Below are 40,670 nucleotides of genomic sequence, written 5' to 3'. Positions count from 1 at the left end.
ATTAACAAACTCCATATTTTGTAAATTTTAATAGTTATACACAAAAATAACAGCAGTGGATAAATAGAATCACAGCCTGTTGATAATTATCCACAAGTTACGCACAGTCAGTGGATAACTCATACATTACTATGAATTATGCACAGGACTTTTGTATATAATTTAATAAATCAAACCCTTTATGTATCAACAATTACATGACTTATCCACACAATTATACTTTTTAACATAGACCTCTGTCAAATGGGTGTGAATATGTTGTTAAATAGTATGGGAAGTTGTGAATAGTGTGAAAATTATCCACAAAACAGAACGCTCCATATGTGTATAAGTGGATAACTTTGAAGAATAAATAGTATACCAAAAAAAGAAACATTTGTGGGTCTTGGGAAATAATTTATAAAACTGTATGAAAAATGTATAAAAGTAAATGTGATTGTTTGGAAATGTTTTAAATGTGACAGCGAGGGCGTTTAAAGCAGTTCTTAATATAAATCTTTCATTATAATGATAATTTATGAAGGCATAATTAATTTAATCTATATTACTAAGATCTCTTAAATTGGTGCTTGCTTTATAAAATATATTTTGTTATATTGAAATAGTTGCTTGAATCAAGACTAGAAATTAATTAAGTTAAATCAAGACTTAAAGCAGAAGCGTATATTAATTTATCTATTATAATAGTTAGATAACCGAATAAACATGGAGGTGTTTTTACATGGTAAAACGTACTTATCAACCAAATAAACGTAAACATAGTAAAGTTCATGGTTTCAGAAAACGCATGAGCACAAAAAATGGCCGTAAAGTGTTGGCGCGCCGTCGTCGTAAAGGCCGTAAAGTTTTATCAGCATAAGATCACTGACTCATCAGTGGTCTTTTTTTTGGTTTTAATGAGGGAAATGACTTAAGCATAGTAGGAGTTTTTACTATATAATAGTAGCCTAGTTAGAGCTTAAGGCATATATTAAGATAGAATATATGTAATGAAGAAGATAAGCGAGTGATGTTTGTTGGAGAAAGCATACCGAATCAAAAAAAATAGTGATTTCCAATTTATTTATAAAAAAGGGAAATCAGTAGCTAATAGACAATTTGTAGTATATACAAAACTTAACAAAGATTTAGAACATTTTCGTTTAGGCATAAGTGTTTCTAAGAAATTAGGTAATGCTGTTGTAAGAAATCGTATCAAACGAGCGATTCGTGAAAATTTCAAAATCCATAAAGCAGATATTATGCCAATTGATATTATTGTCATTGCAAGACAACCAGCTAAAGATATGGATACTTTACAAATACAAGCTAGTTTAGAACATGTTTTGAAAATAGCAAAAGTTTTTAATAAACGTGTGTAAGTAGGGTAGGGGAGTAATGAATTAAGACTGCCGTTAGGCTTACATCAGACAAACCTAAGACTAACTTGTTCTGGTTTTCAATCAAGATGTTCGCTTTTTAATGTTAAACTATTTACAATATTATAATGATAATTTTTAAGTCGAGAAGGAGGCGAGATGTGATGATGGATTTAGATACAATAACGAGTATATCCACACCAATGGGTGAGGGCGCTATAGGTATCGTGCGTTTATCAGGTGTTGATGCAGTAAGTATCGTAGACAAATTATATAAGGGCAAAGACAAACTCGAACATGTTAAGTCACATACGATAAACTATGGTCATATTATTGATCCGGAATCAAAAGAAGTTATAGAGGAAGTAATGGTTTCTGTATTACGTGCACCAAAGACGTTCACGCGTGAAGATATCGTCGAAATTAACTGTCACGGTGGTATTCTAACAATTAATAGAGTATTGGAATTGACGATGACTTATGGGGCTCGAATTGCAGATCCTGGTGAGTATACGAAACGTGCATTTTTAAATGGGCGTATTGATTTGTCTCAAGCTGAGGCAGTGATGGATTTTATTCGTTCTAAAACCGATCGTGCATCTAAAGTTGCAATGAATCAAATAGAAGGTCGTTTAAGTGATATGATTAAGCGACAGCGACAGTCCATTCTCGAAATTCTTGCTCAAGTCGAAGTAAATATAGATTATCCAGAATATGATGATGTAGAAGACGCAACTACAGAATTCTTGCTAGGTAAATCAAATGAAATTAAAGCAGAAATCAATCAATTATTAGATACCGGAACTCAAGGTAAGATTATGAGAGAAGGCCTATCTACCGTTATTGTAGGAAAGCCAAATGTTGGGAAATCGTCAATGTTAAACAACCTGATCCAAGATAATAAAGCAATTGTAACTGAAGTTGCAGGTACAACACGAGATACGCTTGAAGAATATGTCAACGTTAGAGGTGTGCCTTTAAGGTTAGTAGATACTGCTGGTATACGCGAAACTGAAGATATTGTCGAACGTATAGGCGTTGAACGTTCTAGAAAAGCGTTGAGCGAGGCAGATTTAATTTTATTCGTATTAAATTACAACGAACCACTTTCAGAAGAAGATCGTAAACTTTATGAAGTAATTAAAAATGAAGATGCTATTGTCATCGTTAATAAGATGGATTTAGATCGTCAATTAGATATAGATGAAGTTAAAGCAATGGTTGGTGATATGCCATTAATTCAAACCTCAATGTTGAAACAAGAAGGTATTGATCAACTAGAAATTCAAATAAGAGATTTATTCTTTGGTGGCGACGTTCAAAGTCAGGACATGACATATGTTTCTAATTCAAGACATATTTCACTGTTAAAACAAGCTAGAAATGCCATTCAAGATGCTATAGATGCTGCAGAAACAGGTATACCGATGGATATGATTCAAATTGATTTGACGAGAACTTGGGAACTTTTAGGCGAAATCATCGGAGAATCAGCAAGTGATGAATTGATTGATCAATTATTTAGTCAATTCTGTTTAGGGAAATAATAAGGAGGAAAAAGTATGGCTCAAGAATATAATGTAGTAGTAATAGGAGCCGGGCATGCTGGTGTCGAAGCGGGACTTGCTTCAGCTCGACGTGGTGCGAAAACGTTAATGTTAACAATTAACTTAGACAATATCGCATTTATGCCATGTAACCCGTCCGTTGGTGGACCGGCAAAAGGTATTGTTGTACGTGAAATAGATGCTTTAGGCGGTCAAATGGCGAAAACAATTGATAAAACGCATATACAAATGCGTATGTTGAACACTGGTAAAGGTCCAGCTGTAAGAGCATTACGTGCACAAGCAGATAAAGTGTTATATCAACAAGAAATGAAAAAAGTGATTGAAGATGAAGATAATCTTGATATCATGCAAGGTATGGTAGACGAATTAATTATTGAAGATGATGTGATTAAAGGCGTACGTACAAATATTGGTACAGAATACTGGGCAGAGGCAGTAATCATTACAACAGGTACGTTTTTACGTGGAGAAATTATCTTAGGCAATATGAAATATTCAAGTGGTCCTAACCATCAATTACCATCTGTTTCACTTGCTGATAACTTACGCGGTTTAGGTTTTGATGTTGTGAGATTTAAGACAGGTACACCGCCGCGTGTAAATGCAAAAACAATAGACTATTCAAAAACTGAAATTCAACCCGGTGACGAAGTTGGTAGAGCATTCAGTTTTGAAACTACTGAATATATCTTAGATCAATTACCATGTTGGTTAACATATACAAATGGCGATACGCATCAAGTCATTGACGATAATTTACATCTATCTGCAATGTATTCTGGAATGATTAAAGGTACAGGCCCAAGATATTGTCCTTCAATCGAAGATAAATTTGTAAGATTTAATGATAAACCACGTCATCAGTTATTCTTAGAACCAGAAGGAAGAAATACAAATGAAGTATACGTACAAGGTCTATCTACAAGTCTTCCTGAACATGTACAACGTCAAATGTTAGAAACAATTCCTGGTTTAGAAAAAGCAGATATGATGCGTGCGGGCTATGCTATCGAATATGATGCAATTGTACCAACACAATTATGGCCAACATTAGAAACTAAAAAAATTAAAAATCTTTATACTGCAGGTCAAATTAATGGCACATCAGGTTATGAAGAAGCAGCTGGCCAAGGTATTATGGCTGGTATTAATGCAGCAGCTAGAGTACAAGACAAAGATGAAGTCATCTTAAGTCGTTCTGACGCATATATCGGCGTATTAATCGATGACCTTGTGACTAAAGGTACAAACGAACCCTATCGTTTATTAACTTCACGTGCAGAATACCGTTTACTGTTAAGACATGATAATGCAGATTTGCGTCTAACTGACCTAGGTTATGAATTAGGAATGATTTCAGAAGAGCGTTATGAACGTTTTAATAAGAAGCGAGAAATGATAAAATCAGAACAAGCACGTTTGAATAGTATTCGTATTAAACCGCAAGAACGTGTTCAAGAAATTATCGAAGCACAAGGTGGTTCACGCTTAAAAGATGGTATATTAGCTTTAGAGTTATTACGTCGTCCAGAAATGACATATGATTTAATTATAGACATTTTAGATGAAGCGCATCATTTGCCAGAAGATGTGGAAGAACAAGTAGAAATTCAAACAAAATATGAAGGATACATCAACAAGTCTTTACAACAAGTTGAAAAAGTAAAACGCATGGAAGAGAAAAAAATTCCAGAAGACTTAGATTATAGTAAAGTAGAAAGTTTAGCAACTGAAGCACGAGAAAAATTAACAGAAGTTAAGCCTTTAAACATTGCACAAGCTTCTCGTATTTCTGGTGTAAATCCAGCGGACATCTCAATTTTGCTTGTGTATCTAGAACAAGGTAAAATTCAAAGGGTGAATAATTAAGATGAGTGTAGAATGGTTAACTAAGCAACTCAGTACACATGGTATAGAATTATCTAATGAACAACAACAACAATTTCAAACGTATTATCAAATGCTTGTTGAATGGAATGAAAAAATGAATTTAACAAGTATTACTGAAGAACATGAAGTATATTTGAAACATTTTTATGATTCAATTGCTCCAAGTTTTTATACGGATTTGACTCAGCCATTAACAATTTGTGACATAGGTGCTGGTGCTGGTTTTCCTAGCATTCCTTTAAAAATTATTTTTCCGAATTTGAATGTTACAATTGTAGATTCTTTAAATAAGCGTATCCATTTTTTAAATCAATTAGCTGAGGCGTTGGGATTAGAAAATGTAAGTTTCGTACATGACCGTGCCGAAACTTTTGGTAAGGGAGCCTACAGGGAGTCTTACGATATTGTTACTGCACGTGCTGTTGCGAGACTTTCCGTATTAAGTGAATTGTGCTTACCTTTAGTTAAAAAGGGCGGACAGTTCATCGCTTTAAAATCATCTAAAGGTGAGGAAGAATTAGCTGAAGCGGGCTTTGGTATTGGAGTCTTCGGTGGAAAAGTACAGGATACTATTTCATATGAATTACCAGAAGATGCAGGTGAAAGACAGATGATTATTATCGAAAAAAGAAGCCAGACGCCGAAAAAGTATCCTAGAAAACCTGGAACGCCCAATAAGGCTCCATTACTAGAAAAGTAGAAGTTATTCAATACAATTAATTTAGAGGGAGCGCGTGGAATTTATGAAGAAACCTTTTTCTAAATTATTTGGTTTAAAAAATAAAGATGACATTGTTGGTTATATTGAAGAAGATTATAATAATAACGTTGAATCTATTCATATTGAGCGCATTGTGCCAAACCGTTATCAACCAAGACAAGTATTTGAGCCAAATAAGATTAAAGAACTCGCAGAATCAATAGAAGAGCATGGTTTGTTACAACCGATTGTCGTACGTCCAATCGAAGAAGATATGTTTGAAATTATTGCTGGTGAGCGTAGATTCAGAGCCTTACAAACTTTAGGTAAAACTTATGCAGATGTAATCATTAGATTTTTAGATGATGAAGAAACCGCGGTTGTTGCATTGATTGAGAATATTCAACGTGAAAATTTATCAGTGATTGAAGAAGCGGAAGCCTATAAAAAGTTATTGGAAATTGGAGATACGACACAGAGTGATTTAGCTAAAAGTGTAGGGAAAAGTCAAAGTTTCATTGCTAATAAATTACGTTTATTGAAATTAACGCCAAAAGTCATTGAACGTTTACGTGAAGGAAAAATTACTGAACGTCATGCACGTGCTATGCTAAGTTTATCTGAAGAAGATCAAGAGATATTGGTTGAGACGGTAATTAGTCAAAAGTTGAATGTAAAACAAACAGAAGCACGCGTGAAACAAAAAGTTGGACCTGAAAAAGTGAAGGCGCAGAGATTTGAATTTGCTAAAGATCTAACTGATGCCAGAGAAACAGTGGGGAAAAGCTTAGAAACAATCGAAAAAAGTGGTGTCTATGTTGAACACCAAACTAAAGACCATGATGATTATTATGAAATAAAGATAAAATTATACAAACGCTAAATATTATAGAAGCTCTTATCTCCTTTGAGATGAGAGCTTTTTTGAATACAAAGGAGAATAGAGCTTCTTAATGCAATAGCAAAGGCTATTGTAAACCGAGAGGAATCTCCTTTGAGATGAGAGCTTTTTTGAATACAAAGGAGAATAGAGCTTCTTAATGCAATAGCAAGGGCTATTGTAAACCGAGAGCAATCTCCTTTGAGATGAGAGCTTTTTTGAATACAAAGGAGAATAGAGCTTCTTAATGCAATAGCAAGCGCTATTGTAAACCGAGAGGAATCTCCTTTGAGATGAGAGCTTTTTTTGAATACAAAGGAGAATAGAGCTTCTTAATGCAATAGCTCCAAACGCATAAAACTAAATAAATTTGTATTGGTTATTGTGTAATAATACCAACTATGGTTAAATTAAGAAAACGCTTACATATTATCTAAGGGGGGAATAATATGATTACGTTTATCGTAGCCATTATTATACTAGTTGTAGGTTATTTTACTTATGGTAAGTATATCGATAAAATGTTTGGCACAAAATCAGATCGTCCAACACCAGCATATCATCAAAGAGATGATGTCGATTATCTACCGATGAAAACATCATCCAACTCATTGATTCAACTATTGAATATTGCAGGGGTTGGTCCTATTTTCGGGCCAATTATGGGAGCGCTTTATGGTCCAGTTGCATTTATATGGATTGTTGTGGGATGTATTTTTGCAGGGGCAGTTCATGATTATCTTACTGGTATGATTTCAATACGGAATAAAGGGGCACATTTACCTGAACTCGCTGGAAAATTTTTAGGTCAGTTTATGAAGCATTTTGTAAATATCTTTTCTATTTTATTGCTACTTCTAACTGGCACGGTTTTTGTAACGAGTCCAGCACTATTGTTACATAACTTAGTTGATGGTCGTATTGCATTGGGAATTATCATTTTTGTGATTTTTGTATATTATATCTTATCTACAATTTTACCTATCGACAAAATTATTGGGAGAATTTATCCAGTTTTTGGGGCATTACTTTTAATCAGCGCGGTCGGTATAGGTTTCCGTCTTATTCAAACTGGCGCACCGATACCTGAAATTAATTTAAAGAATATGCATCCTGATGGTGCACCGATATTCCCATTACTATTCTTTACGATTACATGTGGCGCGTTATCAGGTTTTCATGCTACACAAACACCGATTATTTCTAGAACGACAAATAAAGAGAAGAATGGACGTTTTATCTTTTATGGCATGATGATTGCAGAAGGTATTATTGCTATGATTTGGGCAGCAGCAGGAATGAGTCTCTTTAATGGTTATAGTGGACTTAATGAAGTTTTAGCGCGTGGAGAAGCGGCATTAGTTGTTAGTCAAGCATCCCACCTATTATTAGGTTCAGTGTTTGGTACTATAGCAGTTCTAGGAGTAATTATACTACCAATTACAAGTGGAGACACTTCATTCCGAAGTGCAAGAATGATTATAGCGGATTATTTAAATTATGGACAACGCAGTATGGCAAAAAGGGTTATTGTGGCAATCCCATTGTTTGTAATCAGCTTTGGTTTAACACAAGTGGATTTCACGGTATTGTGGAGATATTTTTCTTGGGCTAACCAAACCACTGCAGTTATTGCTTTATGGGTTGGAGCTATGTACCTCTTAATTGCTAAAAAGAATTTCTGGGTCGCAGCAGTACCAGCCGTATTTATGACATGGAACATTTTCACGTATATACTGAGCCAGAAGATTGGATTGGGTTTAGATTTAAATTTAAGTTACGGAATTGCATTTATACTTACAATCTTATGGATAGGTTACTTTACTTATCAATATAAGAAAATGACAGCTGGCGTTAAACTTGAACTCGATCATCCCATTCAACAGCAACAACCTATTTCATAATAAAGTAACAGGGGGAACGCATGTAGTGGCATGTGTTCTCTTTTAGTATGTCTAAAGGTAGTCTGAAAAATATAATATAAGTTTTAAAGTAGTTTTATAAAAGCAGTGCGTAGGTATGTAATAAAGTTTAATAGTATGAATTTGTATTCTATATAACGCTTTAACCGAAAGTGAGAGACAACTAAATTTAGCTATGAAAATGAGATATTATAGATTACGTAAGAAATGTTTTCGAGAAGTGTTACTTGTTTCACGACAAACAATGGTATGTTGAGACAATAATAGAAACTACCTTGATGTCCATCATTATTAACGCTAAACTGATTGTTTGATGTAGTTATAGATGACTTTTTAAAAGCAAATGTAGAAATAATGGAAAATACAAATTAAAAATGCCATGCTCTATTTAAATGATTAGAGCGCGGCATCATATGATATAAAATGTATTTATGATTTAAAATCAATTGGTAGTGGTGCATGTTGAGACACTAGATTGTGTTCACGCATTTCTTTCCAAAATGATGCTGGAATTTTGGTGTTTAAAGCTTCATTATCTTCAGCGATACGACTCGGTTTACTAGCACCTGGTATCACAGCTGCAACAGCTGGGTTAGCTAACGAAAATTGTAACGCTACAGCTTTAATACTAATATGATAGTTATCTGTAATAGATTTAATTTTTGCGACTCTATCAAGTATTTCAGGAGAAGCTTCTTGATATTCAAAAGTTTTACCACCTACAAGTACACCGGAGCTATATGGACCACCTACAATGATATCCATGCCCTGTTGCTGTGCTGCTGGCATAACGCTTTGTAAAGCACGCTCATGATCTAATAATGTATAACGTCCGGCTAATAGTGAAACATCTGGCTTAGGTTCGTCTAAATCTAACATTAATTCAATAGCTTCAGTTCTATTGACACCAAGGCCCCAGCCTTTAATGACACCTTCATCACGTAAACGAGTTAATGCACGAAATGCGCCCGTACGTGCAATTTCAAATTGACTAATCCATTCATCTCCGTATAAGTCTTGTGCCAGATCATGGATAAAGACAAAATCAATATGATCAGTTTTTAAGCGTTTTAAACTGTCTTCAATAGACTGTAGTGTTGCATCTGCACTATAGTCATTAATTATTTTATTCTTGCGACCATGTTTGAAAATACCGCCTTTTTCCTCAATATTGCGGGAAGATGAATCATCTATTTCATTAGATACGATTCTCCCTACTTTTGTACTTAATATATATTCATCACGGTTCTTAGTAGACAACGCTTCACCAAGACGGCTCTCAGACAGCCCTGCTCCGTAGATTGGTGCAGTGTCAAAATAACGTATCCCACTATCCCACGCTGTATTGACTGTTGCAATGGCCTCGTCTTCTGGAATATCACGATACATATTACCTAATGGAGCACTACCAAACCCTAAATTACTTTGTAGTATTTTTTTCATTTGAATTTCCTCCTTGTAACTTATAAGCTCAAATAACTGAACAACGTAAACATCATAATAACCATTGATATAATATTGTACGGAGTGTATTTCTAAAAATAATACTTCTCAATGTTAATGACCCTTATAAAGCTTATGCAATCAATTATGAAATATAACAGATCAAAAAAGAAGTACGCACTTTAAAGTGCGTATATCAAAAATTGAAGATTAATTTAAAAATAAATAAGTTATCATTTCAAAAACGTTAATGTGTAAAGTGTAAATTTATATATATAAATAAATTTTTTTACAAATGTATTACATTCAAATTTCTAACCAATTACAATTTCATTGTATATCATTATTTTGAGTATTAATTCGTGATTTTTTCAAAAATTATTGGTATGATGTTAAATCGTAAGTGATTAAGTAGAATAGTATTGTTTAAAGGAATAAGTATAAATATTGGTGTCATATATTAATTAGAATATAGCCCAAGTATTGTAATAATTGCATTTTTAGATAGCATGATTGAATTAAGATACGTATGTTATTCAAGCCAAACGTAAATTAAAATACAGTATTGTCATATTAGGATTAAGACTTTCTGTATGTATTAAAATAAAAGTTATTCCTTTAACACTTATTTGGATTATGTATTCAAAGCACTGCTCATACTATATCAAACTTAATACCTTAAATCGAAAGTAGAGGTATAAAAATGATTAAAGCTACACAAAGTAACACGGTAAATGATAAATATGAAGTGCAGTCTGTCGATAAACATTATTTGAAAAGATTAGAAAAGCAAAGCAATCAAGTATTTTATTTTTGTATAGAGCAAAGCGAAATATTGTCTTTTGAGCATCTTACTACTTTTTTAAAAACATCAAAAGAGACAAAGGCAATTATTGGAGATGAAAATACAAGAGCAACACTTACAGATGCTGGAAATGGTTACTATCAAGTAACTTTTATATATTTTGAGAAATCACTCAGTGCACTTAAAGAGGCAACAACACAGTTAACACTTTTAGAAGAACAAGAAGCGCGCAATTACATGTTGGCATATTGATCAGTATCCTTCTTTCATAAATTATGAGAGGAGGATATTTGTCAATTATCTGAGATTCTATAAATAACAGTTCATAAAATATGATATATATTCATTTAAATTGTATAATGTAAATACGCAGGATTAAAGGGGATGTATTTATGAAGAAGCAAGATCAACTCAATATTATAAAACAAAGTGATAATGAATCTAGGGAAGAATTAGATATACAAGAATTAAGAATTGCTGAATTAGAGCAAAATCAACAAAAAATCAGTAAGCTATACACAATACTCATAGTATTATTAGCATCTTTGACTGTGCTAGGAATAATAATAAAATATAAGGCTTAAATGAAAAGCGAGGTTCAATTATTTTGAGCCTTGCTTATTTTATTTGTAAATATCGTTATGGTGTGACCGCCTACCAATTTATGTCGAAATTAAAATAAAGCTGTGAGCGTAGAATGAGATAAATAAAAAAGGACCTAGAACTTGTTCTAGGTCCTTTTTTCATAGGATGAGTATTTAAATCGTATCTTTTTGTTGATGATACATAGCTTCAGTAAATTGATCTAGTTCAGTTTTTGACATTTTAAGACGCTCATTTGATGAACCGTAACCTATTGCCTTTTGGTCATTAAGTAGGCCTTCAAAAATTTCATTGATAAAATCACTAGGGTCAGCACCAAAAGTATGGATGCCTTTGCCGCCTAAATCTGTATTTACAGCAGGTGGAATGACTTCATAAACATTTGTCTGAGTCTCGGATAATTGGTGTCTTAAACTGACTGTAAATGCGTGTACAGCGGCTTTAGTTGCTGAGTATATGGGTGCAATAGCCATTGGAGCAAAAGCTAATCCTGAAGAAACATTGATGATACTTGAATCTGTGTTGTGCTTTGCAAAATGCTGACTAAATAAAATGGATAATTGAACAGTCGCTTCAAAGTTAGATTGAATTTCAGTATTGAGGTCAGACCAATGGCTTTCAGCATTAGCAGTTAAAATATTGAAGCGGTTCTGTATACCGGCATTATTTACCAACATATTAATATCTGGATAATTTTTAATAACCCAATGGTATAAATTTAAGCGATCTTCCGTGCTACTGATATCACACTGTATAGTGATGATTTCGGGAAATTGAGATTTGATGTTTTCTAATTTTTCTGTATTACGTCCACAGATAATGATTTTATTATTATTGTCATAAAACTTTTTGGTGAATTGCAAACCTATACCTGAAGCACCACCAGTAATAAGCATCGTATTATTTTTTATATTCATGAAACACACCTCTATTTTTGTAAGTGTGAAAAGTATATTCCGTTTACATATAAAATTCTAATAATAAACTCAAAATGCTTTTCTGCATGCATAAAAAATACACACTATGGGGTCTGACATTGATATATGAACAAGCGTTGCTTATATTTCCTAGGAAATAATCATGCTTATTTTTTTAAATTAATAGGATATGTGATATATTAGCAAAACAAAATGCAAACAGTCAGCGCAGTAAGGATTCTGAGCTCATGGAATGCCCTATAAATCAATCTACAGATAGATCATAGCATTGATTTGGTGGGTAAATTTAGTAATTAATTAAGCAGATAAATCGATACTTACATTTACAAAATATAGTGCAAGGGAGATTGGGAAAATGAAAGTGGCTTTAGTTACAGGAGCAAGTAGTGGCATAGGATACGAAACAGCAAAAGCCTTAGCTAAAAAAGATTATCATGTGTATGCAGCAGCAAGAAATATAGAAAGTATGACTGCTTTACGTGCATATAATGTGAAATTAATTAAACTGGATATTACAAATCATTCGTTAATTCAAAATGTGGTTGATCATATTATTGAAGTAGAAGGTCATATAGATATTTTAGTCAATAGTGCTGGTTATGGATCGTTTGGGGCTGTTGAAGATGTGTCAATTGAAGAAGCAAAAAAACAATTTGAAGTTAACTTATTTGGCTTGTCAGAGCTAACTAAAGCAGTTATACCTTCAATGCGTGAACAAAATTTTGGTAAAATTATCAATATATCTTCGATAAGTGGACGTGTGCCAAGTTGTTTTGGCGTATGGTACCATGCCTCAAAGCATGCATTAGAAGGGTACAGTGAAAGTTTACGTTTAGAATTATCTGATTTTGGAATTGATGTCATTGTCATTGCACCTGGGGGCATAAAAACAAATTGGGGCCCTATTGCAATTAATCATCTTCAAGCTTCTTCACGAGGTAGTGTTTATGAAGAACAGTCTCAAAATATGGCAAACTTAATGGATAAACAATTTAAATCTGACTTTTTACTTGCGCCATCTGCAGTAGCAAAGACGATTGTTAAATCGATAGAGCGACCTAAAGCAAAACCACGTTATATTGTAGGACTCTCAGCAAAAATAATTATATTAATGCATGCGATGCTTCCGACAAAACTATTTAATCGTATTCAAAAAAAGCAAGTAGAGCATTCACCGCGTACTTAACATAATATTTAAATTAAGGTCACCTATAAATAGATTTAAATCGAAGTGCGTTTTTTCGTCTCAGATATTTATTACCCCAGCTTTGTTTTGTTAAACACTATTTCTTTTGAAAAATAGTGGGTGGTCATTTATTTTCTTAGGGGTATGAGTTGTGATTATGACTATAAGATGAGATGAAAATTAAAATAGTATCTACAAAAATATAATAGCGTTTTTTTAAAATAAAAATTACGAAGTCTCAATGCCTTCCAAGGTAACCATCTTGGAAGGTTTTTTATGTTTGGACTTAAAAAATTTACAGATCATCAAACAAAAGAAAATATAATATATAAAAACTTAACAAAAGAAAATTTAATGACTTATCATTAATAAATCAAAAGATAATACAAACTAATTTCAGTTGTAAATTAAATTCTTTTACTGTAAGGTTTTAAATAACAATTATTTACAGAAAATTCAAATTTTTAAAATGTAGATTTAAAAAAATAATATTTGGGATGCGAGTCGTTGATGAGCGAAGTTCTGAATCTTAGAGGGAGGTGATTGAAACTATTTAAGTAAACAGAACCGATGAAGACGAGTAATTTTGAAAAAGAAATTTATAAAAAGTCAGAAGTGTAGGGTAACTTGAATGTAATTTTGATTCTACACATTCAAACAGAAAGCGAAAACCTATTTTAAACTATAAAAAGAAAGGTTGCATCGGATGAGTGAACCCTATCGTATAAACAAGATACAAGAAAATTGGAGCGTGGTGATTGCGATAATGTTTATTGCTTCAACACTACGTGCGCCACTTACATCAGTCGGACCGGTTGTCAATGAAATCATAAAAGAATTAAAAATTAACGACAGCATTGCGGGTTCCTTAACAACAATTCCATTAATTATATTTGCTATTATTTCGCCCCTAGTTTCAAAGGTCACTTCATATTTAACTATTTCACGAACACTCTTATTATTAACCATTTTATTAGGTATTGCATTAATCGTGCGTGTAGCAGGTGATTTTAATATCTTTCTTATTGGCACCATACTGTTGGGTGTTGCGATTGCCTTTGGTAACGTGCTTTTACCCAGTTATGTTAAATGGTATTTTCCAACACAAATTGGTATAGCTACAGGTATGTATAGTGCAATGATGCACTTTACTGGCGGATTAGGTGGTGGGTTAAGTGTTCCATTATCTACACTAACACCGTTTAATTTCCGACTATCCCTATCGATATGGATTATATTAGTGGTTTTAGTAATGTTACTATGGTTACCCAAAATGAAAAAAAGTGTAAAACTCGAAAAATCTTCTGTGAGTGATGCGCAAATAAAGTCACATTGTAAAATAAAAGTATTTAATTCTAAACTGGCTTGGATGATTGCACTGACTATGGGCTTTCAATCTATGATGGTTTACTCGGTAGTGGCTTGGGTACCAGCTATATTAATTAACAGAGGATTGGATCCAACTACTGCGGGTTATTTATTCATGATTAATCAGTTTGCTCAAGTACCTATGACATTTGCCTTTCCAATCATTGCTGCTAGATTAAAAGAGCAACGTATTTTAGTGGTTATTATAACAGCTTTATTCTTAATAGGATTTAGTTTTTTGTTTGCACATAATCTTGTTTTATTAATTATAGGTATTATCATTGCAGGACTAGCAATGGGCGCTTGTTTTAGTTTATGCATGACGTTCTTCTCTATTAGAGCACGTACAAGTGACGGCAGTATCTCATTATCGGGTTTTGGTCAATCGATAGGTTATTTAATAGGTGCCATTGGTCCTATATTTATGGGATTCTTATTTGATGCTACAGGTAATTGGAATGCAGGTATAATATTTTTATTGATTATGCCAATATGTTTCTTGATTTTTGGTTATGGCGCATCTAAAGATAAAGTAATTGAAGATGCATAGATAACCATATATGTTTAATTTAAAGCATTCTAATTTAATTTAAATTAAATTAACGTCAAAAAAACCTCCTCCTTTTTTTAAGGGAGGGGGGCTTTGTTTGTATTGGAATGAGCAAGGCTTATTTTTCGATGACTTTTAAATAATCATCGCCCCAATCACAAATCGCATAGACGACTTTATCAAGACTTAGACCAATTTCAGTTAATGTATAATCAACTTTTGGTGGGACTACTGGATAAACGGTTCTTTCAATGATTTTATCATGTTCCAATTCTCGAAGTTGTCTGATTAACATACGCTGATTGATATCAGGAAGCTTATTTTGTAATTCACTTAATCTTAAACGATTACTTTGCAAAAGATGGTAAATAATAGCGATTTTCCATCTTCCACCAATTACAGACAAAGCTAAATCTTTCGATGTATAAAATTCTTTATTATTATATTCAATTAACAAAGCGATGCCTCCATTTTTATATAGTGACAACAATGTCAGTATTGTCATTTAGTGTAAATAATACCATAATGAGATTATAAAAGATAGAGAGGGGAAATTTTAATGAAATTACAATTAGCAATCGATCTATTAGACCAAAAAGAGGCAGCAAAGCTAGCTCAAGAAGTAGAGGAATTTATTGATATCGTAGAAATTGGAACACCCATTGTTATAAATGAAGGGCTATCTGCCGTTGAACATATGAGTAAGTCAGTTAATAACACACAAGTATTAGCAGATTTAAAAATTATGGATGCTGCCGGATACGAAGTCAGCCAAGCTGTAAAATTCGGAGCTGATATCGTAACAATTCTTGGTGTTTCTGAAGATGCTTCAATTAAAAGTGCTATCGAAGAAGCGCACAACAGTGGTAAAGAATTATTAGTGGATATGATCGCGGTTCAAAATTTAGAACAACGTGCAGCTGAATTAGATAAAATGGGTGCTGACTATATTGCAGTACATACGGGTTATGATTTACAAGCTGAAGGTGTATCACCTTTAGAAAGTTTACGTACTGTTAAATCAGTTATTTCAAATTCAAAAGTAGCTGTAGCAGGTGGAATCAAACCAGATACAATTGAAACAGTGGCAGCTGAACAACCAGATTTAATTATTGTTGGTGGCGGCATCGCAAACGCTGATGATCCAAAAGCTGCTGCGAAACAATGTCGTGATATTGTAGATGCCCATGCAAATGCATAATCATTTTCACTTAATATTAGAGGAGATTAAACAAACATTAGCTAATATCAGTGAATCAGAAACAGAAAAATTTTTGAAACTGATGATGGATGCCTCAACCATCTTTGTAGCGGGTAAAGGACGTTCGGGTCTTGTGATGAATAGCTTTGCCATGAGATTAAATCAATTAGGTAAACCAGCATATGTCGTTGGTGAAACGACTACGCCGTCTATCCAAGCCAATGATGTATTCTTAATAGCATCAGGTTCGGGTTCTACAGCACATTTAAAATTACTTGCACAAACAGCTAAAGACAATCAGGCATATGTTTTATTATTGTCAACAACACCTAAATCTCCCATTGGTACAATTGCAGATTTAACAATTGTATTACCTGCTGGCACGAAATATGATGTCAAAGGGTCTCAACAACCACTAGGAAGCTTGTTTGAACAAAGTAGTCAAATTTATTTAGATAGCATGGTCCTAACGATGCAAGACATATTAAAAGTAAATGAAACTACAATGCAAGATAACCATGCTAATTTAGAATAGTATAGATATATTTATATTGCTTTACACATAAGTACACCCCCTACAATCAAATTGTAGGGGGTGTTTGCATACGTTTTAATAAAAGACGATACCTAATAGTAATCCAATTAATACAATAGCCCATGATGGGCATTTAAAAAACATCAATAAGACAAACAATGCAGTCGCTAATACAAAATCCAATTCTGTATTAATTGTTGACGTCCATATAGGATTATAGAATGCTGCAATTAAAATACCGACCACACCTGCGCTAATCCCTTTTAAAAATCCATCAGCATATACATTAGATTTAATAGTGTCCCAAAACGGCAAAATACCAAATAATAAAAGAAATGCCGGTAAAAATATAGCAACAGTAGCTAATAAACCACCTGAAATGCCTGTAATAGATGTCCCTATATAAGAGGCAAATGTAAATAATGGCCCTGGAACAGCTTGTGCCGCAGCATAACCAGCAATGAAATGATCTGGAGATATAAGTGCTTGTGGTACAAATTCTTTTTCTAAAAGTGGTAAAACAACATGTCCTCCGCCAAATACTAAAGAACCAGAGCGATAAAAGCTATCAAACATTTTGATCCAAATATTGTTAGTCAGCGAACTGGCTATTGGTAACATAATTAAAAGTGTTATGAACAGTGTGATAGAAATTACCCCAAGTCGTTTAGGTAAATGAAATAACTTTTCACGACGACCAGCAGGTTGAATAGAATTCGGCTTTAAGAATAGAAGACCATAAATCCCTGTGATGACTAATGAAATAACTTGTATGAATACGTGATCAATTAATAAAGACATAAATAATACAAAAATAGCTAATGTAATTGTAGGTTTTGAGTTTGTTAATTTTTTACCCATGCCGAGAATAGCTTGAGCAACAATAGCTACAGCCACTAGTTTTAAACCTTGGAGCCAACTAAAATCCGCCTCACTATTTGTAAAAAGGAGTGAAAATAGCATGAGTATAAGAATAGAAGGAAAAGTAAATCCAATAAATGATATAATTCCCCCCATCATTCCCCCACGCACGGTCCCTATACCAATACCAACTTGGCTACTTGCTGGGCCAGGTAAAAATTGACATAAAGCTACTAAATCAGAGTACGCTTTTTCATCAAGCCATTTTCTTTTTTTGACGTACTCATCATAAAAGTAACCTAAGTGAGCTGTCGGACCACCAAAAGACATTAAACCTAATTTTAAAGAAACCATAAAAATATGTAGATATTTAGCCATTAATAAGCTCCTTATAATTTATTTATAATGGGAAGGATATTGTCATTGCTTTTGAAAAGTTCTCATCAAATTGGGAGCATTGATGCCACATGTGATATGAAATGTTGTACATGCCAATGTATACTATGCGCTATTACAAAGGATTAAAATTAAACGTGTAGATAGTTAATATTCACTTTTTAAAATGCCAAAAACTAATGTATCTCTATAGCTACCATCTTTCAACAATGTATCTTGGCGTAATATAGCTTCATGTTCCATGCCTGCTTTTTGTAATACAATACGTGCAGCGATATTTTTTGAGTCCATAGCGCCCCATATTCTATTAAGTTTTAAGACTTTAAAACCATATTTTACAATTGTTGCTACCATATCTGTAGCAATGCCATGATTCCAGTATTTAGGATGCACAATATAGCCAATTTCAGCACTATTATTCGCTTCATCTATTAAAAGTTGAAACGTTCCAATCACTTTATCAGTATCAGGATTGACGATGACATTATAAATCCAGTGAGAATCCTTATCTAGAACCTTTTTAATAAATCGTTCAGTATCCTCATAACTTTGAACATCCCAGGTTTGGTATTGTGTAACTTCAGGAAGTGAATGTAGTTCATTGATGTCGTTCATATCTGTATCTTTTAAATCTCTGGAATAAAAATCCATGATTATCTCTCCTAAATATATTAATTTTATTCATTTGTCCATTGAGACGATAGTGTATATAAATCATTGCCCATACGACACACGAAATATCATTGTTTGAACACATTTTATACTAGTAGTCTCGATATATAACATATAGTGGATAGAGTTATTTGATGATTCAAAAAACTTTATAGTTATATGTATTATTTAAACATTTATATTACTGATTGGATATAGGAAAAGTATAATCAATTTGTATGAAATATATTTTTATATTTCAATAAAGTACGTTTTTCAGTTACTATATTTAGTAAACCCTAGGGATTTATAAAACGATGATTGTTAATACCATTTATAACGTTATTAAAGTATTCTAATTAATAGATTAGAATACTTTAATAATTACAAAAGAGGCGATATTTACGGATATTTCAATGGTACAAACAACGGTATTCGCATTGACTGAAAGTGGGGGTAATCCTTGTCCTGTTGTCTTAAATGCAGATGATTTATCAACTCAGCAGATGAAGTCTATAGCAAAAGCACAGGGTGTTGAGGTTGGTTTTATAAGAACGTCAGAATATGATGACTGTGATTTTCAATTTAGATATTTTGTGCCGAATAATGAAATGGAAATGTGCGTACATGCTACGATAGCTTGTGCGACAGTATTAGTTCAACAACATAAGGTTCATAAAAACAAATTGTTAATTGAAACTTTGGCTGGAAAGATCCTGTTAGTGATACATAAAAACAATGACAGAATAATGATAGAGGTAGAACAATTTTTACCTAAAATTGCTGCAGTAAGTCCAACAACAGCTGAAGTAGCAAATGTATTAAATATTAATATTGAAGATATTGATGATTTTCCAATTAAAAGTATTTCAACTTCACGTTATAAAACGTTAGTGAAATTGAAGTCTAACGATGTATTACAAGCATTGCGCCCTGACTTTGAGAAACTTTGGAAACTCTGTGATCGATATCAATCGACAGGATTCTATCCCTTTACTCAATCTACGCATAAGAAGAACACCTTTTCGGCAAGACAGTTTCCTAATAACACGGGTTATAATGAAGACCCAGCGACAGGTGTTGCAGCTTCAGCGTTAGGTATATATTTAGAGTTATTTGATTTAGTTAATATACAAGGTGACAATATTTATATTACTCAAGGTGAAGCAATAAAACGACATAGTGAAATAATGGTCAAATCTAAGATTACGCAAAGTAATACACTACAAAATGCTGTATTAGGAGAAGCGGTTATTCTTTAATGAATGATAGAAAGCTATCCCCAAAATAAAAAAAGCTACCATTCAGGCAGCTTTTTTATTTTTCTAATGGTTACTTAATAAAATCTTCTGCTGTAGTAACTTCAGCATACCCGAAGTCTAACGCACTTATAAATGAATAATGTACATCTTGTGCACTGATGCTGTGATCGTTGTACGTGAGTTCACTTGAAGCACATGCATCTTCAATTAATGTGACGGCATAACCTAAATCTGCTGCAGCTCTGACTGTAGCATCAATACACATATGTGTCATCATACCTACAACGACAACGTGGTCTATATTTTTTTCTTGCAATTTGTCTTGTAAGTCCGTGTTAATGAAGCTATTCGGTAACTGTTTATTAATGATTGTTTCACCATCATTAGGTTTCACTGTCTCATGAATTTCGATACCTTTAGTATTTGGAGCAAAGAAACCAAAGGAGTCATCAGGAGCAATATGTTGAATGTGGAAAATATTTTCACTATGATTTGATCTAAACCACGTTAAAACTTTTTTTGCGTTATTCGCTGCATTTTCAGGATTATTTAACGGATTTTTCCCGTTTGGAAAATAATCTTCTTGAATATCTACAATAATTAAAGCCGTATTCATATTTATACACCCACTTTATAATTTATAGTACAGTTGTCATGTTAGAGTAAAAATAACCTATTATCAATATAGCCGTGAAACAACTTAGTGCTTAAAACTTTATTCATGAAAGGATGTTAAAATGAAATTAGATAACATAGACATTCAAATTTTAAACCTTTTGACTGATAACGCACGAATGCAATGGAAAGATATCGGTGAAACGATTCATATGTCAGGGCAAGCTGTAGGAAATCGAATTCGACGAATGGAAGAAGAAGGGATTATTAAATCCTATACATTGAACATTGATGAGGACAAATTGAGCGATGGTATATTAGGCTTTTTAACTATGTACATGAATTCAGCACATCATGGGAATTTTATTGATTTCATAAATATGAGTCATGATATCTTAGAGGCACATAGAATCTCAGGTGAAGGATGCTATCATTTAAAATTCAGAGTGAAAACAAAAGTACAATTAAATGATTTATTACAGAAACTATTAACTTATGGCAATTATTCGCTTAATATTTCTGTGCACCAACTCAAAACCAATCATAAATTTATAGAGAATGACGCTTTAAATAATGCAAAATAGAACCTCAACATCATCGTTGAGGTTCTATTTTTTTACCTAAGAAATAATTTCTACAATGATCATTCTGGGTGATTGTGTATATATTATAAAAATGGAAAACGGTAATATTAATTAATAGTCAGAAGATCTAAATCATATGATTTAGGCTTAATAGTTGAAATATAGAGAAGAATCTTTTATATTTATGTTACAAAATAATGATTTTGTAACCTAAAGGAGGAGTTTGATGACACAGTTTAAATTACCTGAAAATGAATATTTAAAAGTCGGCAGTACTGAATTTGCATATAAAAAATTGGGAACAGAAGAAGGCATACCACTCGTTTTTATTATTCACTTTAGAGGCACAATGGAAAATTGGGATCCCTTAATGTTAGAAAATATTGCTAAAGAACGCCCAGTGATTTTGTTTGATAATGTTGGCGTAGGCTATACAGATGGAGAAACACCGAGCACTATTGATACGATGGCGGAAGATACGTATCAATTTATAAATGGTCTTGGATATCAACAAGTTGATATATTAGGTTTTTCAATTGGAGGTATGGTTGCGCAATCGCTAGCCATGCATCATCCAGATTTAGTAAGAAAGTTAATATTATCAGGTACTGGTCCTGCTGGTGGCATTGGCCCATCACATCCTAAAATGGAGGAAATGATGTATAAAGCAGAAGGCTCTGAAGCAGATGCGATTGAAACATTTTTATTTCTTTTTTATCCAGAAACAGAAAAAGGGCGTGAATTGGGTAAACAATCACTAAATAGAATATTTTCTCAAAAAACCAAGGACAGTACGTTACAAGTAAGAGACGCACAGTTAGCGGCAATTGCTCAATGGACAAATGAGGATTTTGATAATGCTAAAACACAACTGCATCATATAGAAAATCCTACATTAGTGATTAACGGAGATAATGATATTATGGTTCCTACTGAAAATAGTTTTATGTTAAGTCAAAATATACCAGATGCGCAGTTAATTATATATCCTAATGCAGGACACGGACATCTATTTCAACACCCTGTAAGGTTTGCGAATCATGTAAATACATTTTTAAATGAATAATAAAATAAGCGGTGATTATTAATCATCGCTTATTTTATACATTGTATTTTATTATATTCCAAATAGTTTCAAAGTATAGATTGTAGCCTAGATGAGGCCATATTTCTTTAAATAGTGGAATGGTAAATATCAAAAATGATGGAAAGTACCTTCTATATTATATAAATGGTCTATTTTATTATTTCTAATCATGAGGTGATGTTAGAAAGAACTACTTCGGATATTCGAGTTCCTTGAATGCGTAAATGAACAGTATCAGTGATGAAATAGGGAGTTATTTTATAGTAACGCATATTATTAAAATATAGAGAGGTGTGTCTAAATGAAAGCTGTACAAATTGAAAAATATAATAAAAATTTAGAAGTAAAGGTTAGAGACATAGAAGTTCCAGACATTAAGCCTAACGAAGTATTAGTGAAAGTTGCTTATGCAGCTATTAATCCTTTAGAAAAGTTGATTATAACTGGAAGTGTAAAATTAATACAAGATTATAAAATGCCTGTAACTTTAGGAAATGAATTGACAGGTGTTGTTACTAAAATTGGTAGTGAAGTAAAAGATTATGATCTAGGAGATGAGATTTACAGTCGACTACCAATCGATAAGATAGGTGCATTTGCAGAATATGTTGCAGTCGATGCCAATGCCATTTCTAAATTACCAAACAATTTAAGTCTTAAAACAGGAGCAGCAGCGCCATTAACCGGTTTAACAGCATATCAAGCAATTACTGAAGAATTACAGGCTGAATCTGGAAAAACGTTATTTATTCCAGGTGGATCGGGTAGTTTTGGTCAAATGGCTGTTCCAATAGCGAAAAATTTAGGCTTAAAAGTAATTGTTTCCGGTAGTCCAAGATTAAGAGAACAATTTATCGCAAAAGGCGTAGATCAATATATAGATTATAAGAGTGAAAACTATTGGGATACTTTATCGAATGTGGATTATGTGATTGATACCCTAGGCGCTAACGAATTTGATAAAGAATTATCTGTAATGAAGCCAGGAGGAACAATAGTCAGTTTAATTAACGCGCCCAATAAGCATTTTGCCGAAAAAAATGATTTCTCAATGTTTAAGAAGACGCTATTTGCAATTGCAGGTAAAAAATTTGATAAAAAAGCCAAACAAAAATCTATAGATTATCGCTTCATTTTTGTACGTTCTGATGGTGAACAACTGAAAGCACTAAGTAAAATTATCGAAAGTGATCACATTATCCCAGACGTAGATGATCAAGTATTTACAGTAAATGAAATCAACAAAGCATTAGACTACACATTTAATCATCATACAAATGGTAAAGTTTTATTAAAAATTGATGAGACACAAGGAGACATCTAATGATGAAACCATTAACATATCAAAATGTACCTAATGAATTTGTAACATCTAAAAAAAACACACAATTCGCCTACAGGATTTTAGGACAAGATAATAATAAAACACTACTATTACTGACACATTTGGCTGCGACGATGGATAATTGGGACCCGAAGCTTATTAATACTTTAAGTGAAAAATATAGAGTGATTGTATTTGACAACAAAGGCGTCGGATTATCTAAAGGAAAAGTTCCTAATACGATAGAAGAAATGGCAGAAGGCGTTTTAGAATTTATAGATGCAATGCAATTCAGTGCCATTAATGTTCTAGGACTTTCGATGGGTGGAATGGTTGCTCAAGAGCTAGTGAAAATTGCTTCTGAAAAGATAGATAAGCTCATCTTAGTAGGGACAGGACCAAGAGGTGGGGAAGGTATAGAAAAAATCATTCCAATTGCTAATAAATTAACCTTCAAAGCGATACTTCACGCTAAAGATCCTAAGTATTATTTATTTTTCAACCAAGATGATATTGGAAGAACTAAAGCAACTGAATATCTTAAAAGGTTAAAAGAAAGAAAAATAAACAGAGATAAAAAAATAACGTTACCTGCATACATCAAACAATTAAAAGCCATAAAAAAATGGGGTAATGCGAATAGAGAGTCTTTAAATTATATTGATATGCCTACGCTCATTGTCAACGGAGACAATGATAAGATGGTACCTACTCAAAATAGCTTTGTATTGGCAGATGACATTTCATATTCAGAGATAAAGATATATCAAAATGCTGGACACGGTGCTTTATTCCAAGAGCCAATAGATTTTTGTGAAAGTGTAAATGAATTTATAGGAGAGTGATGGTTTGTCTGTTTTATTTCAAGAAAAAACATTGCCTAACGGTAATACTATTAAGAATAGGTTTTTTAAATCAGCAATGAGTGAGACGTTAGCTTCTAAAACAGGTGTTCCAACGCCTACATTGATTAATTTGTATAAAAAATGGGCACAATAATGCATTAGAACATTTTGCTGGTTTAAGTACAAATTTTGTAATAAATAAACTTAAAAATGACAAATCTCCTCTTTGTATTAAAGAAGAGACTGTTGTTTATAATTTTAAAGCCTCTATTATCCATATCGATAATAGAGGCTTAAATCCACACTTTTAAGGTAACTACTTATATTTGTTGCTCAAATTTATTGTCCAATGCGCATTTGCATTAATTTTTTATCTTTGTCAAAGTAAGCTGTGTACGAACCATCATTTGTCGCATATTTTACGAATGTGCCGTCACCTTGGTCACCGCCATTAGTGACACCTTCATCAATTATTTTATTAGACGTGTGTGCTTTTTTAAATGTTGTTTTAGATACTGAATCGGGTTTCGTTAAGAAAGAAATACCAGTTACTTTATTATCACTATTAAACTCTACAGTTGTATCGTAAAGCTTTTTAGTATGATCAACTTCATCGTCAAGGCTTGTGTCTACTTTGTAACCATTGATTGAGACATTATCATATTTTAAAGCACGTACGAAGTTATAATCTTGTGTGAATGAAGGGTCGTATGTTGTATAGCCTTCATAGTTATACCATGGTGTTTCAGCTTTTAAATTTGCACCGCTTTCGTTACTTGCACCACTGGCGCCACCTTCACCGTGGCCCCATTTTTGAACTTGCTCAGCTGCTTGAACATCTGGGCTACCAGTCGTAAGATATGCTGCAGAAGAGCCTAAGACAAGCGTTGATACTACGACAGTTGCTGAAAGTAATTTCCCTACTTTACGCATAATAAATCACTCCTCAATTTTTTGAGTCCCTCTTGGCTAAGTAATTATAAATGATTGACACAGTTCACACTGACATTTATAACTATCAACATGATCCATATTCGCAAGTGTATTACATATTATTTATAAACCAATGTCCTGTTAGAAGATTGTGCATTGTGAAAAGGGCTGATAAAGCGTGTTAATACAATTATAGAAAAGAAAGTCATATGATTAGTAGTATTTAACTGATCACCCCTCGTTTTTGTAGTTCCTTATTGATAAAAGTGTAATTATTCACCTTAAGCATACGCCTATTTCTTATAAATGCAAAAAGATACACATTATTAATGAGCATTTATATCACAATTTAAATTTAAAGTTATTTTTTAGCGTAATTATAGCTTTTTTTAATTAAGGAATGAAATTTAGAAATAAACTATAACTTTTATCAATAAAGGGTAAAGAGAATATATATTTTCTATAACATAAGGGGATGAGTACATTATGAAATATCGTGAATTAGGCAATACTGGCATGATGATTAGTGAAGTGAGTTTTGGTACATGGGCAATTGGAGGCGCATGGGGTGAAACGAATGATGAAGAAGCTTTAAAAGCTTTATCATATGCAATTGATCAAGGTGTTAACTTCTTTGATACGGCTGACGTATATGGCGATGGACATAGTGAAGCATTACTAGCTAAGGCTACTGAAGGCAAAGAAGATGAAATCTATATTGCAACTAAATTTTGTAGGCAAGGAGATATTGCTGATCCACAAAATTACAGCTACGAAACAGTAAAAGCATATTGTGAAGATAGTCTAAAACGATTAAATAGAGATTCAATTGATTTATTTCAAATCCATTGTCCCGCTACTGACATTTTAAAAGATGGTAGTGTCTTCAAAGTGTTAGATCAATTAAAAGATGAAGGATTAATACGACATTATGGAGTCAGTGTCGAGTCAGTTGAAGAAGGATTAATTTGTTTAGAATATCCTAATGTAGCAAGCTTACAAATTATCTTTAATATGTTCCGACAAAAACCGTTAGAAAAGTTAATTCCTAAAGCTTACCAACAGGGGGTAGGTATCATTGCGAGAGTGCCGCTTGCGAGTGGTTTATTAACAGGTAAGTTTACATCTGAAACTAAATTTTCTGAGGATGATCATCGTAAATTCAATGAAAATGGTGAATCCTTTAATGTAGGTGAAACATTCTCAGGGTTAGGCTTGCAAAAAGGCGTTGAACTAGCTAACCAGTTACAATGGATTGCAGAAGATCGTCCTTCTATGGCAAGTGCGGCATTAAAGTGGATATTAGATTATAAGGAAATCTCTTGTATTAACCCAGGGTTTAGAAATATAAAGCAGGTGAAACAGAACTTAGCTACATTAGATACTAAAGCCTTCACAGAAAGCGAAAAATTAGAGATTGAAAACTTTTATAAAGAAAAAGTAGCAGATTTTATAAGAGGGACTTACTAAAGGATTCATGTAGATACAGCTATACAAATCATAAGTTTTATAAAATAATTTAAGACAATTATGATTAAAAAAAAGCACCAAACTACAAAGCGTAGTTTGGTGCTTTTTATGATGGTGAATTAAACAGTAACAACGTTAGTAGCTTGTTCGCCACGTTGTCCTTCAGTGATGTCAAATTCTACTTTTTGACCTTCTTCTAAAGATTTGTAACCTTCAGCAGCTATGCCTGAGAAATGAACGAAAAGATCGCTTCCGTTTTCTCTTTCGATGAAACCAAAACCTTTTTCTGCATTAAACCATTTTACTGTACCGTTATTCATAATAGAATACCTCCGCGTGCTTTTGCACATAATATTTGTAACAAATTCATAATTAAAAAAGAGGATATTCTAAAAAAAATACACTACAATTAAATTCACGAGCTTTTATTACGTTAGATTAACTATACACTATATATTTCGATAAGTATAGTTTTATTTATATTTACTACTTTAATGTTCAACTACCTAAATAGTATAAAACGGAGTATTACAAAAAATGTTGATCATGTTTGCTTCTACTCGCACGTGTCTGTAAAGGGATTGAATAACATTAATAAACGCAGCGAATGATTAACTTGATTTGTGGAATATAAAGTTAATCATTTAGTCATAACTGAAGAAGATTTAAGTATGCCTATAAACAAAATCATAAGATATTTATGTAATTAAGAAGTATAAACACACAGAAGATTTTTATAATGAATTTCTCCAATGAATCTCAGATTTAATAACTGTTTGAACTTTTAAATCAACAAGTGGAGTTCCATTCAGTATTTGGTCAAGACATTTTGCTACGGTTTCCCCAATCAATTTAGAAGGTTGATTGATGCTCGTAATACCTGGACTAATGATTTCAGTAACATTAAAGTCGTCAAATCCAGTCATGCCTATATCATCAGGTATAGTTAAATGATTGTCATTCAGTAGTTTGATTGTGTCCATTAACACAGTACCATTTAGTGCAAAGATTACTGTCTTACCCGTTTTAGATATTTTTGTAATTTGGCCGATATCTAAATAATGCGATTCGTCTATTTCTATGAGCTTTACGTTGAGTTGATTTAGCCTAGCGACATCGACTATGGTATTGTAGCGTTTTTCCCTAGTATTCACGCGATGGATCGGTTGGGAAACGACAATGACATTTTTATAATGTTTTTCAACTATGGATGACATGACTTTTGTAACAATTGATTCGTTATCTGTTGTGATTGATGCCCAAGGACTATCTTCTATTTCACGATCTACTAAGACCATAGGTATTTGATTATTAGCGATAAATTGGTAATTTGTAGAATTATCATTAGATGGTTGAATAATAATACCTTCCACATTTTGATCCACTAATTTTTGAAGTATTTTCTGTTCTTTTATCTCTGAATTTGCTGCTTCCACAATAATTAAATGGTAATTGGTATGTTCAAAATATTGGCTGATACCCTTAAGCAGTAATGATGAGTACATATTAGAAATATCAGCGACGACGACGCCAATTAAGTTGCTTTTTCTAGTAGTTAGAAATTGTGCTTGCTTACTCGGACGATAATTTAAAGTTCGAATTGCTTTTTTGATTTTCTCTCTCGTGTCTGCTGACATCTTTTGATGGTTGCCGTTAATGTATTGGGACACAGTTGATTTCGAAACGCCTACAAATTTTGCCACGTCAGAAATAGTTGTTTTTTTCTCCATTATACGTTCAATCCTTCCAATGGAATCTCTATTAATCATATCAAATTTTAACATTGTTGTTTGAAAAAGACTAAATGTAAGCGTTGACATTCTCGGTAAACCGGTTTACTATGATATTTAAGTTAGAAAACCGGTTTACTAAATTCAAGATAAAGGGCTGATGATATGAATAGTAATGGTTTAGTTTTTAACATGCTTGTTGCTCAAGAGAAAATAAATTCTGGATTAACACAACTTGAATTATTCGACTATATTGTCGACATGGGTTTTAACAATATTGAGCTTAGGAGAGAGTATTTTAAGGATATTGATAGCGAAATTACAGCTATTACTAAATTTTGTGAGAGAAATAAAATTACAATTTTTTATAGCGTACCAGATGCTATTTTTTTAGACAGTGGGAAATTGAATCCTGCTATTTCACAATATTTTGATGAAGCAAAAAAGCTTAAAGCGACACATATAAAAATGACGATTGGTAATTACCAAGAGAAAGCACAATTACAGAATTTAAAGCTGATTAATCAACAAGCATTTAATTTTATGGTTGAAAATGATCAAACGCAACAGTCAGGAACGATAAAAAACATTTTATCTTTTTTAAATGATACGACTGCGATAGGTCTCAATATCGGTTACACATACGATTTAGGGAATTTTCGCTATGTTGGTGAGAATGAAGTCACAGGCGCAGAAGTTTTGAAACCTTATATTAGTTATATCCATTTAAAGAATGTGTCACAAGTGCAGGACACATTAGTTGCAACATCATTAGATCAGGGCGATATCGATTGGAAACAAGTACTGTCACGTTTACCTAAAGATGTACCTGTTGCATTGGAATATCCTTCAAATCAAAAAGTAGAAATTTTAACAGATAAACAATTAATCGAGGTGTTTGGATATGGAAATTAAGAAAACAAACGTAGATGCAGAAAAATTTGCTTATAAATTTATGGAATCTATTCAGAGAAAAGTGAGTAACTCTGAAGATATCGAAAAATCAGCAAAAGAAGCATTGGCAGCGTATCTCACTGCATACTATGTGGCGTTAGATTTCAACAATCTTGAAAATTCATTTTTTTATGAAGAAAAGAAAAAAAGAAATATATCAACATATCAAAGAATATTAAGTGAGTTAAATAAATACTAGGTGGTGGGGATATGGGTGCAGCAATCACTGGCATATTATTATTAATAACGTTTGTATTATTTGTACTTTTTGTTATGCGTGGCGGGAACTTAACCTTAGGATTTTTGGTTATGGCTATATTGTGGACAATTATCGGCCTTGTGCCATTAAACGTTGCTATAAAAGAAATATATACGGAACCTGTTCTTAAATATGGGAGTACAATTGTGAATATTATATTTGGGTCATGGTTTGGACGTGTATTAGTTGATACAGGTATAGCTGGGAGTATTAGTAGACGTACACAAACAGTTGGTAATAGATATCCTGTAGTAGCGACAATACTTATAGCCTGTGTACTTGCTTTAATTTTTTCGAGTTCTTATGGTGTTGGTTCAGCTATAGCTATTGGTGTTATTATTTTTCCAATCATGTATTCAATTGGCGTACCTAAACATATAGCGGTTTTAGTGTTTACTTTGTCGATTGGTGCAGCGATGTATATAAACAATGTTTTGTTTGTGCAATTCCAAGTCTTTTTTCCAAAAATAGAATGGGGATGGAGATATCAAAAATTTGGTTTTATAGCGATGCTTGTACAAATGGCTATTACCATTATATTTATCTTATTTAATCGCAAGAAAATTCAAGATGGTAAATCTAAGTTAGTTATTTCAGAAGACGAATCCTCTGAAGTGAAAGAAGTGTCACCATGGACATACTTACTTCCGATATTACCAGTAGCTTTAAATATTACTTTAGGTTGGGACGCAATTCCCGCGTTGTTTATTTCAATATTAATTGCCTTGTTAGTTACAGGTAACATGCGCACTTATACAGGTCTAATTAAAATGATTAACAATACAGCATATAACGCAATTAGTGATATTGCAGGATTAATTATTATGCTATTTGTGTTAAATATGTTCCAAGCCTCTGCAGTTCATGCAATGGCAGACTTCAATGATGTATTTAAATCAATCATTCCCAATAATACATTATTGTTAACAATAATTATGATTTTCCTAGCGCCATTAGCATATTTTAGGGGGCCGCTATTCTTGTATGGCGCGGGTGCTGCTACTGCAAGTATTTTTGTTAGTACGGGTTTATTTGATCAGTATTTTTTATATGGCTTACTCGTTGTACCTTCCATGGTCGGTATTTCAGCTTGTATTACACAATCGTGGAATCTTTGGGCGGTTCAATACAATGAATTAGATACGAAAACGTTTCTAATTACAGGTTTACCTTGGATATGGATAGCAACGGCAATTAACTTGTTCTTAGCGTACTTTATATTATGAGGAGAGATGACACATGAGCAAATTTATTACAATTGGTGAACCCATCGCATTATTTGGTGCAGATGATATGGATAAAAGTTTAGAAGATGCTACAACATTCACGAAATATTTGGCAGGTGCAGAAGTTAACGTGGCAGTTGGTGTATCACGTCTAGGACATAGTACGCAATATATTACACGACTTGGCAATGACCCTTTCGGTAAATTTATTGCTAAAGCATTAAAAAAGAACAATATTGGAACGAATTACATTGAAAGTACAGATGATTATTGGACAGCGTACCAATTAAAGAATCGTGTGAGCAAGGGAGATCCAGATATACATTACTTTAGAAAAGGATCTGCTGCAGCACATTTTGATAAAGCAATATTAAACACCATCGATTGGAAAGATACAGAACATGTACATTTATCTGGTATCTTTCCAGCTATTTCATCGGAAGCATTATCTACGTTTAGACTGCTGATTGAACTTTTAGATCAAAATAAAATAACATCAACATTTGATCCTAATTTACGCCCTCAATTGTGGGACTCTGAAAAGCAAATGTGTGAGACTATTAATGATTTAGCCAAGCATGCAGATATTATTTTGCCAGGTATCAATGAAGGAAATGTACTGGTTGGTAGTGACGATCCTGAAGTCATTGCGGATTTTTATTTAAACCAAAGTGACAAAACAAGTACAGTTATTGTGAAACTAGGAAAAGATGGGGCGTATTTAAAAGAAAAAGGTACAAAAAGCGGTAAGAAAATAGCAGGACAGAAGGTAGAACAAGTTATTGATACCGTGGGCGCGGGGGACGGCTTTGCAGTAGGAATTATTACAGGATTGTTGGAAAAAATTAGTATAGAAGAAGCAGTACAAAGAGGAAACATCATAGGTGCGCTTGCTGTCCAATCAGCAGGTGATAATGATGGTTACCCCACTAAAAAAGACTTAGATCTTGTATTGAAGGAGCTTTAAAATGAAATTACAAGTGGCAATAGACCGGATTGCATTAGAAGAAGCAGTAGGGCTTGCGAGAGCAATTAATGGACATGTTGACATTATTGAAATTGGTACATCATTGATTAAAGATTATGGCAATGTTGCTATAGAAAGAATTAAAGAAGTTGTAACAGGTAGTCAAATACTCGTAGATAGTAAAACAATTGATGAAGGGGCATATGAATTTAATCAAGCTTTTAAATATGGCGCCGATATTGTAACTGTTATGGGTGCGGCAAGTTATGAAACGCTGTTAGCATGTTATGAAGTGACACAACAACAGGGTGGCACAATGATGATTGATTTGCTTAATTTAGATCCTACTTATATTGCAAGTATCACTGATTTCCCACAAGCAATATACTTGTTACACAGTTCAGTAGATAAACAGCAAAGTAATCAAGCAGTTAGTGAAATGATGCGTTTTAAGCAATTATATGGACATATACAGCATCTGGCAATTGCTGGAGGTGTAGATTACAATGCAACGAAAGCGTTAGCAGATCAAGGTATCGTTGAAACTGTTGTTGTAGGTTCTAAAATTACGAATTCTGAAAGTCCTATAGACACCGCTAAAAAATTTATGGAGGTACTAAAAGTATGAATACAATAGAAATCATTTTAAATGAAATTCAAGAAGTGATGCACTTAGTAGATGAACAAGAAATTGATGATGTAGCAACAGTTTTAACTAAAGACAAAAGAATATTTGTCGTGGGAGCGGGACGAAGTGGCTTTCAAGGCAAAGGCTTTGCAATGAGATTAATGCACATTGGCTATCAAAGTTATGTAGTTGGAGAGACAATCACCCCTTCAGTTCAAAAAGGTGACGTCTGGGTTGCAATATCAGGGTCAGGAACCACTGAAAGCATAGTAACACAAACAGAAAAGGTAAAGAAATTAGGGGTCCATGTTATTGCGTTAACAAGTGATGCTAACTCTAAATTGGCACAAGTTGCTGATAAATCGATTATCGTACCCGGAGCCACAAAAGTGAACACGGGAGTGGAGTCGACACAATTGCTATCTTCGTTATTTGACCAAACAGTGCATATTAGCTTGGATGTATTAAATCAAAAATTAGCCGAACGTGATAATACGTCAAATCAAAGTGCCAATGCGCAGCATACAAATGTAGAATGAAGTATTTAAATAGTGTGGAATATAGTAAAAGAAGGTGATTTAAAGTGAAATCGTTACATGTATTAGAAGAAGTGAAAGACAATCGATTTATCGCTGTTATTAGAACAAATAATAAACAAAAGTTTATTAATATTGCACGTGTGCTATTGGATAATGGACTAAAGACGATTGAGGTCACCTTAACGACGCCAAACGCCACTGAAATTATTAAAGAATTATCTCATCACTATCAAGATGCAATCGTTGGCGCTGGGACAGTCTTAGATAAAGCATCGGCACAAACATCTATAGAAGCGGGTGCAAGGTTTATAGTGAGTCCAGGGTTTGATAAAGCCTCAGCCCAATTCGCTAATACGTATGATATACCTTATATTCCAGGATGTATGACGGTAACCGAAATGATTCATGCAAGTCGATTTGGATGCAATATTATTAAACTATTTCCTGCTAATCAATTTAATTCAAAGGCAATTCAAGATTTTAAAGGTCCATTACCTCAATTGGAGTTTATCCCAACAGGTGGCATTGGTATAAATAATAGCGAGGAATGGTTGGCAGCTGGTAGTTACGCGGTAGGTATAGGAAGTGAAATCACTAAGATTTATGATGAAGCAGGTGCAAGCGAGCTTGAGAAGTACATAAAGAAATTAATGAGTCATAACGAAATATAATGACTTATATTTTTAACTTTTTGATGGAGTGATAGATATTGCGTGCTTGAATGATATTTGACGAATAGAATATGATAATAATGTTTGAATCAATAAGTGAGAATTAGAAAGAGTAAAGTCATAACAGTTAATAAACGTGCAAAGCAAATGAGATGCTGCAAATGCAAATTTCAATCATTATAATGATAGTAATAATTTAAATTAAAAAAGAGCCCATTACTAAAACAGGCTCTTTTTATATATTTTATTATCAGTATTATCTCAATGTTGCTATTTAAATTATTTAGAATCAATGTCTTTTGAAAGCTCATGTCCTTCTATGTCTACATTAGGAATGATTTTATCAAGCCATTTGGGTAGATACCAAGCGTAATCGCCCATTATTTTCATTAAACTTGGTACGATGATTAATCTAACTATAAATGCATCAAATAGTACACCGAAAGCTTGTGCAATCCCCATTCCTTTAATAGTTGCGTCCGGGGCAAAAATACATCCAGCAAACACTGCTATCATGATTAAAGCAGCAGAAGTAACAACTGGACCACTATGTTTCATGCCATCAAGTATCGCTTGTGTAGGATCTTTGGTTTTTATATATGCTTCGCGCATTCTACTCACAAGAAAGACTTGATAGTCCATCGCTAATCCGAAAAGAATGCCTATAGCTAATATGGGTAGAAAGGCTAGTATGGGTCCTTGTTTAGGGATTTGCAATAAATCAATCATGTTGCCATCTTGTAATATCCATACACAAAGTCCGAGTGTTGCTGTCAAAGTTAAGACGAATCCAAGCACAGCAACAAGAGGCACAAATAAAGAACGGAAAACAACTACCAATAATATAAAGGCAAAACTAACGATTAATAAAGCAAAGGTAGGGATAGCGTCATTAAGACGGTCAGATATATCAATGTTTACCGCCGTAGAGCCAGTTACCGAGTAGTTAGTACCATTAATGTGTAATGCTCTTACATTTTTCACTAACTGTTTAGTGGATGCATCATTTGGGCCTTTTTGAGGCGTTACAGTAATGATTGCAAAGTTGCCATCCTTATTTGGCATAGCAGGTGATACATTTGAAACATAGTCTAATTGTTTTAAGTCTTCTACATTCTCTTTTAAAGCAACGTTTTTGTTTCCTTTTACCTTAGTGACATCAGCAACGATTGTGAGCTTACCATTAAAGCCTTCTCCAAACCCTTTAGATAATAAATCGTAGGATTGTCTCTCTGAAGAATTTTCTGGTTTCATGCCATTATTGGGTAAGCCCAATTGTAAATGTAAAACTGGAAGACTAATAATAATTAAAAATACAATACTGATGATACTGAGTTTAATTGGATGGTTTGTGACAAAACAGCCCCAAAAATTAGTATCTTTGTATACTTTTTCTTTTTTAATTTTAGGATACATACGTTTACCTGCTAGCGACATAATGGCTGGTACTAATGTAATAGAAACCAATACACCTAACAATACGCTAATAGCAGCTGTAATGCCCATCACAGATAAAAATGGTATGCCTACAATCATTAAGCCACAAAGTGCAACAATGACAGTAAGACCTGCAAACACTACTGCACTTCCAGCGGTACCATTCGCTCTACCAATTGCTTCATATTTATCAAATCCAGACCTTAAAAATTCCCTGTACTTCATAAATATGAATAAGGCATAATCTATTCCTACAGCTAGGCCAATCATTCCAGCTAAAGATAAGCTTGTAGAAGCAAGATCAAAGAATTGTGTACCTATTAAAGTGATGGAAGTACTAATACCTAGGCCAATGATTGCAGTAAGAATGGGTAATCCCGCAATAATTAAAGACCCAAAAGTAATAGCGAGTATTACAAATGCGATTATAACACCAATGATTTCAGAAGCTCCTCCAATTTCAAACGAAGAAAGTGCAATATCACCACTAAGTTCTGTTTGTAACCCGTGCGCTTTGGCAGTATTTATACTTTTTTCTAGATGATGAAGCGAAGACTGAGGCACATCGTCAGCGCCTTGTTTGTATGTGATTTGACCATAAGCGACTTTACCATCATCTGATATTGTCTGTGTATCAAATGGGCTGGTAATTTTATCTACATTTTTATCTTGTTTAATTTTATCTAGAGTTTCTGTGATGATTTTTTTATTTTTTTTGGATGTTACTGTGTCCTCTTTACCAAATATCACTTGCATTTTAGCTTGATCAGGACCAGAAGGGAACTCTTTTTTTATTACATCCATTGCCTTTTCAGATGGCGTGTTTGGTATTGTCATACTTTCAGTAAAAGTTGGTTTACCAACAGCCCCTATAATTCCTAAGGTGATTAACAAAAGTAAAAACGCCGTAATTACTTTCTTTTTATTTAAAGCTGACCATTTTCCTAATAAATATAAAAACTTTGACATTATAATTTCTCCTCTTTTTTAATTCTTTATCTATTTTAGATAGTATTGAATAAAAAAAACGTACATGAGTACATGTACGTTTGGGAAATTTATTGAATATCAATTAAGCCTCGTTGTATGCCTATTTTTACAGCTTCAGCACGAGAATCTACGCCTAACTTATTGTATATAGATGTTAACCTAGACTTTATCGTCCTTTCGGTCAATCCAAGGTCAAATGCGATCGCTTTACTTTTATATCCTTTGGAGATTGCTTGAAGCACCACTAATTCTTTATCTGACAAAGCTAATGAATTTATAGCGTTTTCTTTTTGTTGTTGATCTACTTTAGCTTTTTTATATCGGTTCATTATATCACTTTGTAATAATAATTCACCTCGAACTGCTGCCTCCATAGTATGAAATAATTTTTCGGAATCAGTATCTTTGAGTAAATAACCATTCACGCCTAATTCAATACCTTCTACTAATAAATTATCTTCATTATACGTAGTAAGAATAATAATAGGAATGTCATGGTTGCTTTTAATAATCCGAATAGCATCTAAACCATTCATAATAGGCATATATAAATCTATTAATATAATATCGGGTTTTAGCTGTGCCACTTTCTCTATAGCACTTTCACCATTTTCAGCTTCTCCTATTACTTCAAATTGATCATTCAGTTCAATGAGAAGTTTTAAACCTTCTCTGACTACAAAATGATCATCAACTATTAGCACTTTGAACATTCTTTTCACCCCTATCTTTTGGAATATCAATAACGATTTTTGTCCCAATAGCATGGTCACTATGAAAAGACACGTTACCATAAAGTAATTTTACCCGTTCTTTAATTCCTAATAGACCATAGCTTCCTTCTTTATGAAGGGCTGAAGTGACATCAAATCCTTTACCATTGTCTATGATAGAAAAGTGATAATATTGGTTAGTTTCCCATAGTCTAACTATCACAGTTTTAGCTTTTGAATGTTTTATCGTATTTATTATACTTTCACGAATGATGTAAAAGCAATGTTCTTGAGTTAAGGCATTTGAAATCGAATTAATATGATATTCTAACTTAAAATCAATATCTGTAGTTGCTGAAAAATAGTCTAAAGTTGTTTGAATTCTTTGTTCGAAATCGTTATTTTCGAAATCAGTGTCTCTTAAATTATCAATAACTGATCGTGATTCGGCAAGTAATTGCTTTGCATTACTTCTCGCATTAGTTATTATGTCTCTAGCTTTTGCTATATTTGACAGCGACAGATGGCTAATAGCAGCATCTAATTGTAGGTTCACACCGACTAAACCTTGAGCTAGTGTATCATGCAGATTTCGGGCCATTCTTTGCCTTTCATTCTGTAACGTTAACTGTTCAACTTGTGCATGGGCATTTTCTAATTTTTCTAAAGTTAATTGTACGTTAATACGTTCATACACTTGAGAAAAAAACATAACCGCATAAGAAATAATCAGTATCATAATGGGTATAATGATAAAAAAGTGTTTGAATTCTTCTTTAGGTATCAGTAAAATTGCATTCAATATAAATAATAGCACTAAAAAACCTATAATATATATTTTCTTTTTCGAAACTAATCCTATGGCTTGTCCAATAAAATAAGCATATAAAGTAAAAGTGACCATATTATAATTATCATAATCTGTGTCGACAATAAAAGTAGTGCTAAAAATAAAAATACCTTGCAATATAAAATAAAGCCAGTTACTAAAATTCACAAGTTTATATGCAAACCATTGATATATTGCCAATAAAGACATCTGCAAGCATAAAATACATAATGATAAAATTGACCACTCTTCAAAGAAAAGTTGATATATGATTACGGCAATAAAATTCACAATAAGAAAGGCTATTCCTGGGACTCTAGCAGCAAGCATATTCATTCTTTGATGCTCTTGATCTTGTTTGATGTCAGTATGTTTTTGGATTTGTCTCGCCTCCTTATTTTTCATTTTCACTATATTATATACCATTAAAGTTCCTTATTAAGATAATAATTGATTTTGAAATGATTAAAAGAGGTGAAAGTGAAAAGTTGAATTGGGTCATATTGATATGAGCTCAAATATAGTATGGGAACACTGATATTATGTTGTTTTATTTCTATCATTTTCAATAGCGTTATGACTTGTATTAAAGACTTTTAACACCAAAATAATTATCTGAAGAAGTACCGAACTCATAGTGGATTGTTACTAAATACTGAAGTTGCTATCATCGAAAACGGAAAAAGAAATAGAAATGATTTGCTAGATAGCATTACAATAGGTGACAGTTATTAAATCAAGGCGTGTCTACTAGTAAAGTAGCCAAAGCAATTGGTATAAGGAGGCAAAATATATAGAAATGAAAAGATGAAAAGCTATGAGTTAATATATTGGATTATTTAAAGTATCAAATCTATGCTAGATAAAACCAAAATTGACAAATAACAAGTCCTAATATCTTTTATAATCTAAAGATTTGTAGAGTTGTTTCGTTTGAAAATAGACATTATATTTATATTATTTGCTTATGAATTACTTATAATCCAAATCACTATATCTAATAGTTAACGTATCGCATTAATATATTTATAAAAAAGACTTCAAAAAAGCAGTTTTATCAGAGATTTTTCTGATAAAACTGCTTTTTAAAAATTTATGTCTTTTTTAATTATTCTCCAGAACCAAATAAAGGATTGTTTGAAAGTCGTTTGCTGCTGATTTTTGTATCACTATTTTTTGAAGTCTCTTTCAATTCTTTGGTTAATGCCTCTCCATCTATTTTGTTGACCACATCTTTCTCATCATAAATAGAAGAATGAGCATAAATATTGTTCGGATGTTCAGACAGTTTATAAGGGGTAGCTTCACTTTCAAACAACAGTTGAGCTGGTAACGATTGAACGTCGTATTGCTCTAATGGGAGCGTGTGTGGTGCTTCTTCTTTTTCCACCCAATTCATCAAGGCAATCATACCATCTGCTAATGTAATACCTAACTCTGTGTGGAAATAGTGGCTTCCAGAAGGCGTCACATAGAAACGAAGGAAGTCCTCTGTATTTTCCTCGCCGCCCATAGTCTCACAAATTCTATGGTAGAGTTCAATTGATCCACTTGCAAATACAAGGGCGTCACCGGCACAATGGCTCATCATGAGTTTTCCACCTTTTTTCTGGAAGGCAGAGAAATCGGCTTTTTCTCCTTCAATAATATTTCTGAATTTTTCTTGGCTATAACGGAATAGTCTTTCATATTGATCTCTAGTCATGCTCTTATAATTCCATTGGGCATCTTGGATGACCCAATTGGAAACATAATTCTCAGGAATGATAAATTCAAAAGGTTCTTTAGTGCCTTCTTCTGTTTCAATATAAGAAATTAAACCTAAACCACCTTGGTTCCACGTATCAGTGCCTGGCAAAAGTCCATAAAATAATTTTTCTCCTTCTTGCGTGTGAGGACCTTTGAAAATTTCGTCCATCACTTGGGCATCTGACTCCGTAATCGGACCGTCTTCAGTTTGACGGCCGATTACGCTGTAAGCATCGAATGGCACTGGATCAACACTATCAATATAGCCGTCTTCATTGGCGAATTGTTCCATAACAGCTGCTTTAAAGGCATTTAATTTTGCTTCGGACATTGAATTATTATGCCAATTCATAACATATAAAGGCCAGCTACCTGACATTTGGAAACGCGCAAAGTTTGTAGCAGGCGCATCTACCCAAACACCGTCATAATCTTCAGGATATAGTTGAGCTTCCACCAATCCCATACGACCGCCAGTAGAAGCACCTTGATAATATGAATACTTAGGTGCTTTATCATAGACAGCTTCTGTAATAATTTTCCCAATAACTGTCATTGAATGAAGACTACGATGACTCCAATTTTTAATAAGTTCTATATCTAATTCACCAGTTGCTTCATCAAGTCCCCAAGACATCACGCGCTCGTCTTTAATACCACCGTCTGTACATGCAGTTGCAAAACCATTTCGTACAGATCCTGCAATGGTATTAGAACGTAAGCCTTCAAAAAGACGAATATCATTGACCGTCTGAAGACCTCCGCCTCCACAACCAAGGAAGCGTTCATTCCAATGAAGTGGCGCCCAAACAGATACATTGGCAACATGACCACCTGGTGTTGTTTCTTCAATCATAATATCGCAAAAATCCGGTAACTCATCTAGTAACTCAGAGTGAAATGGATATGGTGGCAAGTTTTTCAAAAGAGGATGTTCCATATTCAAGTTTTTACCATTGCGAATATCTGCCCAAATCACTTTGGCATTTGAAATACCTTT

At 33.3% G+C, this 40,670-nt stretch carries 40 protein-coding genes (1 of these 40 only partly in view); 27 read left to right on the top strand and 13 right to left on the bottom strand.

The window, feature by feature from the left end:
- The first annotated feature begins 721 nt into the window (after positions 1-721).
- The 7 genes from rpmH to QMO72_RS13495 all read left to right on the top strand — a co-directional run bounded on the left by rpmH (position 722) and on the right by QMO72_RS13495 (position 8,303).
- Positions 722-859: a 50S ribosomal protein L34 gene (gene rpmH / locus QMO72_RS13525; RefSeq protein ID WP_000240855.1), complete on the top strand. Its 138-nt coding sequence runs from the start codon at positions 722-724 to the stop codon at positions 857-859.
- 154 nt (positions 860-1,013) lie between these two features.
- Positions 1,014-1,361 carry a ribonuclease P protein component gene (gene rnpA, locus QMO72_RS13520; protein WP_199196639.1) on the top strand — a complete coding sequence of 116 codons (348 nt, stop codon included), beginning with the start codon at positions 1,014-1,016 and terminating at the stop codon, positions 1,359-1,361.
- Between the two features lie 164 nt (positions 1,362-1,525).
- Positions 1,526-2,905, top strand: a complete 1,380-nt coding sequence (gene mnmE, locus QMO72_RS13515; protein ID WP_103266194.1) for a tRNA uridine-5-carboxymethylaminomethyl(34) synthesis GTPase MnmE — start codon at positions 1,526-1,528, stop codon at positions 2,903-2,905.
- A gap of 15 nt (positions 2,906-2,920) precedes the next feature.
- Complete coding sequence (mnmG, locus tag QMO72_RS13510; protein WP_103266154.1) at positions 2,921-4,798, top strand: tRNA uridine-5-carboxymethylaminomethyl(34) synthesis enzyme MnmG; 1,878 nt, start codon at positions 2,921-2,923, stop codon at positions 4,796-4,798.
- Between the two features lies 1 nt (position 4,799).
- Positions 4,800-5,519, top strand: coding sequence for a 16S rRNA (guanine(527)-N(7))-methyltransferase RsmG (gene rsmG, locus QMO72_RS13505; RefSeq protein WP_103266155.1), 720 nt, complete (start codon positions 4,800-4,802; stop codon positions 5,517-5,519).
- A 43-nt stretch (positions 5,520-5,562) separates the two neighbouring features.
- Positions 5,563-6,402 (top strand): nucleoid occlusion protein, encoded by an 840-nt coding sequence (gene noc / locus QMO72_RS13500; RefSeq protein WP_046837914.1) that lies wholly within the window; start codon positions 5,563-5,565, stop codon positions 6,400-6,402.
- Between the two features lie 446 nt (positions 6,403-6,848).
- A complete protein-coding gene (locus QMO72_RS13495) occupies positions 6,849-8,303 on the top strand; it encodes a carbon starvation CstA family protein (protein ID WP_103266156.1) in 1,455 nt (484 codons plus the stop codon).
- Positions 8,304-8,750: 447 nt separating this feature from the next.
- On the opposite strand, the gene QMO72_RS13490 is transcribed toward QMO72_RS13495, so the two are convergent.
- Entirely contained in the window at positions 8,751-9,764 is a 1,014-nt protein-coding gene (locus QMO72_RS13490; protein WP_103266157.1) for an aldo/keto reductase, read from the bottom strand.
- A 703-nt stretch (positions 9,765-10,467) separates the two neighbouring features.
- Here QMO72_RS13490 and QMO72_RS13485 point away from each other — a divergent pair.
- Together QMO72_RS13485 and QMO72_RS13480 are read left to right on the top strand one after the other, a co-directional pair.
- Positions 10,468-10,821 (top strand): hypothetical protein, encoded by a 354-nt coding sequence (locus QMO72_RS13485; RefSeq protein ID WP_103266158.1) that lies wholly within the window; start codon positions 10,468-10,470, stop codon positions 10,819-10,821.
- A 140-nt stretch (positions 10,822-10,961) separates the two neighbouring features.
- Positions 10,962-11,153, top strand: a complete 192-nt coding sequence (locus QMO72_RS13480) for a hypothetical protein (protein ID WP_103266159.1) — start codon at positions 10,962-10,964, stop codon at positions 11,151-11,153.
- Between the two features lie 174 nt (positions 11,154-11,327).
- Here the strand turns inward: QMO72_RS13480 and QMO72_RS13475 are convergent, their stop codons facing one another.
- A complete protein-coding gene (locus QMO72_RS13475; protein ID WP_103266160.1) occupies positions 11,328-12,089 on the bottom strand; it encodes an SDR family oxidoreductase in 762 nt (253 codons plus the stop codon).
- A 376-nt stretch (positions 12,090-12,465) separates the two neighbouring features.
- Between QMO72_RS13475 and QMO72_RS13470 the strand changes: the two genes are divergently transcribed.
- A complete protein-coding gene (locus QMO72_RS13470; protein WP_103266161.1) occupies positions 12,466-13,296 on the top strand; it encodes an oxidoreductase in 831 nt (276 codons plus the stop codon).
- Between the two features lie 706 nt (positions 13,297-14,002).
- Positions 14,003-15,214, top strand: a complete 1,212-nt coding sequence (locus QMO72_RS13465) for a CynX/NimT family MFS transporter (RefSeq protein WP_103266162.1) — start codon at positions 14,003-14,005, stop codon at positions 15,212-15,214.
- Positions 15,215-15,332: 118 nt separating this feature from the next.
- On the opposite strand, the gene QMO72_RS13460 is transcribed toward QMO72_RS13465, so the two are convergent.
- Entirely contained in the window at positions 15,333-15,671 is a 339-nt protein-coding gene (locus tag QMO72_RS13460; RefSeq protein ID WP_103266163.1) for a winged helix-turn-helix transcriptional regulator, read from the bottom strand.
- Between the two features lie 102 nt (positions 15,672-15,773).
- Here QMO72_RS13460 and hxlA point away from each other — a divergent pair, with 102 nt between their 5' ends.
- Together hxlA and hxlB (QMO72_RS13450) are read left to right on the top strand one after the other, a co-directional pair.
- On the top strand, positions 15,774-16,415 hold the full coding sequence (gene hxlA, locus QMO72_RS13455; protein WP_069824529.1) for a 3-hexulose-6-phosphate synthase: 642 nt from the start codon (positions 15,774-15,776) through the stop codon (positions 16,413-16,415).
- Positions 16,402-16,950 (top strand): 6-phospho-3-hexuloisomerase, encoded by a 549-nt coding sequence (gene hxlB, locus QMO72_RS13450; protein WP_103266164.1) that lies wholly within the window; start codon positions 16,402-16,404, stop codon positions 16,948-16,950. The genes hxlA and hxlB (QMO72_RS13450) overlap by 14 nt, the downstream gene beginning before the upstream one ends.
- A 75-nt stretch (positions 16,951-17,025) precedes the next feature.
- On the opposite strand, the gene chrA is transcribed toward hxlB (QMO72_RS13450), so the two are convergent.
- A complete protein-coding gene (gene chrA / locus QMO72_RS13445; protein WP_103266165.1) occupies positions 17,026-18,189 on the bottom strand; it encodes a chromate efflux transporter in 1,164 nt (387 codons plus the stop codon).
- A 165-nt stretch (positions 18,190-18,354) separates the two neighbouring features.
- Positions 18,355-18,858 (bottom strand): GNAT family N-acetyltransferase, encoded by a 504-nt coding sequence (locus tag QMO72_RS13440; RefSeq protein ID WP_103266166.1) that lies wholly within the window; start codon positions 18,856-18,858, stop codon positions 18,355-18,357.
- Between the two features lie 416 nt (positions 18,859-19,274).
- On the opposite strand from QMO72_RS13440, the gene QMO72_RS13435 reads away from it, so the two are divergent.
- Positions 19,275-20,120 carry a PhzF family phenazine biosynthesis protein gene (locus QMO72_RS13435; protein WP_286093209.1) on the top strand — a complete coding sequence of 282 codons (846 nt, stop codon included), beginning with the start codon at positions 19,275-19,277 and terminating at the stop codon, positions 20,118-20,120.
- Positions 20,121-20,190: 70 nt separating this feature from the next.
- On the opposite strand, the gene QMO72_RS13430 is transcribed toward QMO72_RS13435, so the two are convergent.
- Complete coding sequence (locus QMO72_RS13430; protein WP_103266168.1) at positions 20,191-20,736, bottom strand: cysteine hydrolase family protein; 546 nt, start codon at positions 20,734-20,736, stop codon at positions 20,191-20,193.
- A gap of 121 nt (positions 20,737-20,857) precedes the next feature.
- Here QMO72_RS13430 and QMO72_RS13425 point away from each other — a divergent pair, with 121 nt between their 5' ends.
- The 5 genes from QMO72_RS13425 (at position 20,858) to QMO72_RS13405 (ending at position 24,729) form a co-directional block, all read left to right on the top strand.
- A complete protein-coding gene (locus QMO72_RS13425; RefSeq protein WP_103266169.1) occupies positions 20,858-21,319 on the top strand; it encodes an Lrp/AsnC family transcriptional regulator in 462 nt (153 codons plus the stop codon).
- Positions 21,320-21,545: 226 nt separating this feature from the next.
- Positions 21,546-22,385 (top strand): alpha/beta fold hydrolase, encoded by an 840-nt coding sequence (locus tag QMO72_RS13420; protein ID WP_103266170.1) that lies wholly within the window; start codon positions 21,546-21,548, stop codon positions 22,383-22,385.
- Positions 22,386-22,707: 322 nt separating this feature from the next.
- A complete protein-coding gene (locus QMO72_RS13415; RefSeq protein ID WP_103266171.1) occupies positions 22,708-23,730 on the top strand; it encodes an NADP-dependent oxidoreductase in 1,023 nt (340 codons plus the stop codon).
- Positions 23,730-24,575 carry an alpha/beta fold hydrolase gene (locus QMO72_RS13410; RefSeq protein ID WP_286093208.1) on the top strand — a complete coding sequence of 282 codons (846 nt, stop codon included), beginning with the start codon at positions 23,730-23,732 and terminating at the stop codon, positions 24,573-24,575. Before QMO72_RS13415 ends, QMO72_RS13410 begins: the two co-directional genes overlap by 1 nt.
- Positions 24,576-24,579: 4 nt before the next feature.
- The gene (locus QMO72_RS13405) at positions 24,580-24,729 is read left to right on the top strand and encodes a hypothetical protein (protein ID WP_286093207.1); all 150 of its coding nucleotides are present in this window, start codon (positions 24,580-24,582) and stop codon (positions 24,727-24,729) included.
- A 185-nt stretch (positions 24,730-24,914) separates the two neighbouring features.
- Here QMO72_RS13405 and isaB read toward each other — a convergent pair whose 3' ends face one another.
- On the bottom strand, positions 24,915-25,508 hold the full coding sequence (isaB, locus tag QMO72_RS13400) for an immunodominant staphylococcal antigen IsaB family protein (RefSeq protein ID WP_103266172.1): 594 nt from the start codon (positions 25,506-25,508) through the stop codon (positions 24,915-24,917).
- Between the two features lie 486 nt (positions 25,509-25,994).
- On the opposite strand from isaB, the gene QMO72_RS13395 reads away from it, so the two are divergent.
- The gene (locus QMO72_RS13395) at positions 25,995-26,978 is read left to right on the top strand and encodes an aldo/keto reductase (RefSeq protein WP_103266173.1); all 984 of its coding nucleotides are present in this window, start codon (positions 25,995-25,997) and stop codon (positions 26,976-26,978) included.
- A 119-nt stretch (positions 26,979-27,097) separates the two neighbouring features.
- Here the strand turns inward: QMO72_RS13395 and QMO72_RS13390 are convergent, their stop codons facing one another.
- Positions 27,098-27,298: a cold-shock protein gene (locus tag QMO72_RS13390; RefSeq protein ID WP_046836023.1), complete on the bottom strand. Its 201-nt coding sequence runs from the start codon at positions 27,296-27,298 to the stop codon at positions 27,098-27,100.
- Positions 27,299-27,712: 414 nt separating this feature from the next.
- Positions 27,713-28,708, bottom strand: a complete 996-nt coding sequence (locus QMO72_RS13385; protein WP_286093206.1) for a LacI family DNA-binding transcriptional regulator — start codon at positions 28,706-28,708, stop codon at positions 27,713-27,715.
- A gap of 165 nt (positions 28,709-28,873) precedes the next feature.
- Here QMO72_RS13385 and QMO72_RS13380 point away from each other — a divergent pair, with 165 nt between their 5' ends.
- From QMO72_RS13380 to QMO72_RS13350, 7 genes are read left to right on the top strand one after another with little or no spacing between them, the layout of a single operon-like run.
- Positions 28,874-29,623, top strand: a complete 750-nt coding sequence (locus QMO72_RS13380) for a sugar phosphate isomerase/epimerase family protein (protein WP_103266175.1) — start codon at positions 28,874-28,876, stop codon at positions 29,621-29,623.
- Positions 29,613-29,861 (top strand): hypothetical protein, encoded by a 249-nt coding sequence (locus tag QMO72_RS13375; protein ID WP_046836020.1) that lies wholly within the window; start codon positions 29,613-29,615, stop codon positions 29,859-29,861. Before QMO72_RS13380 ends, QMO72_RS13375 begins: the two co-directional genes overlap by 11 nt.
- Positions 29,862-29,872: 11 nt before the next feature.
- The gene (locus tag QMO72_RS13370; protein ID WP_103266176.1) at positions 29,873-31,147 is read left to right on the top strand and encodes a gluconate:proton symporter; all 1,275 of its coding nucleotides are present in this window, start codon (positions 29,873-29,875) and stop codon (positions 31,145-31,147) included.
- A 13-nt stretch (positions 31,148-31,160) separates the two neighbouring features.
- Positions 31,161-32,114, top strand: coding sequence for a sugar kinase (locus QMO72_RS13365; RefSeq protein WP_103266177.1), 954 nt, complete (start codon positions 31,161-31,163; stop codon positions 32,112-32,114).
- 1 nt (position 32,115) lies between these two features.
- Complete coding sequence (locus QMO72_RS13360; RefSeq protein WP_103266178.1) at positions 32,116-32,742, top strand: orotidine 5'-phosphate decarboxylase / HUMPS family protein; 627 nt, start codon at positions 32,116-32,118, stop codon at positions 32,740-32,742.
- Positions 32,739-33,281 carry a 6-phospho-3-hexuloisomerase gene (gene hxlB, locus QMO72_RS13355; protein ID WP_103266179.1) on the top strand — a complete coding sequence of 181 codons (543 nt, stop codon included), beginning with the start codon at positions 32,739-32,741 and terminating at the stop codon, positions 33,279-33,281. Before QMO72_RS13360 ends, hxlB (QMO72_RS13355) begins: the two co-directional genes overlap by 4 nt.
- Before the next feature lie 44 nt (positions 33,282-33,325).
- Positions 33,326-33,952: a bifunctional 4-hydroxy-2-oxoglutarate aldolase/2-dehydro-3-deoxy-phosphogluconate aldolase gene (locus tag QMO72_RS13350; RefSeq protein ID WP_103266180.1), complete on the top strand. Its 627-nt coding sequence runs from the start codon at positions 33,326-33,328 to the stop codon at positions 33,950-33,952.
- Positions 33,953-34,231: 279 nt separating this feature from the next.
- Here the strand turns inward: QMO72_RS13350 and QMO72_RS13345 are convergent, their stop codons facing one another.
- The 4 genes from QMO72_RS13345 to QMO72_RS13330 all read right to left on the bottom strand — a co-directional run.
- Complete coding sequence (locus QMO72_RS13345) at positions 34,232-36,358, bottom strand: MMPL family transporter (protein ID WP_103266181.1); 2,127 nt, start codon at positions 36,356-36,358, stop codon at positions 34,232-34,234.
- An 89-nt stretch (positions 36,359-36,447) separates the two neighbouring features.
- The gene (locus QMO72_RS13340) at positions 36,448-37,092 is read right to left on the bottom strand and encodes a response regulator transcription factor (protein WP_103266182.1); all 645 of its coding nucleotides are present in this window, start codon (positions 37,090-37,092) and stop codon (positions 36,448-36,450) included.
- A complete protein-coding gene (locus tag QMO72_RS13335) occupies positions 37,070-38,347 on the bottom strand; it encodes a sensor histidine kinase (protein WP_103266183.1) in 1,278 nt (425 codons plus the stop codon). Before QMO72_RS13335 ends, QMO72_RS13340 begins: the two co-directional genes overlap by 23 nt.
- Positions 38,348-39,029: 682 nt before the next feature.
- Positions 39,030-40,670: the 3' portion of a tannase/feruloyl esterase family alpha/beta hydrolase gene (locus QMO72_RS13330; RefSeq protein ID WP_286093205.1), read on the bottom strand. The gene runs 126 nt beyond the window's last position; only the last 1,641 of its 1,767 coding nucleotides appear in the window; its start codon lies beyond the right edge, outside the window — the gene reads right to left on this strand; its stop codon occupies positions 39,030-39,032.

Source organism: Staphylococcus casei, assembly GCF_030294405.1.
GTDB classification, from domain to species: domain Bacteria; phylum Bacillota; class Bacilli; order Staphylococcales; family Staphylococcaceae; genus Staphylococcus; species Staphylococcus succinus.
This window is presented reverse-complemented; position numbering and strand designations above follow the sequence as displayed.

Excerpts from the sequence above, each read along its gene's own strand:
- rpmH (WP_000240855.1), top strand. The coding sequence starts at position 722 with ATGGTAAAACGTACTTATCAACCAAATAAACGTAAACATAGTAAAGTT.
- mnmE (WP_103266194.1), top strand. The coding sequence starts at position 1,526 with ATGGATTTAGATACAATAACGAGTATATCCACACCAATGGGTGAGGGC.
- mnmG (WP_103266154.1), top strand. The coding sequence starts at position 2,921 with ATGGCTCAAGAATATAATGTAGTAGTAATAGGAGCCGGGCATGCTGGT.
- rsmG (WP_103266155.1), top strand. The coding sequence starts at position 4,800 with ATGAGTGTAGAATGGTTAACTAAGCAACTCAGTACACATGGTATAGAA.
- noc (WP_046837914.1), top strand. The coding sequence starts at position 5,563 with ATGAAGAAACCTTTTTCTAAATTATTTGGTTTAAAAAATAAAGATGAC.
- QMO72_RS13495 (WP_103266156.1), top strand. The coding sequence starts at position 6,849 with ATGATTACGTTTATCGTAGCCATTATTATACTAGTTGTAGGTTATTTT.
- QMO72_RS13490 (WP_103266157.1), bottom strand. The coding sequence starts at position 9,764 with ATGAAAAAAATACTACAAAGTAATTTAGGGTTTGGTAGTGCTCCATTA.
- QMO72_RS13485 (WP_103266158.1), top strand. The coding sequence starts at position 10,468 with ATGATTAAAGCTACACAAAGTAACACGGTAAATGATAAATATGAAGTG.
- QMO72_RS13480 (WP_103266159.1), top strand. The coding sequence starts at position 10,962 with ATGAAGAAGCAAGATCAACTCAATATTATAAAACAAAGTGATAATGAA.
- QMO72_RS13475 (WP_103266160.1), bottom strand. The coding sequence starts at position 12,089 with ATGAATATAAAAAATAATACGATGCTTATTACTGGTGGTGCTTCAGGT.
- QMO72_RS13470 (WP_103266161.1), top strand. The coding sequence starts at position 12,466 with ATGAAAGTGGCTTTAGTTACAGGAGCAAGTAGTGGCATAGGATACGAA.
- QMO72_RS13465 (WP_103266162.1), top strand. The coding sequence starts at position 14,003 with ATGAGTGAACCCTATCGTATAAACAAGATACAAGAAAATTGGAGCGTG.
- hxlA (WP_069824529.1), top strand. The coding sequence starts at position 15,774 with ATGAAATTACAATTAGCAATCGATCTATTAGACCAAAAAGAGGCAGCA.
- hxlB (WP_103266164.1), top strand. The coding sequence starts at position 16,402 with ATGCAAATGCATAATCATTTTCACTTAATATTAGAGGAGATTAAACAA.
- chrA (WP_103266165.1), bottom strand. The coding sequence starts at position 18,189 with ATGGCTAAATATCTACATATTTTTATGGTTTCTTTAAAATTAGGTTTA.
- QMO72_RS13440 (WP_103266166.1), bottom strand. The coding sequence starts at position 18,858 with ATGGATTTTTATTCCAGAGATTTAAAAGATACAGATATGAACGACATC.
- QMO72_RS13435 (WP_286093209.1), top strand. The coding sequence starts at position 19,275 with ATGGTACAAACAACGGTATTCGCATTGACTGAAAGTGGGGGTAATCCT.
- QMO72_RS13430 (WP_103266168.1), bottom strand. The coding sequence starts at position 20,736 with ATGAATACGGCTTTAATTATTGTAGATATTCAAGAAGATTATTTTCCA.
- QMO72_RS13425 (WP_103266169.1), top strand. The coding sequence starts at position 20,858 with ATGAAATTAGATAACATAGACATTCAAATTTTAAACCTTTTGACTGAT.
- QMO72_RS13420 (WP_103266170.1), top strand. The coding sequence starts at position 21,546 with ATGACACAGTTTAAATTACCTGAAAATGAATATTTAAAAGTCGGCAGT.
- QMO72_RS13415 (WP_103266171.1), top strand. The coding sequence starts at position 22,708 with ATGAAAGCTGTACAAATTGAAAAATATAATAAAAATTTAGAAGTAAAG.
- QMO72_RS13410 (WP_286093208.1), top strand. The coding sequence starts at position 23,730 with ATGATGAAACCATTAACATATCAAAATGTACCTAATGAATTTGTAACA.
- isaB (WP_103266172.1), bottom strand. The coding sequence starts at position 25,508 with ATGCGTAAAGTAGGGAAATTACTTTCAGCAACTGTCGTAGTATCAACG.
- QMO72_RS13395 (WP_103266173.1), top strand. The coding sequence starts at position 25,995 with ATGAAATATCGTGAATTAGGCAATACTGGCATGATGATTAGTGAAGTG.
- QMO72_RS13390 (WP_046836023.1), bottom strand. The coding sequence starts at position 27,298 with ATGAATAACGGTACAGTAAAATGGTTTAATGCAGAAAAAGGTTTTGGT.
- QMO72_RS13385 (WP_286093206.1), bottom strand. The coding sequence starts at position 28,708 with ATGGAGAAAAAAACAACTATTTCTGACGTGGCAAAATTTGTAGGCGTT.
- QMO72_RS13380 (WP_103266175.1), top strand. The coding sequence starts at position 28,874 with ATGAATAGTAATGGTTTAGTTTTTAACATGCTTGTTGCTCAAGAGAAA.
- QMO72_RS13375 (WP_046836020.1), top strand. The coding sequence starts at position 29,613 with ATGGAAATTAAGAAAACAAACGTAGATGCAGAAAAATTTGCTTATAAA.
- QMO72_RS13370 (WP_103266176.1), top strand. The coding sequence starts at position 29,873 with ATGGGTGCAGCAATCACTGGCATATTATTATTAATAACGTTTGTATTA.
- QMO72_RS13365 (WP_103266177.1), top strand. The coding sequence starts at position 31,161 with ATGAGCAAATTTATTACAATTGGTGAACCCATCGCATTATTTGGTGCA.
- QMO72_RS13360 (WP_103266178.1), top strand. The coding sequence starts at position 32,116 with ATGAAATTACAAGTGGCAATAGACCGGATTGCATTAGAAGAAGCAGTA.
- hxlB (WP_103266179.1), top strand. The coding sequence starts at position 32,739 with ATGAATACAATAGAAATCATTTTAAATGAAATTCAAGAAGTGATGCAC.
- QMO72_RS13345 (WP_103266181.1), bottom strand. The coding sequence starts at position 36,358 with ATGTCAAAGTTTTTATATTTATTAGGAAAATGGTCAGCTTTAAATAAA.
- QMO72_RS13340 (WP_103266182.1), bottom strand. The coding sequence starts at position 37,092 with ATGTTCAAAGTGCTAATAGTTGATGATCATTTTGTAGTCAGAGAAGGT.
- QMO72_RS13335 (WP_103266183.1), bottom strand. The coding sequence starts at position 38,347 with ATGGTATATAATATAGTGAAAATGAAAAATAAGGAGGCGAGACAAATC.